The following is a 56,703-nucleotide window of genomic DNA, read 5'->3' on the forward strand; positions in this document are numbered from 1 at the left end:
TTCTCGGCGTACCCGCCGCCCGAGAGCAGCGCGCACACCTCGTCTCCGACGGCCCAGCCGGACACTCCGGGTCCGAGCGCGGCGATCCTGCCGGAGCACTCCAGGCCGGGGTAGGGGGAGGCGCCGGGCGGCGGGTTGTAGAAGCCCTGCCGCTGCAGGATGTCGGCACGGTTGACGGCGCTGGCCACCACCTCGACCAGCACCTCGCCCTCGCCGGGCACCGGATCGGAGACCTCCGCCCACACCAGCGCCTCGGGACCACCAGGTTCGGGAATCGTGATCGCATGCATGTCCGTGACGCTACTCCCCGAAGATGCCGTCCCCGGGTCAGACCCGCTCGCTCGAACACGCCCACACGATGGTGATCCGCCGGCCCAACTCACCCCATGCAGCACCGGACGTTCGACGAGGTCCAGCCCGCTGCCCTGCGTCACGGCCCGGACGTTTCACGTGAAACACACCTCGACTCCGGCGGTCGCCCACGGCAGGTCCAGCAGCTCCGCCTCCTCCCCCTGCCGGGCTCCGCCGGGCGGTACGACGGCCAGCGCATCGGCGGCTGCGATGCCGCGGAGCATGGCCGGACCGTTGTAGTGCAGCGGTACGGCACGGTCGCCGCGCAGCACCACGGGGATCAGCCGGGTGTCGTGCGGATGCCCCTGCACCGCCTCGCCGAGCGGCAGCGTGTACGGCTCCGGGGCCGGGTGGGCGGCCAGAGTGCGCAACAGCGGCTCGGCGAGCGTGAGCAGGCCGGAGACTGCCGCGAGGGGGTTGCCGGGCAGACCGACGAGGTGCTGGTCGTCCTTGGTGCGGGCCAGCAGCATGGGATGGCCGGGGCGCACCTTGACGCCGTCGACGAGGAGTTCGGCGCCGATGCGTTCCAGGATGGGGTGGACGTGGTCGACGGGTCCGCCCGCGGTGCCGCCCGTGGTGACGACGAGGTCCGCCTCGGAGCCGGTGACGGCCCGGCGCAGGGCCTTGGCGTCGTCCCCGATCCGGCGCACCGCGACGACCTCGGCGCCGAGCGCGCGCAGCCAGGGCGGCAGCATGGGGCCGAGCGCGTCCCGGATCAGCCCGTCACGCGGCCGCCCCTCGGTCAGCAGTTCGTCACCGAGCACGAGGACCTCGGCACGGGGCCGTGGTACGGCGGTGACGGTGTCGTATCCGGCCGCCGCGGCGAGCCCCAGTACGGCGGGGGTGACCCGGGTGCCGACGGGCAGCAGCTGATCGCCGCTGCGGCACTCCTGGCCGCGCGGGCGGATGTCCTGGCCGTGCACGATCTCCCGCGTGGCGTGGAGCCGCCCCTGCGCGTCGGTACGGCCGTGCTCGCTGCGCAGCACGGCGGTGGTGTCGGCCGGGATGCGGGCGCCGGTGGCGATACGGACCGCCACGCCGTCGGTGAGCGGCTCGGGCTGCGCGTGTCCGGCGAGCACGCCCTCGTCGCGCACCTCCCAGGGCCCGGGCCCGGCGACCGCCCAGCCGTCCATCGCGGAGGTGTCGAAGGAGGGCAGGTCGGTGAGCGCGTCGAGCGGGGCGGCCAGGACCAGGCCGAGGGCGTCGCCGAGCGGCACGGAGACGGGGGCGCGACGGACCCGGGCACGTGCGGCGCGAGCGGCGATCTCACGGGCCTGGGCCCACGGGGTGGCCCGGTGCCGTTCGCCGTGGGTTTCCGGCGCCGGAGCGGGGACCTGGCCCGCGGGGTCGTCCTTGGCTTGCCTCACGAGGGCCAGGGCCTCCTCGACGTCGAGGTCGTCGCTGTCCTCTGCGGGTGCTCCGGCCCGGGTTCCGGGGGTAGTCATCCGGCGTCCGGGACGCTCGGGCCCCCGCTGCTCTCTTCCTCCCAGCGCAGCGCGAGCGCGGCCGCCTTGCGGGCGGCCTCGGCGACCGCGTCGGGGCCGCCCTTGCCCTGGGCCGCGGCGTAGCCGACGAGGAAAGTGGTCAGCGGGGCGGCGGGCCGGGCCACGCCGTGCGCGGCGTCACGGGCCAGGTCGAGCAGCACGCCGGTGTCGACGTCCAGGTCGATGCCCAGCTCGTCCTTGACTGCGGAGATCCATTCATCCAACACGTGCCCATGCTCCCTGATGCGTGCCCTGGCGTTGACGAGGTCGTCCCAGGTGTCGCAGTCGAACGACGCGAGCGGGTCCGGGACGCGGGTGAGGCTGAGGGCGCCGGTCAGCCGGCGCAGGGGCAGGCCGGTCAGACCGTCGGGTCCGGCCGCGAGGGCGGCCAGCTCGCGGCGGAGCGCGGCGGTGCGATAGGCGGCCACGAGCGGCTGGTCGCGGCCGTCGGCGTCGGTGAGCAGTGCGCCCTCGGCGCCGGTGTCGCCGAGGGCGGTCAGCAGGCTCCGCAGCGTGGCCGGCCGAAGGAAGGGCAGGTCGGCGGAGAGGACGACCGTGTGTACGGCGGTGGTGTGCCGCAGGCCGGCTTCCAGCGCGGCAACCGGTCCGGCGCCGGGCGGTTCCTCGCGCGCCCAGCGCACCGGCCGCGTGGTGGGCCGCCGGTCGGCCACCACGACGGTCGTCCCGGCGTCCGCACAAGCCGCGAGCACCCGGTCGAGCAGCGCCCGGCCGCCGACCCGCAGACCGGGCTTGTCGGCGCCGCCGAGCCGCCGGGCGGCGCCGCCGGCCAGCACGATGGCGTCGTACGGCACGGGCGTCCCGGGAGCGGGGGCGTTGTCGGTCACCCCCCGAGTATGTCCCGAGGGGCCTCTCTCGTGTCTTGCTCGGGGGTCCTCCTTCGAGGCGCCCCGCCCGTGTCACAGCGTGCGCAGGAGCACCGCCGGCTGTTCCACGCAGTCCGCCACGTACCGCAGGAAGCCGCCGGCCGTGCCGCCGTCGCACACCCGGTGGTCGAAGGTGAGCGAGAGCTGGACCACCTGGCGCACGGCCAGCTCGCCTTCGTGCACCCACGGTTTGGGGACGATCCGGCCGACGCCGAGCATGGCCGCCTCGGGGTGGTTGATGATCGGCGTGGAGCCGTCGACACCGAAGACGCCGTAGTTGTTCAACGTGAAGGTCCCGCCGGTGAGTTCCCCGGGCGTGAGCGTGCCGGTACGGGCGGCCTCGGTGAGCCGGGCGAACTCGGCGGTCAGCGCTTCGGCGTCGCGCGTGTGGGCGTCCCGGACGACCGGCACGACGAGCCCGCGTTCGGTCTGCGCGGCGAACCCGAGGTGGACCTGGTCGAGCCGGACGACCTCGCGGGCCTCGGTGTCGACGTAGGAGTTCAGCTCGGGGAAGCGGGCGAGCGCGGCCGTGCAGATACGGGCGAGCAGCGCGAGCAGGGAGATCTTCGGTCCGCCGGGCGCGTTCATCGCGGCTCGCGCGCGCATGAGTTCGGTCGCGTCGGCGTCGACCCAGCAGGTGGCGTCCGGGATCTCCCGGCGGCTGCGGGAGAGCTTGTCGGCGACCGCGCCGCGCACGCCCTTGAGGGGGATGCGGGTGCCCCCTGCGCGCGTGGCCGAAGCGGCGGTGGCTGCCGACGCGGCGGATGCCGCCGGGGTGGCGGCGGCGACGTGTGCCGCCGTGGCGGGTGCCCCGGCCGTACGGCTGCCCACGACCGCCCTGGCCCGCAGGGCGCCCTCGACGTCGGCGCGCAGGATCAGCCCGTCCGGGCCCGAGCCCGCCAGCTGCCGCAGGTCCACTCCGCCCTCGCGGGCCAGCCGGCGGACCAGGGGGGAGATCACGGGCACCGGCCCCTCGGCGTGGAGCGCGTCCACGCGCGCGTGAGCCGTCCCGGTGGGCGCCGTACCGTCGAAGGCGAGCGTTCCGCTGTCCGCACCGGTGCTGCCGTTCACGGCGCCCGTCGGTGTCGGTGTCGGTGTCGGCCGCACCCTCCGGCGCCGGGCCGGAGCCTGCGAGGTGCCGTATCCGACCAGGACGTTGCCCGATCCCTCGGTGTCCCCCGCCGGGGCCTGCGGTCCCACCGCCACCGTCAGCAGCGGCGCGCCGACCGGCAGTTCGGTGCCCTCCTCGCCGAAGCGGGCGGTGACCACACCGCCGTACGGGCAGGGCACCTCGACCATCGCCTTGGCCGTCTCGACCTCGACGACGGGCTGGTCGACGGCGACGACGTCACCGACCTGGACCAGCCAGCGGACGATCTCCGCCTCGGTGAGTCCCTCGCCGAGGTCGGGGAGCTTGAACTCCAGCACCTGTGCCATCAGCCCTCGGCCTCCCACTGCAGCCGGGCCACGGCGTCCAGGATGCGGTCGACGCCGGGCAGGTGGTGCCGCTCCAGCATGGGCGGCGGGTAGGGGATGTCGAAGCCGGCGACGCGCAGCACCGGCGCCTCCAGGTGGTGGAAGCAGCGCTCGGTGATCCGGGCCGCGATCTCACCGCCCGGCCCGCCGAACCCGGTGGACTCGTGGACGACGACCGCGCGTCCGGTGCGCCGTACGGCCGCGCAGACCGTCTCGTCGTCGAACGGCACCAGCGAGCGCAGGTCGAGCACTTCCAGGTCCCAGCCCTCGGCCTGCGCGGCCTCGGCGGCCTCCAGGCAGACCGGCAGAGAGGGGCCGTAGGTGATCAGCGTGGCGCTGCGGCCCGGCCGGCGCACCATCGCGCGGCCGATGGGCTCCACCTCCGTGGGCTGCTCGGGGTTCCAGGTGTCCTTCGACCAGTACAGCCGCTTGGGCTCCAGGAAGACGACCGGGTCGTCGGAGGCGATGGCCTGGCGCAGCAGGCCGTAGGCGTCGGCGACGGTCGCGGGCGTGAGCACGTGCAGTCCCGGCGTGGCCATGTAGTAGGCCTCGGAGGAGTCGCTGTGGTGCTCGACGCCGCCGATACCGCCGCCGTAGGGGACGCGGACGGTGATGGGCAGGGGCATCCGGCCGCGCGTGCGGTTGCGCATCCGGGAGACATGGCTGATGAGCTGCTCGAACGCGGGGTAGGCGAAGGCGTCGAACTGCATCTCCACCACCGGGCGCAGGCCGTACATGGCCATGCCGACAGCGGTGCCGAGGATGCCGGCCTCGGCGAGCGGGGTGTCGGTGCAGCGGTCCTCGCCGAACTCCTTGGCGAGGCCGTCGGTGACCCGGAAGACACCGCCGAGGGTGCCGACGTCCTCACCCATGACGTGCACGGTCGGGTCGGCGGCCATCGCGTCGCGCATCGCGCGCGTGAGGGCCTGCGCCATGGTGGCGGGCTTGACGGCGACGGTGGTCATCGGGCGCCGCCTTCCTGCTCGCCGTGCCGCTCCTGCTCGGCTTCCAGCTCAGCCCGCAGCAGGGCGCGCTGTTCGCGCAGTTGGGCGGTGGTCTCGGCGTAGACGTGGTCGAAGAGGGCCATGGGGTCCCGTTCGGGGTCGCGGTTCATGCGTTCGCGCAGGGAGGCGGCCATCGCCTCGGCATCCTTCCGGGCGGCCTCGATTCCGGCCTCGTCGAGCAGCCCGCGCTCGGTCAGCTCGTGCTCCAGCAGCTCGATCGGATCGTGTGCACGCCAGGCCTCGACCTCGGCGTCGCCGCGGTAGCGGGTGGCGTCGTCGGCGTTGGTGTGGGCGTCGATGCGGTACGTCACCGCCTCCACGAGGGTGGGTCCGCCGCCCGCGCGCGCGTGCCGTACCGCGTCGCTGAGGACCTCGTGCACGGCCACCGCGTCGTTGCCGTCGACCAGTCGGCCCGGCATGCCGTATCCGACGGCCTTGTGGGCCAGGGAGGGCGCGGCGGTCTGCTTGGCGAGCGGGACGGAGATGGCGAAGCCGTTGTTCTGCACGAGGAAGACGACCGGCGCCTGCCAGACGGCGGCGAAGTTCAGCGCCTCGTGGAAGTCGCCCTCGCTGGTGCCGCCGTCGCCGACCAGGGCGAGCGCGACGACGTCGTCGCCCTTGAGGCGGGCGGCGTGCGCGAGGCCGACGGCGTGCGGCAGCTGGGTGGCCAGCGGGGTGCTGAGGGGGGCGACCCGATGGGCGTAGGGGTCGTAGCCGCTGTGCCAGTCGCCCTGCAGCAGCGTGAGGGCCTCGACGGGGTCGACGCCCCGGGCGACGACGGCGAGGGTGTCGCGGTAGCTGGGAAAGAGCCAGTCCCGCTCTTCCAGGGCCAGGGCGGCGGCGACCTCGCAGGCCTCCTGACCGGTGCTGGAGGGATAGACGGCGAGGCGGCCCTGCTTGGTGAGCGCGGTGGCCTGCGTGTTGTAGCGGCGACCGCGGACCAGCTGGGCGTAGAGCCGGCGCAGCAGGTCCGCATCGGCCTTGGCGGCCCCCTCGGTGCCGAGGACGCGGTAGGGCTCGGCGTCGGGCAGCAGCGGCGCGGGGTCCATACGGGGCTGCCAGGCGGGCGGCGGCGATGGCCGGTACGCGCCCCGCTGCTCCATGACCGTCATGACGGCACCTCCTCGTGGGAGCGGCTACGGGAGGCGCGTCGGCTGTGAGGCGCCTCACCAACCGATTGTTCGGTCGTTGGCACATTTTGGCTACAGGCCCCTCCAGGCTGTGGACAAACGGTTCTCCACAACCTGGAATGAACGCAGGACGTCCACGGCGAGGGAGCGGGAGGCAATGGCAGCTGAACAAATGGCCGACGGACCGCAGGACGACACCACGCTCCCGCGCCCGCTGGACGGCACCGCACTTCCGCCGCCGCGCCCGCTCGACGCCATCGATCAGGACATCCTGAAAATCCTCCAGGCGGACGGGCGCGCCTCCATACGGTCCGTCGCCGAACGCGTCCACGTCTCGCGCGCCAACGCCTACGCACGCATCAACCGGCTCGTCGAGGACGGGGTGATCCGGGGCTTCAGCGCGCGTGTGGACCATGAGCGGGCGGGGCACGGCACCTCGGCGTACATCACGCTGAAGATCGTGCAGAACACCTGGCGCACGGTCCGCGAGCGGCTCAGGCAGCTTCCCGGCGCCTCCCACATCGCACTGGTGGGCGGCGACTTCGACGTGCTGCTGCTGGTGCACACGCCCGACAACCGGGCGCTGCGCGAGCTGGTGCTCACCCGGCTCCAGGCCATCCCCGAGGTGCTCAGCACCCGCACGCTGCTGGTGTTCGAGGAGGAGGACCTGGAGCCGGAGGCGTAACCGCAGGCCTGACCTCAGCTCTGCTTGAGGCCCGCGAAGACCAGCCGGACCACCGCGTCGGCCACCTCGCGTTCGTCGGCGCCCCGCGGGTCCGGCCGGTACCACTCCACGATCGAGTTGATCATTCCGAAGACCAGCCGGGTGGCCAGCCGGACCTCGACGTCGCCGCGCACGTCCCCGTCGGCCGCCGCGGCCTTCAGGAGTTCCGCGACCCGGTGGTCGAAGTCCCGCCGCCTCTCCAGTGCCCACCGTTCGGTGGCGGTGTTGCCGCGCACCCGCAGCAGCAGCGTCACGTACGGCAGCTCGCCTATGAGCACCTCGACCATGCGCCGTACGACGTGTTCCAGCCGGTCGACGGGCCGCCCCACGCGCGCGTGCTCCTCGTCGAGGATGGCGAACAGGCCGTCCAGGGCGCGGCTGACGGCCCGGCGCAGCAGTTCCTCCTTGCCGCTGACGTGGTGGTAGATCGACGACTTGGAGATGCCGGCCGCCTTGGACAGGTGCTCCATGGAGGTGCCGTCGTATCCGCGCTCGTTGAACACCTGGACGGCCACGGAGAGCAGCGTCTCGGGCGTGTACGTGTCGCGCTTGGCCGTGGTCATGACGTGCCCTCCCGCTTGTCGTCGATGGCGTACGCGTGGCGGTAGAGCGCGAGGGAGGGCGCGTAGCGTCCGGAGGGGTCGCGCTGGTGCATCTCGTCCAGGATGTCGAAGGCGAACTCGCGGCCGAGCCTGCGGTCCCACTCGAACGGGCCGAGCGGGTAGTTCACCCCGCGGCGCATCGCCGTGTCGATGTCCTCCTGGGTGGCGACGCCCTTGGCCACGGCTTCGTGCGCGAGGTCGATGATCCTGGCGACCGTGCGCGCGACGATCATGCCGGGGACGTCGCCGATGATGCTGACGTTCTTGCCGAGGGCCTGGAAGAGGCCGGTGGCCTCGGCGAGGGTCTGCGGCGAGGTGTCCTGGGCGGCGGACAGGGCGACGCGCGTGGCGGTGCGGTAGTCGAGGGCGAGGTCGAAGTAGACGACGTCGCGGAACTCCACGGACGTCTGGCCGTCGGCGAGCACCAGCTGGCCGCCGCTGGGCAGCACCAGGCGGGTGCCGTTGTCCTCGGCCTCCTCGCGGACCTGGATGCCCGCCTCGCGGATCAGCGTGAGCAGCTCGGCCGCCGGGCCGAGGCCGCCCTCGGCGACGACGTAGGCGGGCGGCTGCTCCTTGTCGGCGGTGTGCGGCTCGGGCTTCTCGGCGCCCTCGGCGTGGTCGTACCAGCCGTGCCCGGTCTTGTGGCCGAGGCGGCCGGACTCCACCAGCCGGCGCTGGGCCAGGGACGGGGTGAAGCGCACGTCCTGGAAGAAGGACTGCCACACCGAATGGGTGACGGACTCGTTGACGTCCTGTCCGATCAGGTCGGTCAGCTCGAAGGCGCCCATCCTGAACCCGCCGGACTCGCGCAGGACGGCGTCGATGGTGGCCGGGTCGGCGGCCTGGGCCTCGTAGACCGCGAAGGCCTCGGCGTAGAACGGCCGGGCGATCCGGTTGACGATGAAACCCGGAGTGTCGGCACAGGCCACCGGGGTCTTTCCCCATGCGCGGGCGGTCTCGTACGCGCGCGTGGCCGACGTGACGTCGGTGGCGAACCCGGAGACGACCTCGACCAGCGGCATGAGCGGTGCCGGGTTGAAGAAGTGCAGGCCCACGAAGCGGCCGGGCCGGCGCAGGGCACCGCCGATGGCCGTCACCGACAGCGAGGACGTGTTGGTGGCGAGCAGGCAGTCCTCGGCGACGATGTCCTCCAGCTCGCCGAAGAGCTGCTGCTTGACGTCCAGCCGTTCCAGGACGGCCTCGACGACCAGCGTGCAGTCCGCCAGCTCCGTGAGGTTCTCCGCGGGCTTGAGGCGGGCGCGGGCCGCGTCCCGGTCGGCGGCGGCGAGCCTGCCCTTCTCCACGAGCCGGTCGAGGCGGGCGCCGATCGCCGCTGCCGCGTCCCGGGCACGCCCGGCGACGGCGTCGTACAGCCGCACGGGGTGACCGGCGACCAGTGCGACCTGGGCGATGCCCTGGCCCATGGTGCCGGTGCCGACGACGGCCACAGGGCTGCTGAGGTCGAGTGCTGTCATGTGCGCGATCCTCCCGCACGGCGTTTTCCACAGATGCGGCAGGCCCCCTTGTCCCGACCGATCGTTCGGTTACTCTAGCTCTGACCGTCCCATCCCGCTGCTCTTTCTGCCAGGTCGACGAACTCGACGAAGAGTTCTCCAGACGAGGAGTTGGTCCCGTATGGCCGCTGAACTGACCGCGCACGAACTGATCGCCAAGCACCGGCCCACGCTCGACCAGGCACTGGAAGCGATCCGCACGCGCGCGTACTGGTCACCGCACCCCGAGCATCCGAAGGCCTACGGCGAGAACGGCAGCCTGGACGCGGCGGCGGGCAAGGCCGCCTTCGACGCCCTGCTGAACACTCGCCTCGACCTCGGCCAGCCCGGCACCGACGACTGGGTGGGCGACGAGGTCTCGCCGTACGGCATCGAACTGGGCGTCGGCTACCCGCACGCGGACGTGGACGTGCTGATCCCGGCGATGAAGGCAGGGCAGCGGGCCTGGCGGGACGCGGGCGCGGAGACCCGGGCGCTGGTGTGCCTGGAGATCCTCAAGCGGATCAGCGACCGGACGCACGAGTTCGCGCACGCCGTCATGCACACCAGCGGCCAGGCCTTCATGATGGCGTTCCAGGCGGGCGGCCCGCATGCCCAGGACCGCGGTCTGGAGGCGGTGGCGTACGCGTACGCGGAGCAGGTCCGCACGCCGGAGACGGCCGAGTGGACCAAGCCGCAGGGCAAGCGTGACCCGCTGGCCCTCACCAAGCAGTTCACGCCGGTCCCCCGCGGCCTGGCCCTGCTCATCGGCTGCAACACCTTCCCGACGTGGAACGGCTACCCGGGCCTGTTCGCCTCCCTGGCCACCGGCAACGCGGTCCTGGTCAAGCCCCACCCGCGCGCGGTACTGCCGCTCGCGCTCACCGTGCAGGTCGCGCGCCAGGTGCTCGCCGAGGCGGGCTTCGACGCGAACCTGGTGGCGCTGGCCGCCGAGCGCCCCGGCGAGGGCATCGCCAAGACCCTCGCCACCCGTCCCGAGGTCCGGATCATCGACTACACCGGGTCGACGTCCTTCGGTGACTGGCTGGAGGCCAACGCCCGCCAGGCGCAGGTCTACACCGAGAAGGCCGGCGTCAACACGGTGATCGTGCACTCCACCGGCGACTACAAGGGCATGCTGTCCAACCTGGCGTTCTCGCTGTCGCTGTACAGCGGCCAGATGTGCACCACCCCGCAGAACCTGCTGATCCCGCGGGACGGCATCCGCACGGACGAGGGCCCCAAGACCTTCGACGAGGTCACCGCCGACCTCGCCCGCGCGGTCGACGGCCTCCTCGGCGACGACGCCCGCGCGAACGCCCTGCTGGGCGCGATCGTCAACCCGGACGTCAAGGCCCGTCTGGAAGCCGCCGCCGGCCTCGGCGAAGTGGCCCTCGCCTCCCGGGAGATCAACAACCCGGACTTCCCGGGCGCGGTCGTGCGCACCCCCGTCATCGTCAAGCTGGACGGCGCCAAGCCGGACGACGAGGCCGCCTACATGAGCGAGTGCTTCGGCCCCGTCTCCTTCGCCGTCGCGGTCGACTCGGTGACCGACGCGGTGGAGCTGCTGCGCCGCACGGTCCGCGACAAGGGCGCGATGACGGTCGGCGCCTACACCACCGACAGCGAGGTGGAGCACGCCGTCGAGGAGGTGTGCCTGGAGGAGGCGGCACAGCTGTCGCTCAACCTGACCGGCGGGGTGTTCGTGAACCAGACCGCCGCGTTCTCCGACTTCCACGGCTCCGGCGGCAACCCGGCGGCGAACGCCGCACTGTGCGACGGGGCGTTCGTGGCCAACCGGTTCCGGGTGGTCGAGGTCCGCCGGGAGGCCTAGGAGACCGCATGCGCGCCCCCGGTCGCGCTCCAGTGGTACAGCGTCATCGCCACGCTGGTGGCGAGGTTGTAGCTGGAGACCTGGGGGCGCATCGGCAGCCGCAGCAGATGATCGGCACGCGCGCGTAGGTCGGCCGAAAGGCCGCTGCGCTCCGAGCCGAAGGCGAGGACGGCGTCGTCCGGGAGCTTCACGCCCCGGATGTCGTCGCCCTCGGGGTCCAGCGCGAACACCGGTCCCGGGGGGAGCTCGTCGACGCCCAGCCGTTCCACGGCCGTCGCGAAGTGCAGGCCGGCGCCGCCGCGCACCACTGTCGGATGCCAGGGGTCGAGGGTGCCCGTGGTGACGACGCCGGTCGCCCCGAAACCGGCGGCCAGCCGGATCACGGCACCGGCGTTGCCCAGGTTTCGCGGGTTGTCCAGGACCACGACGGGCGCGGTGCGGGGGGTGTGGGCGAGCCTGCGCAGGTTGGCCTCGCGGGACGGCCGTACGGCGAGCGCGGCCACGCCGGTCGGGTGCGGCCGCGGGACGAGCGAGGCGTACGTCTCCCCGGGCACCTGCGACAGCAACCCGTCGAGCGCGTCGCGTACGTCCCCGGCCAGCTCCTGCGCGAGGGCGAGCGCCGCCTGCCGGTCGGTGGTGACCGCCACCGGGACCTCGGCCCCGAAGCGCAGCGCGTGCTTGAGGGCGTGGAAGCCGTCGAGCAGCACGGCGTCATCGGCGTGCTCGCGCCAGCGGGTCAGCGGGTCGGTCATGCGGTGAACCCTACGCGGCCCTGCGGGCTCGCCTCGGGGCTCGCTTCGGGGGAACGCGGCGCGGGCACCCCAAGGTCGTCACACCGGCCCCCGCCGAGCGGCCCGCGCGCGCGTGCGACCAGTGCGCCCAGCCGGCGCAGGAACGACGTCGGCAGGAAGACCGCGTCGGCGGTGATCATCGCCAGTGAGAAGAACGGCAGGCCGAGCACGACCGCGATCACCGCGTGCTCGGTCATCATCAGCACCAGCAGGACGTTCTTGACCCGCCGGTTGAACAGGGTGAACGGGAAGGCGACCTGCACCATGACCGTGCCGTAGGCGACGGCCATCATGATCGTGCCGCTGGAGGACATCAGGTCGGCGAGTCCGGGCCAGGGCGAGAAGTAGTCCAGGTGAAGCGGGTAGTAGACGGCGGTGCCGTCCTGCCAGCGCGAGCCCTGGATCTTGTACCAGCCGGCCGTCGCGTAGATCAGGCAGGCCTCCGCCATGATCACGAACAGGGCGCCGTTGTGCACGACGTTGGCGACGACGTCCAGCAGGATCCGCGGCTGCTGCGACTTCGCCCAGCGGCCGACGGCCCACCACAGGCCGAGCATGGCCCACGCCGTCCACAGCAGCGCGGGGATCAGCCAGTCGTTGTCGAACCGGCCGGTGAACGCCGCCATGAGCAGCACCAGGCCGAACACCGACCACAGGGCCGGGCCCACCCGGTCGGCCGGGACCCGCTCCCCACGCGTGCGTGCCGCCCGCCGCGCGTCCAGGGACCACACCTGTCCGCAGCGCGTGAACACGAGGTAGAAGGACATCAGGTGCAGGACGTTGTCGCCGCCGTCGCCCACGAAGACGCTGCGGTTCTGCAGCGACAGCACGCCCACCATGAACAGCACGGACGCCGTCCGGGTGCGCCAGCCGAGCAGCAGCGCCGCGCCGGCGAGTATCGCCAGCAGGTAGAAGCACTCGAACCACAGCTGCCCGTCGGACCACAGCAGGGCCGTGAAGGCGTGGTTGTCGGCGGTCAGCTCCTTGGCGAGGTTCCAGCCCCAGGGCCCGGCCGGGCCGTACAGCTCCTGGCGGTGCGGGAACTCGCGCAGTAGGAACAGCAGCCAGGTCCCCGCGAACCCGATGCGGATCACGGCGCTCTGGTACGGCCCGAGCGCCGACTCGGTGACTCGGGCGATACCGCGCGAGAGGGTCAGGGAAAGCCTGTTCACCGCACACCTCCCGCTGCCTCGTCGGCCGTCACGGTCCACCAGGGCAGCACGCGGTAGACGGGCTGGTCGGACACGCGCTCATGGCTCCACTCGGGCGGCTGCACATTGGTGGTGCTCGAACGGATCTGCACGCGCTGGATGACGCCGTCGCGGTCGGCCGGATAGGTGCGGTACAGGCGCATCACCACGATCCGGCGCAGGTACTGCTCGGAGAGGGAGCCACGCATGCCCACCGGTCGGTTGTCGGCGCTGTGCGTGGCGGTGAAGAAGTCCCAGGCACGGCGCAGCTCGTTCTGCTGGGTGTGGCTCGGCACCGGGTTGCCGTCGATGGCGGCACCGTCCTGGGCGGAGAGGTCGGTCCACCCGGTCGTGCGCAGCCCGCCCTCCTTCGCCCGCACCACGGCACGCACCTGGACGGCGATGTTCTGCTGCAGCGGGTTGGGCGCGAACAGCTTCCAGTTCTGCTCGAACTCCGGGAACACCCACTCCTCGACGGCCTTGCCGTGCTGCTTGGTCACCGTGTTCGCGGGGGCAAGGCTGAGGAACACCATCAGCAGATGCACACAGGCGGCGAGCCCGACCACTGCGAGCACCAGCGCCGCGGCGACCTGGTAGCGGGGGGAGAGGGCGGCCACACCGGTACGGGGCGCGGCGGGCGGCTCGCCGGCGTCGGCCCCGGAGGCCGGGAAACCCGGACCGCCGACGGCAGCCGCACCCGTCCGGGAATCCACGTCGGCCCGAGCATGCAGGTCAGCCGGGGAATCCATGCCGGCCCGGGAATCCGCATCGGCCGAGGAGTCCATGCCGGCCCGGGACTCTGTTTCGGCCCGCCGTGAGCCGGCGTCGGTCGGGGAACCCTCCGTGCGACGCGCCCTGGCCGGCCCGCCGGGGTCGGGTGGGACCCTCGGGTCCTCGTCGTACGCGTCCATTCCGCCCCGTCCCCCGTTTCGGCTCAGTCGTTCGGTTCAGTGGTCCAGCTCAGTGATGCTGCGCCTGCCACGAGCGCCCCACCCTTCACGTACGCCACTCCTCGGCGTCAGCACGAAACGGTACTCAGCCCCGGCTGCCGGGCGCAGCCCCGGGTGCGAGCCACGGCCGTGGTCCTTGCCACGCAGTAAGGCACACTCCCCGGCCCTACCCGCCCTCCCGCACGTTGTCCACAGGCTGCCCGCCCGAGTTTTCCACAGCGGTTGACACCCCACGGCGGCCCGGCACACCATTGATGTCGCACGGACCGAACGATCGGTCGGGACAGTCCCATCGCAGAGCCCGAGGTCAGGGGGACCGCATGGCCACAGCAGCCGCGCAGCGCACGGCCCGCACGGAGACGGACGGCGCACCGGACACCGCCGACACGGCGGCCTTCCAGCACGCCTTCGACGCGGCCGTGGCCGCCGACGAACGCATCGAACCGCGCGACTGGATGCCCGACGCCTACCGCGCCACCCTGGTCCGGCAGATCGCCCAGCACGCGCACTCCGAGATCATCGGCATGCAGCCGGAAGCCAACTGGATCACCCGCGCGCCCTCCCTGCGCCGCAAGGCGATCCTCATGGCCAAGGTCCAGGACGAGGCCGGCCACGGCCTGTATCTGTACAGCGCGGCCGAGACCCTCGGCACCAGCCGTGACGAACTGCTCGACAAGCTGCACAGCGGCCGCCAGAAGTACTCCTCGATCTTCAACTACCCGACCCTGACCTGGGCCGACGTCGGCGCGATCGGCTGGCTCGTCGACGGCGCCGCGATCACCAACCAGGTCCCCCTGTGCCGCTGCTCCTACGGCCCCTACGCCCGTGCGATGGTGCGGATCTGCAAGGAGGAGTCCTTCCACCAGCGCCAGGGCTACGAACTGCTGCTGGCCCTCAGCAAGGGCACACCCGAGCAGCACGCCATGGCGCAGGACGCGGTCGACCGCTGGTGGTGGCCCTCGCTGATGATGTTCGGCCCGCCCGACGACGAGTCCCAGCACTCCGCGCAGTCGATGGAGTGGAAGATCAAACGCCACTCCAACGACGAGCTGCGCCAGCGCTTCGTCGACATCTGCGTCCCCCAGGCCGAGTCCCTGGGCCTGACCCTCCCCGACCCGGACCTGCGGTGGAACGAGGATCGCGGGCACTACGACTTCGGCCCGATCGACTGGACGGAGTTCTGGGAGGTCCTCAAGGGCAACGGCCCGTGCAACGAAGAGCGGATCACCCGGCGCAGGCGCGCCCACGACGAGGGCGCATGGGTGCGGGAAGCCGCCGCCGCCTACGCGGCCAAGCACACCGGCGGTCCCGCTGGCACCACCGGCACCACCGGCAGCGTTGGCACCACGGCCACCGATCACAGGGCACACGAGACCGGCCACGAGACAGAAGCGGAGCGAGCATGAGCACCACCGACTGGCCCCTGTGGGAGGTCTTCGTGCGCTCCCGGCGCGGCCTCTCCCACACCCACGCCGGCAGCCTGCACGCCCCCGACGCCGAACTGGCCCTGCGTAACGCCCGCGACCTGTACACCCGCCGCGGCGAGGGCGTCTCCATCTGGGTCGTCCCGGCCGCCGCGATCACCGCATCGTCACCGGACGAGAAGGACCCCTTCTTCGAACCGGCCGCCGACAAGCCCTACCGGCACCCGACCTTCTACGAGATCCCGGAAGGGGTGAAGCACCTGTGACCGCTACCGTCCCCGCCACCGTCCAGGTGACCGCCGCCCTCGCCCTCGGCGACGACGCCCTGGTGCTCTCCCACCGGCTGGGGGAGTGGGCCGGGCACGCCCCCGTCCTGGAGGAAGAGGTCGCCCTCGCCAACATCGCCCTCGACCTGCTCGGCCAGGCCCGGGTGCTGCTGTCCATGGCCGGCGACGAGGACGAACTGGCCTACCTGCGCGAGGAACGGGCCTTCCGCAACCTCCAGCTGGTGGAGCAGCCGAACGGCGACTTCGCCCACACGATCGCCCGTCAGCTGTACTTCTCCACCTACCAGCAGCTGCTCTACACCGAACTGGCCGCCGGTGACGGGCCGTTCGCACCCCTCGCCGCGAAGGCGGTCAAGGAGGTCGCCTACCACCGCGACCACGCCGAGCAGTGGACCCTCCGCCTCGGCGACGGCACGGAGACCAGCCACGAGCGGATGCACCGCGCCTGCGCGGCCCTGTGGAAGTTCACCGGGGAGATGTTCCAGCCGGTGGACGGCCTCGACGCCGACTGGACCCGCCTGGACGAGCACTGGCAGGACTCCGTCCAGGACGTCCTCGGCCGGGCCACGCTCCCCCTCCCCGAGGGACCGCGCACCGGCGCCTGGTCGGCCGGCGCCGGCCGGCAGGGCCTGCACACCGAACCCTTCGGGCGGATGCTCGCCGAGATGCAGCATCTGCACCGCAGCCACCCGGGGGCGACATGGTGACCGCCACCGCCCTGGAGACGGAGCTGCTGGAGCTGGCCGGCTCGGTACCCGACCCCGAACTGCCGGTGCTCACGCTCCAGGAGCTGGGCGTGGTGCGCGCGGTGCGCCTCCACGGCCCCGGCACGGTCGAGGTCGACCTGACCCCCACCTACACCGGCTGCCCCGCCATCGAGGCGATGAGCGTGGACATCGAACGCGTGCTGCGCGCCCACGGCATGCACGAGGTCACGGTTCGCACGGTGCTCAGCCCCGCCTGGACGACCGACGACATAAGCCCCGAAGGGCGGCGCAAACTCCGGGAGTTCGGCATCGCTGCCCCGCGTGTGCGCACCGCCTCCGGCCCGGTCCCCCTGTCCCTCGGCCCGACCCGGACCACCTCCGAGGCCGCGAGCCCCACCGAGGACGCACTCACCGAGCCCGTCCGCTGCCCGCACTGCGGCTCCGCCGACACCGAGCTGCTCAGCAGGTTCTCCTCCACCGCGTGCAAGGCACTGCGCCGCTGCCTGGCCTGCCGTGAACCGTTCGACCACTTCAAGGAGTTGTGATGGCGCGCTTCCACCCGCTCCCGGTGGCCGAGGTCGACCGGATCACCGACGACTCCGTCGCCCTCACCTTCGCCGTCCCGCCCGAGCTGCGCGAGGAGTACCGGCACGCCCCCGGCCAGCACCTCGCGCTGCGCCGGCAGGTCGACGGCACCGAGATACGGCGCACCTACTCGATCTGCTCCCCCGCGCCCGACCCGGCCGGCGCGGGCCCCGACACCCTGCGGGTGGGCGTGCGGCTGGTGGAGGGCGGAGCCTTCTCCGCCTATGCGCTGAAGGAGATCAACACCGGCGACGTGCTGGAGGTGATGACCCCGGCCGGCCGCTTCACCTTGGAACCGGCACCGGGGCTGTACGCGGCGGTCGTCGGGGGCAGCGGCATCACCCCGGTGCTGTCCATCGTCGCCACACTGCTGGCCCGCGAGCCGGCCGCCCGGTTCTGCCTGATACGCAGCGACCGCACCGCCGCCTCGACGATGTTCCTGGAGGAGGTCGCCGACCTGAAGGACCGCTACCCCGAGCGGCTTCAGCTGGTGACCGTGCTCTCCCGCGAGGAGCAGCAGGCGGGTCTGCCGTCCGGTCGGCTCGACCGCGAACGGCTCAGCGGGCTGCTGCCCGCGCTGCTGCCGGTCGGCGAGGTCGCGGGCTGGTTCCTGTGCGGCCCGTACGGGCTGGTGCGGGGCGCGGAGCAGGCGCTGCGCGAGCTGGGCGTGGACCGGTCCCGTATCCACCAGGAGATCTTCCATGTGGACGCGGGCTCGCCCCCGGCCGCCGCCACCCAGGCTCCCACGCACAGCACGGTCACCGCCCGGCTCGACGGACGCGGCGGCACCTGGCTGGTGCGCGACGGAGAGACGCTGCTGGAGACGGTCCTGCGCAACCGCGCCGACGCGCCGTACGCCTGCAAGGGCGGCGTGTGCGGGACGTGCCGTGCCTTCCTGGTCTCCGGCGAGGTCCGTATGGACCGCAACTTCGCCCTGGAGACGGAGGAGACGGAAGCCGGCTATGTACTGGCCTGCCAGTCGCATCCGCTGACCGAGCAGGTGGAACTGGACTTCGACCGCTGAGGGCCGCGTGGGCCGACTCGGCGAAGGCCAACTCGGCGGGGGGGAGGGGAGGGAGGGGGCGGGGAGGGGGGAGGCCCCCCGGAAGCCCCCGGAACGCCGGGACCCCGCCCATTCCCTTCTCCTAGAACCTGTTCTATCTTGACGCACCGTCAGATCACCGACCCCGTCGGAGGGACAGGCCGTGGACTTCACCTTCACCGAGGAGCAGCGGGCGGCGGCCGAGGCGGCGCGCGGGGTGTTCGCCGGCGTGGTACCGGACGCGGTGCCCAGCCCGGCGCTCACCACCGGTGCCGTGGCCGAGGGCTTCGACCGGGAGCTGTGGAACCGCCTGGCCGGCGCGGACCTGCTGAGCCTGCTGCTCGACGAGGCGCACGGCGGTTCCGGTCTGGACGCGATCGCGCTGTGCCTGGTGCTGCGGGAGTCCGCCAAGATGCTCGCCCGGGTGCCGCTGCTGGAGCACAGCGCGGCGGCAGCGACCGTACAGGCCTACGGTGGCGCGGAGTTGGCGGACCGCGTGCTGGGGCCGGCCGGACGGGGGGAGCTGGTGCTGACCGTCGCGGCGAACGGCCGTAGCGGCCACGACCCGGCCGAACTGGCCGTCGGCACACGGCGGGACGGTCCGGTCTGGGTGCTGGACGGGGTGCAGACGGCGGTGCCGTGGGCGTACGACGCGGACCTCGTGGTCGTACCGGCGCACCTCGAGGGCACGGCAGCCGAGCGGACCGTGCTCGCGCTGGTACCGCGTGAGCGGGACGGGGTGGTGCTCGCCGAGCAGGTGTCGACCAGCGGGGAGCGGCTGGCCGAGCTGCGGCTCACGTCCGTGCGGGTCGACGCCGGCGACGTCATCGAGGCCGAGGGCGCCTGGGAGTGGCTGCACGCGCTGCTCACCACCGGCAGTTGCGCGCTGGCGCTCGGGCTGGGCGAGAGGGTGCTGACGATGACCGCCGAGTACACCGGAAAGCGGGAGCAGTTCGGGTATCCGATCGCGACCTTCCAGGCGGTGGCCGTGCAGGCCGCGGACCGGTACATCGATCTGCGCGCCATGGGGGCCACGCTCTGGCAGGCCGCCTGGCGTATCGCCTCGGGGGCGCCGGGGGCGCTGCCCGCCGCCGGAGATGTCGCGGTGGCGAAGATCTGGGCGGCGGAGGGGGTGCGCCGAGTGGTGCAGACGGCACAGCATCTGCACGGCGGGTTCGGCGCCGACACCGACTACCCGCTGCACCGCTATCACGCCTGGGCCAAGCACCTGGAGCTGGCGCTCGGCCCGGCGGCGGCACACGAGGAGCGGCTCGGGGATCTGCTGGCCGCCCATCCGCTGGGCTGACCGCGCGGCCCCCGGGCAGGGGCGGAGCAGCGGCGGAGCGAGCTACAGGACGAAGCCGGGCCGGCCGTCGTCGGTGATCACCGGGCGGCCCGCGGCCTGCCAGACCTGCATGCCGCCGTCGACGTTCACCGCGTCGATGCCCTGCTGGACCAGGTACATGGTGACCTGCGCCGAGCGGCCGCCGGAGCGGCAGATGACGTGGACGCGGCCGTCCTGCGGGGCGGCCTCGGTCAGCTCGCCGTAGCGGGCCACGAACTCGCTGATGGGGATGTGCAGCGCTCCCTCGGCGTGGCCCGCCTGCCACTCGTCGTCCTCGCGGACGTCCAGCAGGAAGTCGTCGTCCTTGAGGTCCGTGACCTCGACCGTGGGCACACCAGCTCCGAAACTCATGTCCCCGACGCTACCCGCTCTCCGAAGCAGGCCGAAATGAGCGGCGGCTCAGTCCTGATCCAGCAGGGCCGCCAGCTCCGCCTCCCGCTGGGCGATGTCGGAGCGCAGCCTGGCGGCGATCTCCTCGAGCAGCCCGTCGGGGTCGTCCGGGGCGAGCCGGAGCATGCCGGCGATCGCACCCTCCTCCAGTTCACGGGCGACGAGGGTGAGCAGTTCCTTGCGCTGGGCGAGCCATTCGAGGCGGTCGTACAGCTCCTCGGCCGGGCTGGGGCGCCGCTCGGGCGGCACCGGTCCGGCCGCCCATTCCTCGGCCAGTTCCTTCAGCAGTGCCTCGTCGCCGCGGGCGTAGGCGGCGTTGACGCGGCTGAGGAACTCCTCACGCCGCTGGCGCTCCGCTTCCTCCTGTACGAGGTCGGGGTGTGCCTTGCGGGCCAGCTCGCGGTAGAGCTTGCGGGCCTCCTCGCTGGGCCGCACGCGCTCCGGGGGCCGTACGGCCTGGTCGGTCAGCATGGCGGCGGCCTCCGGGAACAGGCCGTGGCCGTCCATCCAGCCGTGCAGCAGCTCTTCCACGCCGGGGATCGGCAGGACCCGCGCGCGGGCCTCCTCGGCGCGGCGGATGTCCTCCGGGTCGCCGGTGCGGGCGGCCCTGGCCTCGGCGATCTCGGCGTCCAGCACCTCGATGCGGACGTAGAGCGGGCCGAGGCGCTGTTCGTGCAGCCGGGAGAAGTTCTCGACCTCGACGCGGAACGTCTCCACGGCGATCTCGTACTCGATCAACGCCTGCTCGGCGGCCCGTACGGCCTGCTCGAGCCGTTCTTCGGGGCGCGGGGGCTGTTCGGCATCCGGGGTCGTCACGCGAACAGGGTAGGCGGTGGGGACGCGGCAGGGCGCCGGAGGGCAGCGTACGGGTACTGGTCGTCTGCCGGGTGCGAGTGCGCCGTGGTGGCTCGCGTCCACGCGGCGGAGCCGCATGTCGGCAGAGCCCCGCGCCCCTGACGGGCGCCGCGGTTCCCCCTGGGAAGGCCCTGCCGCTGCCTCACACGCCCAGCTCCGCCTTGATGCGTCCCGAGCGGATCCCTGTGACCAGTTCGGCGTGGTCGGCCTCGGTGCGGTCGGCGTAGGCGAGGGCGAAGGCGGCTATCGCCTCGTCCAGTTCCTCGTTCTTGCCGCAGTAGCCGGCGATCAGGCGGGGGTCGGCGCTGTGGGAGTGGGCGCGGGCCAGCAGGGCGCCGGTCATGCGGCCGTAGTCGTCTATCTGGTCGGCGGCGAGGGCGGCGGGGTCGACGCTGCCCTTGCGGTTGCGGAACTGGCGGACCTGGAAGGGACGGCCACAGGCCGTGGTCCAGCCGAGGAGGATGTCGCTGACCACCTGCATCCGCTTCTGGCCGAGGACGACCCGGCGGCCCTCGTGTTCCACCGGCGGCGCCTCGAAGCCGGCCGTGGCCAGATGCGGGAGGAGCGCGGAGGGGCGGGCCTCCTTCACCTGGAGGACCAGCGGCTGCTCACGGTGGTCGAGGAGCAGGACGACGTAGGACCGGGTGCCGACGCTGCCGGTGCCGACGACCCGGAAGGCCACGTCGTGGACGGTGTGCCGGGCGAGCAGGGGGTGCCGGTCCTCGCCGAGTGTGTGGACGTACGCCTCCAGGGACGCGGCGACCGCCGCGGCCTCGGCGTCCGGGATGCGGCGCAGGACCGGTGAGGCGTCCACGAAGCGGCGTCCGCCGTCCGCCGCCGCCTCGGTCGACTTCGCCGCGAACCGGCCGCTGGTGTTGGCGCGGGCCTTCTCCGAGACCCGCTGCAGGGTGCCGAGCAGATCGTGGGCGTCGGTGTGGGAGACCAGTTCCTCGTCCGCGATGGCGTTCCACGCGTCCAGCACCGGCAGCTTGGCGAGCAGGCGCATGGTGCGGCGGTAGGCGCCGACTGCGTCCCGCGCGGCCGCACGGCAGGTGTCCTCGTCGGCGCCGGCCTCCCGCCCGGCGAGCACCAGCGAGGCGGCGAGCCGCTTCAGGTCCCACTCCCAGGGGCCGTGCACGGTCTCGTCGAAGTCGTTGAGGTCGATGACCAGGTCGCCGCGGTGGTCGCCGTACAGGCCGAAGTTGGCCGCGTGCGCGTCTCCGCATATCTGGGTGCCGATCCTGGTCATGGGGGTGCGGGCCAGGTCGTACGCCATGAGTCCGGCCGAGCCGCGCAGGAAGGCGAAGGGGGTCGCGGCCATCCGTCCGACGCGGATGGGGGTCAGCTCCGCTATCCGGCCGGCGTTGGACTCGATGACCGCGCTCACCGCGTCGGGGCGGGAGGCGTCCAGGTCGAGCGTGCGGTGCGCGCTGCGCGGCACGCTCCTCCGCAGCGCCTTGCCCTCCTCCTTGGGTGAGCCCTGCCGCGGCCACTGGGCGAAGCCGCGCACCCACGGCAGCCGGCCCGTCTCCTGGTCCGCCGCGTCCGCCAGCACTTCCCGACCGGTTCCGGTCACCGCGACCGCCTCCCCCGAACGCCTGTCGGCACGAACACCGACACGAACATCAACTCGTGCAGACCGTACAGCCGACGCCCGGAACGCGTCAGACCCTGTGGATAACGTCGTCACGCGCAGGGCACTCGGGAGGGCGGCCGTCGGCATCCGTATCGGATCGCCGTGGGAGCCGGCATCGGCATCGGCATCGGCCCAGCGCAGCGAGGAGGCCGCCGTGGATCTGAGACAGAAGCGAGCGTCTGCTATCCCGTCCGCTGCGGCTGCGGCTCCCGCCCCGGCTCCGGCTTCAACGGCTTCCGCCTGTCGCGCGCCGGGCGTCGTCCGCCGGCACGGGGGCGTCCGCCGTGCCTGAGCTGCCGGACGTCGAGGGTTTCCGCAGGGTGCTCGTCTCCTGCGCGAAGGGCAGGGTCATCCGCCGCGTCGACGTGCGCGACGCGGGCGTCCTGCACGGGGTGAGCGTACGGCGGCTGCGCGAGGCGCTGGAGGGCCGGCGGTTCACCGAGCCGGAGCGGCGCGGCAAGTGGCTGCTCGCCCACACCGGCGGGCCCACCCTCCTGCTGCACTTCGGCATGACCGGCCGGCTGCTCTGTGCCCACCCCGACGACGCCGTGGAGGCCCATGACCGCGTCCTGTTCGGTCTGAGTGGCGACCGCCAGCTCCGCTACCGCGACCAGCGCAAGCTCCAGGGCCTCTGGCTGGCCGACGACGACTCCGCCGTCTCCCGGCTGCTGGACCGTCAGGGTCCCGACGCGCTGGCGGTGGACCGTGAGGACTTCGAGGCCGCGCTCTGCGCTCGCCGCGGTCACATCAAAACGGCGCTGACCGACCAGTCCGTCCTGGCCGGTCTCGGCAATCTGCTCGCCGACGAGATCCTGTGGCGTGCCGGGCTGCACCCCGGCACCCGGGCCGGCGATCTGACGGAGAACGAACGCCGGCACCTGTACACCCACATGCGGCGCACGCTGCGTTCCTCGGTCACCGCCGGGTGCGTCCCACCGCGCGATGCGTGGCTCACCGGCCACCGCGACGACCCCGACCCGGTCTGCCCCCGCTGCCACACCCATCTGCGCCGCTCCCGGATGGCAGGCCGCGGCACGGTGTGGTGCCCGCGGTGCCAGCCGGGCGAGGCGTGAACCCGGGGGAACCGGAGGCCCGGCCCCCGACCGGCCACGCGTCCCCGCCGCACCGCCGACCCCCGACCGGCCACGCGTCCCTGCCGCGTCGGTGTCGCGGCCGACCCGGTCCTCGCGGCACCAGCCTCATGAGGGCGGTCTCGGAGCTCAGGTCGCCGAGGATCGAGAGTCCTCCCCGCCGTGACCCACCGGACCCACCGGAACCGCAGGGAACGCGACGACTTCCGTAGTTGATCCAGCATCACGTGCCGTTCGGTCGAAGCAAGCCCGGCGCATCGTCGGGGCACCCGGTGAGAGTCGGAGAACTTCCAGCTCCCCATCCGAGCCCTGGGCCATGGGCCATGGCCCACGAGCCCGCCCACGACCACGCCTCGGACCGACCCGGCGTCCCAGCGGGCTTCGCCGGCGCCCAGCCTGCCGAGGGCAACTGGTGCCCCCGTCTCCTACCCCTCCATGTCTGCTGCCCATGTCTGCTGCCCCTCCGTGTCCCAGCCGCAAGGCGGTCGGCTCACCAGCATGTTGCGGGGCACGCACCGTCACCGTCCCGCCCGCGTCCGGGCGCCGGCCCGTGGCAGCCACCCAGTCCTGAGACCTTCCTCACACAACATGCACACTCGGTACGACCCGACCGGAGATCCGCAACACAAACGCGGACCGCCGACGGGCCACAGCCCTCGACGGTCCGCTCGCCATGCCCAGAGACAGACATCACACCCGAAGAACATCCGGGAAGGACGCCCGGAAAAAGAGAAATGGGCGGCATCGTGATCACGATGCCGCCCATTCAACGGTGCGCGAGGGGGGAGTTGAACCCCCACGCCCTTGCGGGCACTGGAACCTGAATCCAGCGCGTCTGCCTATTCCGCCACCCGCGCATTGGGTGTGTCTTCCGGCTCCGGCCCCTTCGGGCTGGCCCCTTCCGACATCCAGAACATTAGCACGTCGTACGGGGTGGGTTCACATCCCTTCCCCCGGCCCGGGACCGCCCGGACCCGCCACACCCCCACCCCCAGACCTCCTTCACGTATCAACCTCGTACCGGTCCCCCGCATCTGCCCAGGAGACGGACCGGGTCCACAGCCAGGTGCGGGACACTGGTCTTCGCCCCCCTCTACGATCCATGGCAGCAGGAGCACCCACCGGGCGTTCGAAGGGGAGCGGCTGGGGGAACCGGCTGATTGCCGGGCGCGTAGATACGATCAGTGAGCAGTACCAGCGGAACCGGCAGTACAGGCAAGGCAGCGGCAGGAACGGAGGAGGTGCCCCATGGGAGTCCTGAAGAAGTTCGAGCAGCGTCTCGAAGGTCTGGTGAACGGCACCTTCGCCAAGGTCTTCAAGTCCGAGGTCCAGCCCGTGGAGATCGCCGGCGCGCTCCAGCGTGAGTGCGACAACAACGCCACGATCTGGAACCGCGACCGGACCGTCGTACCGAACGACTTCATCGTGGAGCTGAGCGCGCCGGACTACGAGCGCCTCAGCCCCTACTCCGGGCAGCTCGGCGACGAGCTGGCCGGCATGGTGCGCGACTACGCCAAGCAGCAGCGCTACACCTTCATGGGCCCGATCAAGGTCAACCTGGAGAAGGCCGACGACCTCGACACCGGTCTGTACCGGGTGCGCTCGCGCACCCTCGCCTCCTCCAGCAGCCAGCAGGGACAGCAGACGCCCCAGGCCCCCGCGGTCCCGGGTGCCGGCCGTCCCGGTCCCGGGCAGGGCGCCCAGGGCGGGTACGGCTACCCGCCCGCCGCGCCCGCCGGCGCGCCCCCGATGCCGTCCGCGCCGCCGCCCGGCGCCCGGCCCGGCGGCTACGGGTACCCCCAGCCCGCCACCCAGCGGCCCGCGGCCGCCCCGACGAGCGGCGGGCGCACCCGGTACTGGATCGAGATCAACGGCACCCGCCACCAGATCTCCCGCGCGACACTGGTGCTGGGCCGCAGCACCGACGCCGACGTGCGGATCGACGACCCCGGCGTCTCGCGCCGGCACTGCGAGATCCGGACCGGAACGCCCTCGACGATCCAGGATCTCGGTTCCACCAACGGCATCGTGGTGGACGGGCAGCACACCACCCGCGCTACGCTCCGCGACGGCTCGCGGATCGTCGTGGGCAGCACCACCGTTATCTATAGGCAAGCCGAAGGGTGAAGCGGGGGCAATGTCAGAGCTGACCCTCACGGTCATGCGGCTGGGTTTCCTGGCCGTACTGTGGCTGTTCGTGATCGTGGCCGTGCAGGTCATCCGGAGCGACCTGTTCGGTACGCGCGTCACCCAGCGCGGATCGCGTAGGGAGGCCGGGCGTGCCCAGCAGCAGGGCCGGCAGCAGGCGGCCCGGCAGCAGTCCGCGCCGCCGCAGCAGCGCGGCCAGCAGGGCGGCGGCCGGCGTGGCCGCAACGCACCCACCAAGCTGGTGGTGACCGAGGGCACACTGACGGGCACCACGGTCGCGCTGCAGGGCCAGACGATCACGCTGGGCCGGGCGCACGACTCCACGATCGTGCTGGACGACGACTACGCCTCCAGCCGTCATGCCAGGATCTACCCGGACCGCGACGGCCAGTGGATCGTCGAGGACCTCGGCTCCACCAACGGCACCTACCTGGACCGGTCCCGGCTGACGACCCCCACACCGATCTCGCTGGGCGCGCCGATCCGCATCGGCAAGACCGTCATCGAGCTGCGGAAGTAGTGCTACATCATGAGTGAGCGCGAGCGGAGCGAGCACGCAGCGGCAGGCCGCCACCCGGCCGCCGGCGCGCTCCCGACCGGAGGGTGGGCAGTGTGGCTCGACACGACCGGCTGTACCCGGAGCCGACTGGCGAGGTGGGCATGAGTCTGTCACTGCGCTTTGCCGCCGGATCGCACAAAGGCATGATCCGGGAGGGCAACGAGGACTCCGGTTACGCCGGTCCCCGGCTGCTCGCGATCGCCGACGGCATGGGCGGCCAGGCGGCCGGCGAGGTCGCCTCCTCCGAGGTGATCTCCACCCTGGTCACGCTCGACGACGACGTGCCCGGCTCCGACATCCTCACCTCCCTCGGTACGGCCGTGCAGCGCGCCAACGACCAGCTGCGCGCCATGGTCGAGGAGGACCCCCAGCTCGAGGGCATGGGCACCACGCTGACCGCCCTGCTGTGGACCGGGCAGCGGCTCGGTCTCGTCCACGTCGGCGACTCCCGCGCCTATCTGCTGCGTGACGGAGTGCTCACGCAGATCACCCAGGACCACACCTGGGTGCAGCGGCTCGTGGACGAGGGCCGGATCACCGAAGAGGAAGCCACCACCCACCCGCAGCGCTCCCTGCTGATGCGCGCCCTCGGCAGCGGCGACCACGTCGAACCCGACCTGTCGATCCGTGAGGTCCGGGCCGGCGACCGCTATCTGATCTGCTCCGACGGTCTGTCCGCGGTGGTCTCCCACCAGACGATCGAGGAGACCCTCGCCAGCTACCAGGGCCCGCAGGAGACCGTGCAGGAGCTGATCCAGCTCGCGCTGCGCGGCGGCGGCCCCGACAACATCACCGTCATCGTCGCCGACGTCCTGGACCTCGACACCAATGACACGCTCGCCGGGCAGCTGTCCGACCAGCCGGTCGTGGTCGGCGCGGTCGCCGAGAACCAGCACCATCTGCACGACAACGGCATCATGCAGACCCCGGCCGGCCGCGCCTCCCACCTGGGCCGCCGGGCGCCCGGGCACGGCGGCGGCGAGTTCGGCCCGCCCGGCTCCGGCGACACCACCGGCTACATCCCGGCGGGCAGCTTCGACGACTACGCCGACGGCGACTTCACCAAGCCGCGCGGCGGGCGCAGGTGGCTGAGGAGATCCCTCTACAGCGCCCTGGCCCTCGCCGTCATCGGCGGCGGCCTCTACGGCGGCTACCAGTGGACGCAGACGCAGTACTACGTCGGCGCCAAGGGCGAGCACGTGGCGCTGTACCGCGGGATCAGCCAGGACCTGGCCTGGGTGTCGCTGTCGAAGGTGGAGAAGGACCACCCCGAGATCGAACTCAAGTACCTGCCGCCGTACCAGCAGAAGCAGGTCAAGAACACGATCACGGCGGGCGGTCTGCAGCAGGCCCAGGCGAAGATCGAGGCACTGTCGGTGCAGGCCTCCGCGTGCCGGAAGAACGCGGAGCGCCAGGCCGCCGAGTCCACGCGGAACGCGAAGACGGGCCAGGGCGAGGCCGGAGGCACCACGGGAACCACCCGTACCGCTTTCACGTCCAAGGCGACACCGACACCGCACCCATCCGGTTCGGCGCCCGCTACGAAGACCCCTTCGAAGCCGCCGTCCGCGTCCGCCACTCCGAACCCCGGCCCGAGCCTCTCCGAGGATGAGAAGAAGGTCGTCGATCAGTGCGGCAAGCAGTAGCGAAGCCGCGAGAGGCCCTGTCACACGATGAGCAGTACGACTAACCCACCGACGCACCACACGTCCACGATCGGCGCGATCGGCGCTCCGAGCCGCCGCAACACCGAGCTGGCCCTGCTCGTCTTCTCCGTGGCCATCCCGGTGTTCGCCTACGCCAACGTGGGCCTGGCCATCAACAACTCGGTGCCCGCCGGGCTGCTGTCCTACGGCCTCGGTCTCGGTCTGCTGGCCGGCGTCGCCCATCTCGCCGTACGGAAGTTCGCCCCGTACGCCGACCCGCTGCTGCTGCCGCTGGCCACGCTGCTCAACGGGCTCGGGCTCGTGGTGATCTGGCGGCTGGACCAGTCGAAGCTGCTGCAGTCGCTGCCCCACTTCGCCGCGGCCGCGCCCCGCCAGCTGCTGTACAGCGCGCTGGGCATCGCCATGTTCGCCGCGGTGCTGATCTTCCTGAAGGACCACCGGGTCCTGCAGCGCTACACCTACATCTCCATGGTCAGCGCCCTGGTGCTGCTGCTCCTGCCGCTGGTGCCGGGTCTCGGGGCCGACATCTACGGCGCCAAGATCTGGATCCGCGTCCCCGGCCTGGGCTCCCTGCAGCCCGGTGAGTTCGCGAAGATCGTCCTCGCGGTCTTCTTCGCCGGTTATCTGATGGTGAAGCGGGACGCGCTGGCCCTGGCCAGCCGCCGTTTCATGGGCCTGTACCTGCCACGCGGCCGTGACCTCGGTCCGATCCTGGTCGTGTGGGCGATGTCGATCCTCATCCTGGTCTTCGAGACCGACCTGGGTACCTCGCTGCTGTTCTTCGGCATGTTCGTGATCATGCTGTACGTCGCCACCGAGCGGACCAGCTGGATCGTCTTCGGTCTGCTGATGTCAGCGGTCGGTGCCGTCGGCGTGGCGAGCTTCGAGTCGCACATCCAGACGCGTGTGAACGCGTGGCTCGACCCGATGCGCGAGTACCAGCTCAGCCGCCAGGTCACCCACGACGGCATCCTCCACTCCGACCAGCTGCAGCAGTCCCTGTGGGCGTTCGGCTCCGGCGGCACCCTCGGCACCGGCTGGGGGCAGGGCCATTCGGACCTGATCAAGTTCGCCGCCAACTCCGACTTCGTCTTCGCCACCTTCGGCGAGGAGCTGGGCCTGGCGGGCATCATGGCGATGCTGCTGATCTACGGCCTGATCGTGGAGCGCGGCCTGCGCACCGCCCTCGCCGCCCGCGACCCCTTCGGCAAGCTGCTCGCCGTCGGCCTGTCCGGCGCGTTCGCCCTGCAGGTGTTCGTCGTGGCCGGCGGTGTGATGGGCCTCATCCCGCTGACCGGTATGACGATGCCGTTCGTCGCGTACGGCGGTTCCTCCGTGCTGGCCAACTGGGCGCTGATCGGCATCCTGATCCGTATCAGCGACACCGCCCGCCGCCCGGCGCCCACCCCCGCCACGAACCCCGACGCCGAGATGACCCAGGTGGTCCGCCCGTCATGAACAAGCCCCTGCGCCGGATCGCGATCTTCTGCGGCCTCCTCGTCCTGGCCCTGCTGATCCGCGACAACTACCTCCAGTACCTCAAGGCCGACCAGCTGGCGACCGAGAAGGACAACCGCCGGGTCTCCATCGAGCGGTACGCGCACCCGCGCGGCGACATCATCGTCGACGGCAGCCCGATAACCGGGTCCGTCGTGTCCAAGAACGGCGACTTCAAGTACAAGCGCACCTACAAGGACGGGGCCATGTGGGCCCCGGTGACCGGCTACTCCTCGCAGGCCTTCGGCGCCAGCCAGCTGGAGAACATCGACGACGGCATCCTCACCGGCAACGACGACCGGCTCTTCTTCCGCAACACCCTCGACATGATCACGGGAAAGCCGAGGCAGGGCGGCAACGTCGTCACCACGCTCAACGCGGCCGCGCAGAAGGCGGCGTTCAACGGGCTGAAGGCACAGGGCGGCAAGGGCGCGGTGGTCGCCCTGGAGCCGTCCACCGGCAAGATCCTCGCGCTGGCCTCCTACCCGTCGTACGACCCGTCGTCCTTCGCGGGGAACTCCACCGGCACGGACTCCGCGAACTGGAACAAGCTCCAGAAGCAGAACGACCCCTCCGACCCGATGCTGAACCGTGCGCTGCGCGAGACCTATCCTCCGGGCTCCACGTTCAAGCTGGTCACCGCGTCGGCGGCGCTGGAGAACGGGCTGTACAACTCGGCGGACCAGGCCACCGACTCCCCGCAGCCCTACACGCTGCCGAACACCACGCGCGAGCTGAAGAACGAGGGCAGCATCCAGTGCAAGAACGTGTCCCTCCGGGAGGCGCTGCGCATCTCCTGCAACACGGTCTTCGGTCACATCGGGGCCCAGCTCGGCAAGGACAAGATGCTGGCCGAGGCCGAGAAGTTCGGCTTCAACTCCGAGCAGTTCGTCCCGGTGCGGTCGACCGCGTCCGTCTTCCCCAAGGAGATGGACAGCCCGCAGACGGCGCTCAGCTCGATCGGTCAGTTCGACACCGCCGCGACCCCGCTGCAGATGGCCATGGTCGCCTCGGCGGTCGCCAATGACGGCAAGCTGATGAAGCCGTACATGGTGGACGAGCTGCAGTCCTCCAACCTCGACCCGGTGGAGAAGACCCAGCCGCAGGAGATGAGCCGGCCGCTGTCGCCGGCCAACGCACAGATCCTGCAGTCCATGATGGAGACCGTCGTCAAGCAGGGCACCGGTACGAAGGCGCAGATCCCGAACGTCACCGTGGGCGGCAAGACCGGTACCGCGCAGCACGGTGTGGCGAACAGCGCCAACCCGTACGCGTGGTTCGTCTCCTACGCCAAGCTGCCCGACGGCAGCGCGCCGGTCGCCGTGGCCGTGGTCATCGAGGACGAGAGCGCCAACCGCGACGACATCTCCGGTGGCGGCCTGGCCGCGCCGATCGCCAAGAACGTCATGGAGGCGGTCATCCAGTCCAAGAAGTGACGGAAGTGACCCCCATCACACCCCCTTCACATCGCCGCACGTTGCGATACCGGTCCTGTATCGGGTTACGGGCTTGGCCAGGTCACACAAAGCGAGCCGGGTACGGTAGGCCCGGACGGCAGCCTCCGGCCGTGCACGTGGGTGCGCGGCCGAGACCGACGGAGAGGGCTGGTAGGTAGCTATGGAAGAGCCGCGTCGCCTCGGCGGCCGGTACGAGCTGGGCCAGGTGCTCGGCCGTGGTGGCATGGCCGAGGTCTACCTCGCGCATGACACCCGCCTGGGCCGCACCGTGGCAGTGAAGACCCTGCGCGCCGACCTGGCACGCGACCCTTCCTTCCAGGCCCGGTTCCGCCGGGAGGCCCAGTCGGCCGCCTCGCTCAACCATCCCGCGATCGTTGCGGTCTACGACACGGGCGAGGACTACATCGACGGGGTCTCGATCCCGTACATCGTCATGGAGTACGTCGACGGCTCCACACTGCGTGAGCTTCTTCACTCCGGGCGCAAGCTCCTGCCCGAGCGGGCGATGGAGATGACCATCGGCATCCTCCAGGGCCTGGAGTACGCCCACCGCAACGGCATCGTCCACCGCGACATCAAGCCGGCCAACGTCATGCTGACCCGCAACGGCCAGGTCAAGGTGATGGACTTCGGCATCGCCCGCGCCATGGGCGACGCCGGCATGACCATGACCCAGACGGCGGCGGTGATCGGTACGGCCCAGTACCTCTCGCCGGAACAGGCGAAGGGCGAACAGGTCGACGCGCGGTCGGACCTGTACTCGACGGGTTGCCTGCTCTACGAGCTGCTGACGGTCCGCCCGCCCTTCGTCGGCGACTCCCCGGTGGCCGTGGCGTACCAGCACGTCCGCGAGGAACCCCAGCCCCCGTCGGTCTTCGACCCCGAGATCACGCCCGAGATGGACGCGATCGTCCTGAAGGCGCTGGTCAAGGACCCGGACTACCGCTACCAGTCGGCCGACGAGATGCGCGCCGACATCGAGGCCTGCCTGGACGGCCAGCCGGTCGCGGCGACGGCCGCGATGGGCGCGGTGGGCTACGGCGGCTATCCCGACGACCAGCCCACGACGGCCCTGCGCCCGGACACCGGCGCGGGAGCGACGTCCATGCTCCCGCCGATGAACCCGGACGACGGCGGCTATGGCTACGACGAACCCTCCGGCCGCCGCCGCCAGCCGCAGAAGAAGTCCAACACCTCCACGATCCTGCTGGTGGTCGCGGGCGTCCTGGTCCTGATCGGCGCGATCCTGATCGGGAAGTGGGTGGCCGACGGCAAGAACACGAACCAGACCTTCCCGGCCCCGAACTTCGTCGACAACAGCTACTCCACCGCCCAGAAGATGGCCGCCAACTCGGACCTGAAACTGGCGCCCCCCGTCCGCAAGCCGTGCGACAACCAGCCGAAGGGCAACGTCTGCTCCCAGGACCCCAAGGCGGGTGCGGACGTCAAGAAGGGCGACACCATCACCCTGGTGGTGTCGACGGGGGCGCCGAAGGTCGACGTGCCGGATGTCACGAGCCTGCCGTACGACCAGGCCGAGGCCCAGCTCAAGGCGAAGGGCTTCCAGGTCGAGCAGCAGACCGAGGTGTCGGACCGGACGCCCGGCGTGGTCATCAAGCAGGACCCGCAGGGTGGCACCCAGAAGCAGAAGGGCTCCACGATCACCCTCACGGTCGCCAAGCCCGCGGACAAGGTCACCATTCCCAGTGACGTCATCGGCAAGTCCTGTGACGAGGCGAAGGCCGAGCTGACGGGGATGGGCCTCGTGCCCACCTGCTCCGACCAGGTCACCCCCAACCAGGGCGACGACGGCAAGGTCCTCTCGACCAACCCGGCGGCGGGCCAGCAGCTCGACAAGAACGCGAGCATCGTGATCAACGTCGGCAAGTTCCAGGGCGGCCAGACGCAGGGGCAGGTGCCGAACGTCACGGGCCAGACCCTGAAGCAGGCCGAGCAGATCCTTCAGCAGAACGGCTACACACAGATCCAGGTCAGCGGACCCAACGACGACAAGGCACGGGTCATCCAGCAGAACCCGCCGGCGGGAACCCAGGCGGACCCGGCCAGCACCCCGATCGTCCTGACCACCGTGGACATCGGCGGCAATGGCGGAGGCAACAACGGGGGCAACATCTTCGGCGGCATAACGGGCTAGCGCACGCAGGACGCATCCGCCTCAGACCACAGGGCCCTTGGCACCGCGCGACGGTGCCAAGGGCCCTGTGGTCTGAAGACGTGGGCGGAGCCGGCTGTCAGCTCCGCAGTTCCTCCGGCAGAGTCCGCTTGCTGTCCACCTTCTCCACGCGGACCAGTTCGCCCCAGACCACGTAGCGGTACTCCGAGGTGTACACGGGCGTGCAGGTCGTCAGGGTGATGTAGTGGCCCGGCTTCTTCTTGCCGGACTCCTTCGGGACCTGGTCGATGACCTTGACGTTGTACTTCGAGGTCTCCGGGAGGATCGAGTACACCTTGTAGACGTACCAGTCGTCCCGCGTCTCGAAGACGATCGGGTCGCCCGTCTTCACCTTGTCGATGTTGTGGAACTTCGCGCCGTGCCCGTCCCGGTGCGCGGCGAGGGTGAAGTTGCCGTCCTTGCCGCTCGTGGGGAGCGTGGCCTCGACCGGGTCCGTGTAGTAGCCGGCCACGCCGTCGTTCAGGACGTCCGTGCCCGTGCCCTTCTCGACCAGGACCACCCCGTTGTGCATCGCGGGCACGTGTAGGAAGCCGATGCCGTCCTTGGTGTCCAGCGCGCCCGGACCGGAGTCCGTGGCATGCGCCCAGTGCTGGCGCACCTTTTCGGCCTCTTTGTCGGCCTTGCGGTCCGCTATCACGTTCGTCCACCACAGGGAGTAGACGACAAAGAGGGCGAGCAACAGGCCTGCGGTGATGAGGATTTCACCGAGGACGCTGACCGCCGTCGCGATACGGCCGGGGCGCCGGCCGCGCGGGGCGGGATGCGCGTCGGACGCGTCCGTGTGTTCTTCGGTGTCGTCGGCGGTCGCTGCCACAGTTCCTCTGCCCCTACTCGCTTCAGCCTGCTCGCTTCAGCCCTGCTCGCTTCAGCCCTGCTGATGCCCTACTCGATGAGCGCGTCCGGCTTGCCCTTGCTGCGCGGGCGTTCCTCGACCATCTTGCCCCAGACGACCAGCCGGTACTTGCTGGTGAACTCCGGCGTGCAGGTGGTGAGGGTGATGTAGCGGCCGGGTTCGGTGAAGCCCGAGCCCCTCGGGACGGGGTCCAGCACGCTGGTGTTGGACGGCGAGGTCACCGGCAGCGTCGAGGTCACCTTGTACACGAAGTACGTGTCCTGCGTCTCGACCACGACCGCGTCACCGGGCCTGAGCCTGTTGATGTACCGGAACGGTTCGCCGTGCGTGTTGCGGTGGGCGGCCAGGCCGAAGTTGCCGGTCCTGGCATCGGGCATCGCCGTCTTCAGCGGGGGCTCGCCGTAGTGCCCGACCATGCCCTTGTTGAGCACCTTCTCGGTGCTGACGCCCTCCGCGATCGGCGCGACCACGTCGAGCTTGGGGATGTGCAGGATGGCGAAGCCCTGACCCGGCGCGAAGACCCCCGGGTTGCGCTTGCCGCTCGCCCAGTCGTCCTGGAGCTGGTGCGTCTCACTGCCCGCCTGCGCATGGGCGCGGACGTTGGTCCACCACAGCTGATAGGTGACGAACAGCAGCATCAGCACGCCGGTGGTGATGAACACCTCCCCGATCGCGCGGCTCGCGACGACGCCCGGGCTCGGCTTGCGCAGCCGCGCCTGCCGCCGCGCCTCCACCCGGGACAGCGGCCGGCCGGACTCCGCCGTCGCGCCCGTCTCCGCGGGTGCCGTCTCCCGGCCGCCGCCATGGCGCCCGCCACGGCGCTTGGCGGCCTTTCTGCGGGCCGCACGGCCACCGACCGCGGGTCCGGTGGCGGAAGAGGCGGAAGGGGCCGCAGAGGCGCCCAGGGGCCCGCTCTCCGAGCCCGTCAGCGCATCGGGGACCCGCAGCGCCATCGTCTCGTCGTCCGGAACGGGCCGGTACGGCTGCTCGTTCGGCGCCCGCTCGTGCGCCTGCTCGTATGCCCGCTCGTACGGCTCCCCGTACGGCTCCTGGTACGCGCCCGCGTCCCAGTCCCCAAGCGCACCGGAAGCCTCGTACGACTGATCCCCGTACGAGGCACCGGTCTCGCGCTCCGGGCGCAGCGCGGTCACGCCGTGGCCCTGCCCACCACCGGGGCCAGCCCCGTCGACCTCGCCACGGCACCCTGGTCGCCGCACTCCACCAGCCAGTTGGCCAGCATCCGGTGTCCGTGCTCGGTCAGCACCGACTCGGGGTGGAACTGCACGCCCTCGACCGGGAGTTCACGGTGCCGCAGGCCCATGATGATGCCGTCGTGGGTGCGGGCGGTCACCTCCAGCTCGGCCGGGACCGTCGCCGGCTCGGCGGCCAGGGAGTGGTAGCGGGTCGCCGTGAAGGGCGAGGGCAGGCCCGCGAAGACGCCCTTGCCCTCGTGCTCCACCAGCGAGGTCTTGCCGTGCAGCAGCTCCGGCGCCCGGTCCACGACACCGCCGTACGCCACCTGCATCGACTGCATGCCGAGGCACACCCCGAAGACCGGTACCCCGGTGGCCGCGCAGTGGCGGACCATGTCCACGCACACCCCGGCCTCCTCCGGCGTCCCCGGTCCGGGCGACAGCAGCACCCCGTCGAAGCCGTCCTGGGCATGCGCGGTCGACACCTCGTCGTTGCGCAGGACCTCGCACTCGGCACCCAGCTGGTACAGGTACTGGACCAGGTTGAAGACGAAGCTGTCGTAGTTGTCGACGACGAGAATCCGCGCACTCACTGGTTGTTCACCGTCACATCGTTGAAGGGCATCAGCGGTTCGGCCCACGGGAAGACGTACTGGAACAGGACGTAGACCGCGGCCAGGATCAGCAGGAGTGAGATCAGCGCCTTCACCCACGCGTTCCCCGGCAGATGCCGCCAGATCCAGCCGTACATGCCGTTCCTTCCGTATCCCCACGGCACCTGACTCACGCCGTACGCCACCAGACTAACGGCGCAGAGCCTCCGGTTCGCCTGCCTCCACGGACTGTGTGGAATCCAGGTGCGCCCAGACGATCAGCCGGTGACTGTGCCCCCATTCCGGATCGCACGTGGTCAGCGTCAGATACCGGCCCGGACGCATGTACCCGGACTTACGTGGCACAGGGTCGATGACCTCAACGTCCGTCGGCACGGTTTTGTAGGGCCCTTTGTCGATCCGATACGTGAACCAGGTCGTCCCGTCCGTGAGGACTACGGCGTCACCCGGGCGCAGTTCGGGGAAGTCCTTGAACGGGTCGCCGTACGTGCGCCGGTGACCGGCCACCGCGAAGTTCCCCTCCTGGCCGAGCTGCGCGGTGCCCGCGTAGTGGGCGAGCCCCTTCGCCAGTACGTCCCGGCCGGTGCCCTCCAGGACCGGCTTGTTCCACGTGAAACCGAGCCGCGGGATGTACATGATCGCGAAAGCCTTGCCGTAGTGGTAGGGCTGCGGTCTCGTCACGGTGACCGTCTGACCGCCCGGGGCGGCGGCCACCGGCCGCACACTGCCCTTCGACCACTGCCGGTGCAGCTGGTCGATCTGGTCGTTCATGGCACCGTCGGCCCGCACGCCCGTCCAGAACAGCACGTAGGCCACGAAGAGCACGATCAGGGTGCCGACGGTGATGCACAGCTCGCTGACGGTCCGGACGATCACGCGCACCGGCGCCTCCGGGACGGATGGCTGGCTACTGCACGGGCTTGGCGTAGTGCAGATCCACTGTGCCCGAGTAGCCGGGAAGAGTCACCGTCCCGTCGTCGGTGACTTTCCAGCCGAGCCCGTAGACGTTGACGTACACCATGTAGGTCTGGATCGCCTTGCTCGCCGCGAGCGCCTGCTGCAACCTGTCCGGATCACCGACCGCCGTGATCTTGTACGGCGGTGAGTACACCCGGCCCTGGAGGATCAGGGTGTTGCCGACGCAGCGCACCGCGCTGGTGGAGATCAGCCGCTGGTCCATGACCTGGATGCCCTGGGCGCCGCCCTGCCACAGCGCGTTCACCACGGCCTGCAGATCCTGCTGGTGGATGACCAGATAGTCGGGCTGCGGCTCGGGATAGCCGGGGAGCTTGGCGGTGGCGTTGGGCGGCGCGTCGTTGAGGGTGACGGTGATGGCGTGGCCGGTGAGCTTCTGGGTGCCGGCACTCCTCTCCAGCCCGCTGAGCCTGCGGTCCTGCGCCTTGCTGCTGCCGTCGTCGCTCTCGGCGAGGGACTCCACGCTCCCGCGCAGGGCCGCGTTGGACTCGTCCAGCTCCTTGTTCTTGCGGCTGCGCTGCTGGATCAGGTCGGACAGCTTCAGCAGAGAGCCGTCCTGACGGATGTCGGTGCCCTTGGCCGTGTTGAAGCTGGTGAAGAAGATCAGTCCCGCGAGGGCGAAGACGGCCGCCGTGAGCATCCGCACCGGGCGGAAACGCCGGCGGCCAGGGCCGGAGCCCGTTGATTGCGTCCCGGTGGAGTCGGCAGAATTGCTCAACGTACCCTTATCTCCTTCGGCGCCACGGAAGCACTACGCTAACGGACGCCCGGGGGAGCACACAGAGTCGTCGTCTTGACACCTTGTACGCTGCCCCGAGCCCCGAACCGGTTACCTGCGCGGCCACGCAGCGCATCGACAGGAGAGACCCTCGTGCCGAAGTCACGTATCCGCAAGAAGGCCGACTACACGCCGCCGCCGGCGAAGCAGGCACAGGCGATCAAGCTGAACAGCCGCGGCTGGGTCGCGCCTGTCATGCTGGCCATGTTCATCATCGGCCTGGCCTGGATCGTCGTCTTCTATGTGACCGACGGCTCGCTGCCCATCAACGCGCTGGACAACTGGAACATCGTGGTCGGCTTCGGCTTCATCGCCGCCGGCTTCGGCGTCTCCACGCAGTGGAAGTAGCTCTGCCCAGGGCTATCCACTGAGTTATCCACAGGCGTTTTCCACATGGGGAAAAGAACGACGATCTGTGGATAACCCATCGGGCGTTGACGCCGGTATGACTGGCCCACCGCCCCTCGTACACCTGTTGGCCCCCTGTCTGACCTGCGGAAACACATCCGAGCGACAGGGGGCACAGCTGTGCCCGCACAGGGTGCACAAGATCCGGCACACCCTGTGGACAACGGTTCGGTATCAGGTGAGCTGAGTGGTCCTGACCAGCGTGAGCACCACCACGACGGCGAGTACGACCGCACAGGTGCCGTACTGGACCAGCGTCCGCCGCCGGCGCGGGGCGTGGACCATGGCGTACCCGGTGACGACACCGGCGACCAGGCCGCCGATGTGGGCCTGCCAGGCGATGTTCGCCCAGGTGAAGGTGATGATGAGGTTGATCACCAGCAGGGCGATGAGCGGGCGCATGTCGTAGTTGAGCCGGCGCATCAGTACGCCGGTCGCGCCGAAGAGACCGAAGATCGCTCCGGAGGCGCCGAGGGAGGGCTGGTTGGGTGCGGCCAGCAGATAGGTGAGGGCGCTGCCGGCGAGGCCCGAGACGAAGTAGAGGGTGAGATAGCGGGCGCGGCCGAGGGCTGCCTCCAGGGGGCCGCCGATCCACCACAGGCTGAGCATGTTGAAGAGGATGTGCGCGTAGCCGCCGTGCAGGAACATCGCGGTCAGCATGCGGTAGTACTGGCCCTGGGCGATGCCCTGCACCCCGGGAAGCAGAGGGGTGTAGGCCTGTCCGATCAGCTCGAACCGGTTGGTGAAGCGGTCACCGGCGGCGATCTGTGCCAGGAACACGACGAGGTTGATGCCGATCAGCACCTTGGTGAGCAGCCGTGGGTCGGCCGTGACCGTGCCGCCGGCGACCGTGCGGGGCCGGGACGCCGTGGGTGCGTGGCCGGTGCCGCTGCCGCCGCGCACGCATTCGGGGCACTGGAAGCCGACCGAGGCGCTGACCATGCACTCGGGGCAGATGGGGCGCTCGCAGCGGGTGCAGCGCACACCGGTCTCGCGGTCCGGGTGTCGGTAGCACACGGGCACGCGGTGAGCGGCGTTCTGCGCGCTGCCTTCGGCGTGGTCCATCGGTTCCCCTTGTTCGTCGTGGGACTGCCCCCCGGCAAGGCCCCGCCCCGCTCATCCTTGGTACGGACGAGCGGGGCGTTTGGTTCCCTGGGGGATGTTCGGGCGTGTCCCGGTGGGACGTGGCGGCGTCTCCCTGCGGGGTGCCCGGGGAGCGGTGGGCTCAGCCCTCGCGCTTCTCGACGACGACCTCGTTGATCACGACGTCGTTCACCGGGCGGTCGTTGCGGCCGGTGGGCACGCCGACGATGGCGTCGACGACCTTCTGGCTGGCCGGGTCGGTGACCTCGCCGAAGATGGTGTGCTTGCGGTTCAGCCACGTCGTCGGGGCGACGGTGATGAAGAACTGCGAGCCGTTGGTGCCGGGGCCGGCGTTGGCCATGGCCAGCAGGTACGGCTTGTTGAAGGACAGGTCCGGGTGGAACTCGTCCCCGAACTTGTAGCCGGGGCCGCCGATGCCGCTGCCCAGCGGGTCGCCGCCCTGGATCATGAAGCCGCTGATGACACGGTGGAAGATCGTGCCGTTGTAGAGCGGCTTCTTGCTCTTCTCACCCGTGCCGGGGTGGGTCCACTCGCGCTGGCCCTGTGCCAGCTCGACGAAGTTCCTGACCGTTTCCGGCGCATGGTTCGGGAAAAGCTGGACCACGATGTCGCCGTGGTTGGTCTTCAGGGTGGCGTAAAGCTGCTCAGCCACGATCTGCCTTCCGTTGTCTTTCTGTGACTCCCCGATCCTCGCACGGCCGGGCCCGTACGTCGCCCGGCAGGCATGAGTTCCGCCCGGAAGGCAGCGCTCGGCGGCGATTCGTGGCAGTGTCGACGACAGGATCGAGTTGCCCGGGATCACCCGGAATCGCGCCGAAGGAAGCAATAGGCACCCATATGCCCGCCCTCGCATGCCGTGCAGACCGTTGGCAGGCATGATCCGTAAAAGGGTGGAAAGTCGAAATACCGTACGCCACCGAGGAGGAGGAACCCGTGACCCGCATCGACAGCGTGCGCTCCGCGACCGGCTCGGCGAAGGACAGCGTGCTGCACGCCGCGGAAGTGGTGGCGCCCTACGCCGACACGGCCAAGGAGCGTGCCGCGCTCTACGCGCAGGAGGCACGCGTACGGCTGGCGCCCGTGGTGTCGCAGGCCGCCGAGCAGGCCCGCGTGCAGTACGACGCCCGGCTCGCCCCGCGTCTGGAGCAGGCTCGTGCACATGTGCCGCCCAGGGTGGACCTGGCGGCGCAGGAGGCCGCCGTCCGCGCCCGTAAGGCTGCCCGGCAGGCTGCCGAGTACTCGCGTCAGGCCGCCGAGTACTCGCGTCCGAGGATTGAGCAGGCCGTGGCCGCGACCGCTCCGGTCCGCGAGGAGGCCGCCGCGCGTGGCGCGGCCGCCCTGGCCGCACTGCGTGGTCAGGTCTCGGCGGAGGAGATCCAGAAACTGGCCCGCAGGAACGAGCGCCGGTGCAGGGCCGGCCGCACCCTGAAGGCGCTGGCGCTGCTGACCGTGCTGGCCGGTGGTGCCTTCGCGGCCTGGAAGTGGTGGGACAAGCAGGCCAACCCCGACTGGCTGGTCGAACCGCCGGCCGCGACGGAGGTGCCGGAGTCGGGCGGCCGGATCAGCTCGGTGGACGGCAGCGGCGCCTCGGCTCTGGACCCCGAGGTCCAGGCGAAGCAGGCCGAGGAGGACGCCGCGGACGAGGACGACGAGCAGTAGTCCGGCCGGAGGACAGCAGCCAGACACGAGCACCTGCCGTCGGACGTCAAACGGGCCGTGGGTCAGCCGGGTTGAACGCTCGCTGACCCACGGCCCGTTTCACGTGAAACCACCCGACCCGCCCGTCGGGGAGGCCCAACAGCACAGAGAACAACCGGACTTCGTCCTCTTCGTCCTCTTCGTCCTCTTCGTCCTCGGTGTCCCCGGTGACCTGACAGGAGGCGCCGGAGTCGCTCCTCACCTCGCCGACAGCCGGGCCGTCCACGAGCGTCCGGGGAAGGCCCACTCCACACCGGTCCGGCCGGTGTCCGGCCGAGCCGGTGTCCCACGCGATCGCCGACCCGAGCCCTCACTCGTCGAGCAGCGGCCCTGCTCTCCCTGTCACCGCCCCACCACTGTGGGTACGAGCAGCGGCCTGCGCATGAAGAATGCCTCCCGACCTTGCGTTCTTGCAGGTCGGGAGGCATTTCGGGGTGGAGCCTAGGGGAGTCGAACCCCTGACATCCGCCATGCAAAGACGGCGCTCTACCAACTGAGCTAAGGCCCCGGGAAGCAGCGGCCCGGCCGGAGGAACCACGTTCCGGTGGGCGCCGCAGACCAGAGTACCGGGTCACCCCCGGTATCCCGCAAAAAGATTGGGGGTCCCCGCGAATGACCACGCTCCGTAAGATGCTCGACGTGGTTCGCTACAGCGAACCGCGCGGTTTTTAGGGGAAGCGATGGGGAGACGCAATGGACGCCGCACAGCAGGAAGCCACCGCCAGAGCGCGGGAGCTGCAGCGGAACTGGTACGGGGAGCCGTTGGGGGCGCTCTTCCGTAAGCTCATCGACGATCTCGGGCTCAACCAGGCCCGTCTCGCGGCGGTCCTGGGGCTGTCCGCTCCGATGCTCTCGCAGCTGATGAGCGGGCAGCGCGCGAAGATCGGCAATCCTGCCGTCGTCCAGCGGGTGCAGCTGCTGCAGGAGCTGGCGGCGCAGGTCGCGGACGGCAGTGTGAGCGCCGCCGAGGCGACCGAGCGCATGGACGAGATCAAGAAGTCTCAGGGGGGCTCCGTGCTCAACAACACCACCCAGACCACGAGCGGTTCGGGGGCGCCGACGGTCAAGCGGGTGGTCCGCGAGATCCAGTCGCTGCTGCGCTCGGTGGCCGCCGCGGGCGACATCATCGACGCCGCGGACAGCCTCGCGCCGAGCCATCCCGAGCTGGCGGAGTTCCTCCGCGTCTACGGCGCCGGCCGTACCTCCGACGCCGTCGCGCACTACCAGTCCCACCAGAACTAGGTTCCACGGCCGGGTCCGGTCCACGGAGGGGGTCCGTGGGCCGGGCCATGGCCGGGCCCGAGTCCGGTGAGGGGGGCGCCTGGGCGCGGGATGTCGGTGCCGGTCCATGGGGATGGACCGGTCCTCGAACGTGGTGCGGGGTCGTATCGCTCATCACGGGGAGACCAGGAGGCATCACGGGGAGACCGGGAGGGAACCGGAGGGAAGCGGGGGGAACCGGGGAAACAAGGGGCAGGGGGATCCGCGCGGGTCCCGGGGGAGGAGCGATGAACCGCCATGGGTGAGGTGTTCGCCGGCCGGTACGAGCTGGCCGACCCGATCGGACGCGGGGGCGTGGGCGCCGTGTGGCGTGCCTGGGACCACCGCCGACGGCGCTATGTGGCCGCCAAGGTGCTCCAGCAGCGTGACGCCCACTCGCTGCTGCGTTTCGTGCGGGAGCAGGCCCTGCGGATCGACCACCCCCATGTCCTCGCCCCGGCCAGCTGGGCCGCCGACGACGACAAGGTGCTCTTCACCATGGACCTGGTCACCGGCGGTTCCCTGGTCCACCTCGTCGGCGACTACGGCCCGCTGCCGCCGGCGTTCGTGTGCACCCTGCTCGACCAGCTCCTGTCCGGTCTCGCCGCCGTGCACGCCGAGGGCGTCATCCACCGGGACATCAAGCCCGCCAACATCCTTCTCGAGGCGACCGGGACCGGCCGGCCGCGGCTGCGGCTGTCCGACTTCGGCATCGCGATGCGGCTGGGTGAGCCCCGTCTGACGGAGACCAACCTCGTGGTGGGCACGCCCGGTTACCTCGCCCCCGAGCAGATGCTCGGCGCCGAACCCGACTTTCCCGCCGACCTGTTCGCCGTGGGCCTGGTCGCCCTCTATCTGCTCGAGGGCGCCAAGCCTGACGTCAAGGCGCTCGTGCAGTACTTCGTGGAGAACGGGACGCCCGGCCCGCCCAAGGGCATCCCGGAACCGCTCTGGCAGGTCGTGGCCGGCCTGCTCCAGCCCGACCCGGCCGCGCGTTTCCGTACCGCCACGGGTGCGCGCAAGGCACTCGCCTCCGCGGCGGAACTCCTGCCGGAGCCCGAACCCGACGACGAGCTGATCGAGATCTTCGACCAACTCGGCTCGCTTCCGCCCGGGTTCGGCCCCGACGGCCCCCTCAAGAGGGCCTCCGGAGTCGCCGCGGAACTGGCCGGGGACGCGGATACGAGCCCGGCCACGGGCGCCGTCGCCGATGTGGGTGACAGTGGCGGTACGGATTCGGGGACCGACGCGGGCACCGGCTCACTCTCGGACACCGGCAGTTTCCGTCTGCCGCCGCCCCTGGATCCCCCGGCCTCCGTCCAGGAACCCCCGGCCTCCGACATCCAACAGCTCCAGCCTCCCTCCCACCCTTCTCACACCCCTCAACTCCCCCTCCACGAGCCGTACATCGGCCCCCAGGTCCACAGCCCCCATGCTCACCAGGCTCCCGGAGCTGCGCACGCCCCCTGGAGCACCGCGCCGTCCCCCGGCGCGCCGGCGGGCCATCGCGTCGATGCCTCCACTGCTGCGTACACCGCTCAGAACGCGCAGGTGCCGTCACCGGCCCAGCCGATCGCAGACGTGCCCGTCCACGGGCGGAGAGGGCGCCGGGCCAGGCGGAACCGGCGGCCCGGGCCGCCGGCCAAGGTCGCGATCCCGATGGTGTTGCTGGCGCTGGCCTGCTACGCCGTGGGTTTCTGGGCGTTGACCCGCGTCTGAGCCCGCGAAGTCCGCTGAGCCCGCCGCGCCGTCGCCGTCCACCCGGCGAGCACGAGCAGCAGCGCCGTACCCAGGCCGATTCCGCCGGTCGCGACCAGCCTCATCACGGGGGCGTCCCCGCCCCCGGTGCTCCCGGTGAGCGCCGCCTCCCGGTCCTGCTCCGTGACCGTGAACACCTCCCCCGGCACGGGCCGCCCGGCGTACTCCGGCCCGGCGTGCGCCCGCCCGGCCAGCCGCACCCGCAGGGTCACCCCGAAGGGCCCCCGCCCGAACGTGCCGGTCATCTGCTCGCTGAGGTGCAGCACCAGGTAGTAGTCGCCGGCGAAGCGGACGGAGGTCACCCCGGCGGGGACGGAGTAGCGGTTGGCGTACTCCACCGGCGGGAGCGGAGCGAGTACGGCGGGCCTCTGCGTGCCGGTGTAGCCGAGGGCGGCGTCCTCGACGTAGCCGCGGACGGGGTTGTAGAGGGAGAGGTCCAGGGCGCCGCCGACATAGCCGTGCCCGGTGGCGCTGCCCAGTTCGGCGGAGGCGTGGAGCTGTCGGCCCCAGTCCACCGGCACCTTGTAGAACCGGGTCTCGCCGGGCACGAGGGACGTCCGCCAGACCCCCTGGCCCAGCGGGCTCGCGGAGGCGAATCCGGCGCCGCCGGAGCGGTCCCGGGGTTCTGCGGCGAGCGGCTCGGGCGTGGCGGAGTCCCAGGCCTGCGGCGCCGTGGTGGCCCCGGTCCGCGCCGTACGCGGTTCCGTGACGGGCGCGATCTCCAGGTCCCAGCGCTGGGTGGGGGTGGCCGTACCGGGGCCCTGGGCGTCGACGCGTCGGACGACCACGTAGTACGTCCCCCTGCCCTGGCACACCGCCTTGCCGGCCTCCCGCTGCCCCAGGGCGGTGACCGGACGCGGGCTGAGCCCGGCGCCGAAGCGGGCGTTGGCGAAGGAACAGGGCGTGCCGGTGGCGTCCTGGACCGACACGCTGATGCCGTCGGTGGCGGAGACGGTGGCGTCGGCCGGGGGTACGGCGGTGACGGGGACGTAGGCCGTGTCGGTTGCCCCGAGCTGGAGCCGGTAGTAGAGCGTGCCGTTCCTCGGCACGGAGCTGCGGTAGCTGCCGCCCGGGTCCAGCTGTGGTGCCGACGCGGTGCCCGTCGCGCCCACGACGGTGCGGGCGCCGGGCGCGAAGGCGTACGACTCCGGCGGCCCGCTCCCGGCGGCGGTCGCGCTCCCGTACGCCGGTGCCGTGCCGCCCGGCAGGACCAGCAGCGCGCACAGCCCCGGCAGCAGGGCCGTCCGCAGGGCGCCGGAGATCACCCGGCGGCCGTACCGCCGCCACCACGCCGTAGGCCGCCCCCGCTCCCGCACGTGCCGCCCTCCCCAGTCGTACACGTGCCGCCCTCCTCGAGTCGTACCGGACCGCGCTCCATCCTGCCCCGTACGCCCCTGCGCCATCCGGGCAACGCGGACGGCCGTCCGAAACGCCCGGCAACGCCCGTTGGCGCGTGTCCGGCAGCTACAGCACCCCGCGCGCCCCCGCAACACAACAGGCGGGGGCGCGGGCAGCACAAAGCCCCGACCGCGAAGGGCGGTCGGGGCCTGATTCAGATTCTGGTATCGGCACTCACGAACCCGTGGGCACGGAGTCAGTCGCCTCCGTCCACAGGTCCTGCTCGGCGCGATCCGCCTGGATCTGGCGGTACACGAGGAGCCCGCCGATGGCGGCCAGTGCGACCAGGAGCAGCTTCTTCACCGCGCGACCTCGTCTTTCCTTGACGTAGGGGACCTCTGGCGCCCGACTATACACACCGACCGATATCGATCGGTGACCTGCGCCGGGCCCCAACTCCCGCCTCCGGCAGCGCAATGAGCCAGGTCCGGCGCCATTCCGATCGGAGGGTGATCGCACCTCCACGGACGGTTACTTTGCTCCCCCTTCGCTCACTCTCACCAGGTTTTGAGGTTTTCCCACCCTCTTACGGCCATCCGAGTGGTGTTCATCGGAACATCGACGCGCCACGGGCGTCGGTCCACCACTTCGCGGCCCACATACACATCATGAGCAAAGTACGCAAATCGCCCAACCCGAAAGTGAGGGGCCATGACCCAGAACAAGGTCATGAAGCTGTGGACCGCTATCGTCACCGCCTTTCTCGCGCTGTGCACGGCGCTCGGACTCGTCACCACCACGACCGCCACGACCGCGGCGGCCGCACCCCGGCCCGAGAACCCCAGCACCGGCACCGCGCACAGGACCATCCCGACGATCCCGGCACCACGCCACTGGACCTGGTCCCATGCCGGCGCCCTGCCCCCCACGATGAAGCAGCGCATCCGGGCCGAGGCCCACGGAAAGTCCCCCAGCTGCCGGCACCGTCCCCTCACCGACACCCAGGCGGAGACCACGACCACCCCCGAAGGGCCCTCGGCCGCTCAGCTCGACTGCTGACCTCCCGCCCACGCAGTACCGCAACGTCTCGACCGCACGGCGACTTGCGTACGCACCAGTCGACACGAAAAGACCCCCGGCCGGGTTCAGCCGGGGGTCTCGCGCTGTCCGCGCACTTGCCGGCACTTCCTGCCGGAGGACCTGCGCGTGAGCTTCGCCAGGCCCCCGGGTTCCCTGGGTCCCTGCTCCCTGTCCCTACTCCCTGAGCCCGATCGCCTGCGAGGGGCACTTCTCGGCTGCTTCCTGGACCTGCGGGTCGTCGGCGGCCCCCTCCCGGCCGGGCCGTACGACGCCGTAGCCGTCCTCGAACGCGAACACGCCCGGCGCCCGGTGCGCGCACTCGGCGGAGCCGTAGCACAGAGAGCGGTCGACGGAGACCTTCATGCGTCCTCCAGCCCTGGACGGTGGCTTCCTGAACGTCACTGCCCGGCGAACCGCTCACTGAACCAGCCCTGTTCTCGCCATCGCTCGCCGGGTTGGACCCCCACCCGCCACGCCCGCGCGCCGAACCGGGCCCGTTCTCGCTACCGCTCCCCGCCCGCGACCGAGAGCCAGTGGGCCACCCGGCGGACCGTGGGTTCGTCGAGCAGGTCGGCCAGCGTCCGCACCGCCTCGCCGTCCTCGGGGCTCAGGTCGTACAGGCCCGCCTTGCCCAGACCGGCCATGAGCACCTGGTGCCGGCGGTTCGTCATGCGTTCCGCGAGCTTGGCCGGCTCACCGGCGCCGGGCGCGGGGCCCGCGCCCGAGGTCGCCGGAGCGGGAGCGGACGCCTTGCCGACCGGGGCATCGAAGAGGTGCCAGGCACCGTCCTTGGGCCCCCACAGGGCAACCGTCACCTCCTCGCCGCGCGCCCGCACGGTCTGGGTCATGTCTCCTACCGCGTACAGCACAGGAGCCCGGTCGGGGGACTCGGCGCCCACCGTCCAGGAGTCCTGGGAGGGCTGGTGGAACATCGCGACCCAGCGCGGAGCACCGGGCGGTCGCGGACACGGAGGACGCTTGTGCATGACACTCACCCCTTCGGGAACGGGACGCTCACCTTCGGGAACAGCCGCCGACGGGCACGGTATCTGACAGACCATCAGATATCCAGGGGTGCCCGTGGCGGCCGGATCGCAGCCGCTCCACTGGCCTCTTCACGGCCGACGTGGCACCCTGCCCGCGCCCCAGGACCAGAGTGCGGTGTCGTCCCGGACGAGGGAGGCCGAGGATGAGCGAACGGGAAGAAGCGGCGACCGGAGCAATCACGGAGGAGGCCGGGGCGCCTCGCATGCCCCACAGGGCCCGTGCGCACAGTGCCTACGACCGTGCGGTGGCCGCGTGCCGGTACGCCGGTGTCGGCCAGGACGCGGCGGAGGTCGTCCCACGGGACCCCGTCGGCCGGGCCGCCAACGCGCTGCGGCTGTCGGCCGAGTCACTCGCCGCGCTCACCGCGTCGGCCCCCGACCCCGCCGCGGACGCCCGCTGCGCCCGGAACGCCGCTGCCACCGCGGCGCTGGCCGCCCAGGTGGCCGCGGCACGGGGCAACTGCAGCGCGGCTGCAGCCCCGGACTCCCGCGCATCCGGCACGACTTCCATGGCCTCCGCCGCGGCCCTGCGGGCGGCGCTGGCGGCATCCCAGGCCGCCGCTCTCGCGGCCGGGGGCGGCGCACTGGGGCAGGACGCGACCCTCAACGCCTCCGCCGAGGAGGCGGAACGCCACGCTGTGGCCATGGCCCGCGCGGCCGGATGGCTCGAGGTGAGCACAACGGCCGACTGAAGCGGACCGGGACGTGCCACCCCTGTCCGACATCACCCGGTGTTTCGCCTGAGCGATGTTTCACGTGAAACGTCACCCTGCCCGCCCCGCACACACCACCCCCTGCCCGTCCGGTACCGGTCCCTCCCCTCGTGGGGACCGGTACCGGACGGTGCAGAGGCGTCGACCGGTGCCGCGTCGGCTCGGCAGCGGTCGAAAAATGGAGCCGGTTCTCAAGGCTCACGGGCTCACGGGCTCGCGACCGTCTCGTCGTCGCTCCCTGCCTTCGATCGAAGTTGGCCGAGATCCTTCGGCACCGAGGCCTGTCTGTCCGAGCGCGAGGCCGTGGCCTGTTCGGACGGTGTGTGACGAGGTCGCTACCGGGTCCGGATCCTGCCATCTGTTGCCCACGGCGAGGAGACCGCCGCCTCCGGACCGGTCCTTATCCGCAGGTCAGGCGTATAGGGTGGGTTTTCCGGTCCGGACGTCCAGATACGGGGGGAAGTAAAGGGGTGGGACCTTGAGTTCCGACTCAGGGACACGCACAGCTTTCGCCGAGCGCCTCGCGCTGCTGTACAAGGAGGCTGGAAACCCTCCCCTCAAGAGCGTCGCCGAGGCGGTCGTACGACTACAGCGGGTCGACGAACGCGGGCGGCCCGTGCGGGTGTCCGCGCAGCGGATCAGCGACTGGCGCCGGGCCAAGAACGTGCCGGCCCAGTTCACCGCCCTCGCGGCGGTGCTGCACATCCTGATCCCCGAGGCACGGCGGCTGCAGCCCTCACCGGTGTCCACAGGCCTGTACGACCTCGCACACTGGCAGCGGCTGTGGGAGCGCGCGCTGGCCGACCCGGTGGGCGACCGGCCCGCGCCGCCCGCCGAGGAGAACCGGACGCCTCCCGCCCAGTCCCCGCCCGTCACCGGAGGCGTCTGCCCCTACCGAGGGCTCGCCCCCTACCGGCAGGAGGACGCCCGGTGGTTCTTCGGCCGGGAACGGAGCACGAGCGCGCTCATCACCCAACTCCGCGCGGCCGAGCGGACGGGCGGTCTGGTGATGCTGGTGGGCGCCTCGGGAGCGGGGAAGTCCTCCCTGCTGAACGCCGGTCTGGTCCCCGCCGTACGCGGCGGAGCGCTGCACGACGGACGCGGCACCGGCATACCGCACACAAGCGCCACACCCCAGGCCCCGCAGGAATCCACCGGCGACTGCGTCCTGCACCTCGTCCCCGGTGCCGACCCCCTCGGTGAGCTGGTGCGCCGTATCCCCGATCTCGGCCCTGTCGCCGCCGACGCGCGCCGGGCCGAACAGGAGGCCACGCGGAATCCGGCGGTTCCCGGCTCCGACTCCCCACGGGTGGCACAGGCGGCCCGCGAGGCCGTGTCCGAGTGGGCCCGCCGCGAGGCCTCCGCCGAGTGCCGCCCGGTCGTCGTGGTGGACCAGTTCGAGGAAGCCTTCACCCTCTGCGCCGACGAGACGGACCGGCGTACGTTCATCCAGCTCCTGCACGCCGCCTGCACTGCGCCCGCCGGCTCGGGCGAGCGCGCCCCGGTGCTCGTCGTCCTCGGCATCCGCGCCGACTTCTACGAGCAGTGCCTCGGCTACCCGGAACTGGCCGACGCCCTCCAGCACCGGCACATGGTCCTCGGCCCGCTGACCAGTACCGAGCTGCGCGAGGCGGTGACCGGTCCGGCCAAGGCGGTGGGGCTGGAGCTGGAACCCGGACTCGCCGAGCTGATCGTCCGCGAGGTCAGCGCCGACGGCCCGCGCGGGGCCCACGACGCGGGCGTGCTCCCGCTGCTCTCGCACGCCCTGCTCGCCACCTGGCAGCGCCGCAAGGCCGGGCGGCTGACGCTGGCCGGCTATCGCGCGGCGGGCGGCATCCAGGGGGCGGTCGCGGCGACGGCCGAGCGCGCCTGGTCGGGGCTGGACCCCGCGGCCCGTACGGCAGCCCGGCTGCTCCTGCTGCGGCTGGTCCGGCTGGGCGAGGACACCCAGGCCACGCGGCGGCGGGGCACCCGGCGGCAACTGGCGGAGGAGTCGGCGGACCCCGGCAAGACGGAGGAGTCCCTCGAGGCCCTCGTACGGGCCCGGCTGGTGACGCTGGACGCGGACACCGTGGAGATCACCCACGAGGCGCTGCTGCACGCCTGGCCCCGGCTGCGGCACTGGATCGACGACGACCGCAACGACCATCTGCTGCGCCAGCGGCTGGAGGAGGACGGCCGGGCCTGGGAGGACTCGGGCCGGGACAGCTCGCTGCTGTACCGCGGCTCCCGACTGGAGCAGGCCCGCGGCTGGGCCAGATCGGCCGGGGACACCTTTCTGACCCGCAGCGCGGTGGAGTTCCTGGCCGCCTCGGTGCGGCTGCGCCGGCGCTCGGTGTGGCTGAGCCGGGCCGCGGTGGCCACGCTGGTCGTGCTGGCCCTGGTGGCCGGCGGCTCGGCGGTGATCGCCCGGCAGCAGCGGGACGACGCCGTCTTCGAGCAGGTCCTCGCCGAGGCCGACCGGGTCCAGAGCACCGATCCGTCCCTGTCCGCCCAGCTCGACCTGGTCGCGCACCGGCTGCGCCCGGACGACGAGGGGACGTACAGCAGGCTGATCTCGATCGTGAACGCGCCGCTGGCCACCTCCCTGTCCGGCCACACCGGCGCCGTCTACCTGACCTCCTTCAGCCCCGATGGCAGGACCCTGGCCACCGCCAGCTACGACCGGACGGTCCGGCTGTGGAACGTGGCCGACCCGAACCGCCCGAAGCAGCTGGGCGAGCCGCTCACCGGCCACACCAGCTGGGTGAGCAGCGCGGTGTTCAGCCCGGACGGCCGCACCCTGGCCAGCGCCGGCGACGACGGCACGATCCGGCTGTGGAACGTCACCGACCCCGCCCGCCCGGTGTCCCTGGGCGCTCCCCTGACCGGGCACAAGGGCACGATCTACCTGATCGCCTTCAGCCCGGACGGACGGACGCTGGCGTCCGCCGGCGAGGACCACACCGTACGGCTGTGGAACGTCGCCGACCCGCACCACCCGCGGCAGATCGGCCCCCTGCGCGGCCACACGGCCGCCGTGCGCAGCGTGGCGTTCAGCCCCGACGGGCGCACCCTCGCGGCCGGCGGTGACGACGACACGATCATGTTGTGGAACGTGACCGACCCGCACCACGCGCAGCGCTACGACACCGTGCTCAAGGGCCACACCGACCTCGTGCACTCGGTGGCGTTCAGCCCCGACGGGCACACCCTCGCCTCCGGCAGCGCGGACGACACGATCCGGCTGTGGAACGTCACCGACCCCGCCCGCCCCTCCGCGCTCGGCTCGCCGCTGACCGGGCACACCGGCCCGATCTGGTCGGTGGCCTTCAGCCCGGACGGCGGCCGGCTCGCCGCCGCGAGCGCGGACAGCACGGCCAGCCTGTGGAACGTGGCCGACCCGACGTCCCCGTCCCAGGTCGGGGGGTCGCTCGCGGGCAGCAGCGGAGAGATGTACGCCCTGGGATTCAGCCCCGACGGGCGGACCCTCGCCACCGGCAGCGGGGACAGCAAGGTGCGCCTGTGGTCGCTGCCCACCTCGGACATCACCGGCCGCACCGGGGGGTTCCGGCCGGACGGACGGGTGCTCGCCACGGCGGCGCGGGACGGCAGGCTCCGGCTGTGGAACGTGGCGCGGCCCGGGCGACCCGTGCCGCTGAGCGAACCATTCATGCAGGCGGACGGCGGCCATCGTGCGCCCCTGCTGTTCTCTCCCGACGGCCGCACCCTCGCCGTCCTCACCAACAACCATCTGGTGTACCTGTGGAACGTCGGCGATCCGTCCCACCCGGTCACCGGCGAGGCCATCCACCTGCGGACACGCTTCGCGGGGCTCGCGCTCGCCTTCAGCCCGGACGGCCGCACCCTGGCCACCGCCTATGACGACGACACCATCCGGCTGTGGAACGTCACCGACCTCGCGCACCCCGTGGCGCTCGGCAGGCCGCTCACCGGCCACCGGGGCTACCTCAACGCGCTCGCCTTCAGCCCCGACGGGCACACCCTGGCCAGCGGCAGCGCGGACAGCACCGTCCGGCTCTGGGACGTCAGCGACCCGGCCCACACGACCGCGCTCGCCCGGCTCACGCAGCACTCCGGGCCGATCAACACGCTCGCCTTCAGCCCGGACGGGCACGTTCTGGCCAGTGGCAGCGACGACGACACGGTCCGGCTGTGGAACGTCACCGCCCCCGCCTCGGCGACCGCGCTGGGCGCGCCGCTCATCGGCCACACCGAGGCGGTCAAGTCACTGACGTTCAGCCCGGACGGGCATGTTCTGGCCAGTGGCGGCAACGACAACACGATCCGGCTGTGGAACGTCACCGACCCCGCCTCGGCGACCCCCATCGGCCAGTCGATGAGCCCCAACGCCAAGTCGGGCACGTTCCTGTCCTTCAGCACCAGGAGCGACGTCCTGGGGGTCTCCAGCGGCACCGACACGGTCCGCCTGTGGAGCCTGGACGCCGACGCGGCGATCAAGCACATCTGCTCGGTCACCCGGGGCGTACTGAGCGCACAGCAGTGGCACGAGTACCTGCCCCGCCTCTCCTACGACCCTCCGTGCGGTCATTGATCGGCCAACCTGACTTATTTCCGATCGACTTGCCCCCACGAGGCGCCTGGGCTTGTTACCCTTGGCCACAGCCCGATCGCTGGTGCATCCCCCGTCGCCAGCGGTCGGGCCTTTTCTGTTCCGGGTTTGTACCAGCCGGTGGATGCCCCGGTAGACGCCGAAGACCCCCGATCCATCCGGACCGGGGGTCTTCGTGCTGGTGGGGCTAACAGGATTTGAACCTGTGGCCTCATCCTTATCAGGGATGCGCTCTAACCAACTGAGCTATAGCCCCGCCGCGCTGTGCGGTGTGTGTCCCGCGCGCTGACTCCTGAAGATTAGCGCACGACCACGTCAGTCCCAAAATCGGTTGTCGGGGGACCATCAGGTCAGGGGGCCCACGGGGTGTCCGGAGGCCTTGGCAGGGCCTATTCGTCCTCCGCCAGGGTCAGCTCGATGCCGCCCACGAAGCCCGCGGAGAGGTTGTAGATGAACGCGCCGAGCGTCGCGAGCGCCGTGGCCAGGACCACGTCGATGACCGCGATGATCGTCGTGAACGTCAGCACGTGGGGGAGTGACAGGAACGCCTGGAGGTCGAAGCCGTTCGCCTCGTTCGAGCCGGTCGCCTCCGAGATCGTGCCGCCCACCGTGGAGAACACGCCCATCGCGTCCAGGACCATCCACAGCACCGCCGAGGCGACGATCGTGCAGATGCCGAGGGCGATGGACAGCAGGAAGCTGACCTTCATCACCGACCACGGGTCGGCCTTGGCCACCCGCAGCCGCGCCTTACGGGTGCGCGGCGCCGTACGGGCGCCCGTACGCGGCCGCCGTACCGCGCCGGCCGGGGGCTGCGCCGGGTAGGCCTGCGGCGGGTGGTACGGCCCGGAGGGCTGCTCCGGGTGCCGCTCCCCGGGGAGCGGAGACGACGACTGCGCCTCGCCGGCCGCGGCCGGGCCTCGGGTGTCCGTCACAGTTCTCCCCTGGGATCCAGACGTGCCGGAGGCGTCCTTGGCGGGCGCCGGCACGGGCTTCAGGTTGGTCGTGTGCGGGTCGGTCGCGCTCCCCGCAGCCGCCCCGTGCGCGGCGGAGCCACGGCCGCCGCCGTCCGTCTCCGTACCCCTGGAGGTACCGGCCGATCCGGCGCCCGTGGCTCCGCTCACGATGACTCACTCCTCGTGCTACTCGGCCGAGGGCGCCTCACCCTCGTCCGTGCCGGTGGCCTGGGCGCCCTCGACGGCGTCGACGGCCTCCTCGCCGTCGACCTCCTCCGCCTCACGCCCCGCCTCGGCGTTACGTGCGATACCGACCACGGCATCGCGCTTGCCCAGGTTGATCAGTTGGACGCCCATGGTGTCACGGCCCGTCTCCCTGATTTCATTGACTCGCGTGCGAATCACACCGCCGGAGAGGGTGATCGCGAGGATCTCGTCGGTCTCCTCGACGACCAGCGCCCCGACGAGCGAACCACGGTCCTCCACGATCTTGGCGGCCTTGATGCCGAGGCCGCCGCGACCCTGGACGCGGTACTCGTCGACAACGGTCCGCTTCGCGTACCCGCCGTCGGTGGCAGTGAACACGAACGTACCGGGTCGAACAACATTCATCGACAGAAGTTCATCGCCTTCACGGAAACTCATGCCCTTGACGCCGGAGGTGGCGCGGCCCATCGGGCGCAGGGAGTCGTCGGTGGCGGTGAACCGGATCGACTGTGCCTTCTTGCTGATCAGAAGCAGATCGTCCTCGGCCGAGACCAGCTCCGCACCGATCAGCTCGTCGTCCGTTCCGTCCTCCCGCTCGCGCAGGTTGATCGCGATCACACCACCGGAGCGGGGCGAATCGTAATCCTTCAGAGGCGTCTTCTTGACCAAGCCGGACTTGGTGGCCAGCACCAGGTACGGCGCCGCCTCGTAGTCACGGATCGCCAGGATCTCGGCGATCGCCTCGTCCGGCTGGAAGGCGAGCAGGTTCGCCACGTGCTGGCCGCGCGCGTCCCGGCCGGCCTCGGGCAGCTCGTACGCCTTCGCCCGGTAGACCCGGCCCTTGTTGGTGAAGAACAGCAGCCAGTGGTGCGTGGTGGAGACGAAGAAGTGGTCGACGATGTCGTCTTCCTTCAGCTTCGTGCCGCGTACGCCCTTGCCGCCGCGCTTCTGCGCCCGGTAGTCGTCCGTCTTGGTCCGCTTGACGTAGCCGCCGCGCGTGACCGTGACGACGATGTCCTCCTCGGCGATCAGGTCCTCGATGGACATGTCGCCCTCGTACGGGATCAGCTTGGTCTGGCGGTCGTCGCCGTACTTCTCGACGATCGCGGCCAGCTCCTCGCTGACGATCCCGCGCTGGCGGACCGGGGAGGCGAGGATCTCGTTGTACTCGTTGATCTTCGCCTGGAGTTCGTCGTGCTCCTGGACGATCTTCTGCCGCTCCAGGGCCGCCAGGCGCCGCAGCTGCATCTCGAGGATCGCGTTGGCCTGGATCTCGTCGATCTCCAGGAGGCCCATCAGGCCCGTACGCGCCACCTCGACGGTCTCGCTGCGCCGGATCAGCGCGATGACCTCGTCGATGGCGTCCAGGGCCTTCAGCAGGCCGCGCAGGATGTGCGCGCGCTCCTCGGCCTTGCGCAGCCGGAAGCGGGTCCGGCGGACGATGACCTCGATCTGGTGCGTCACCCAGTGCCGGATGAACGCGTCGAGCGAGAGGGTGCGCGGCACGCCGTCGACCAGCGCCAGCATGTTCGCGCCGAAGTTCGTCTGCAGGTCGGTGTGCTTGTACAGGTTGTTCAGGACGACCTTGGCGACCGCGTCCCGCTTCAGGACGATGACGAGGCGCTGGCCGGTGCGGGACGACGTCTCGTCGCGGACGTCCGCGATGCCGCCGATCTTGCCGTCCTTGACCAGGTCGGCGATCTTCTGCGCCAGGTTGTCCGGGTTGACCTGGTACGGCAGCTCGGTGACGACCAGGCACTGCCGGCCCTGGATCTCCTCGACCTCGACCACCGCGCGCATCGTGATGGAGCCGCGCCCGGTGCGGTACGCCTCCTCGATGCCCTTGCGGCCCACCACCAGGGCGCCGGTCGGGAAGTCCGGGCCCTTGATGCGCTCCATGAGCGCGTCCAGCAGTTCCTCGTGCGAGACCTCGGGGTTCTCCAGGTACCACTGGGCGCCGGCCGCGACCTCGCGCAGGTTGTGCGGCGGGATGTTGGTCGCCATGCCGACCGCGATACCCGCCGATCCGTTGATCAGCAGGTTCGGGAAGCGGGCGGGCAGGACGGTCGGCTCCTGGGAGCGGCCGTCGTAGTTGTCCGTGAAGTCGACGGTCTCCTCGTCGATGTCGCGGACCATCTCCATCGACAGCGGCGCCATCTTGCACTCGGTGTACCGCATGGCGGCCGCCGGGTCGTTGCCCGGGGAGCCGAAGTTGCCGTTGGAGTCCACCAGCGGCATCCGCATCGACCACGGCTGCGCGAGGCGCACCAGGGCGTCGTAGATCGAACTGTCGCCGTGCGGGTGGTAGTTGCCCATGACGTCACCGACGACACGGGCGCACTTGTAGAAGCCGCGGTCGGGGCGGTAGCCGCCGTCGTACATCGCGTACAGCACGCGCCGGTGGACGGGCTTGAGGCCGTCCCGGACGTCGGGCAGCGCACGGGACACGATGACGGACATCGCGTAGTCCAGGTACGAGCGCTGCATCTCCGTCTCGAGCCCGACGGGCTCGACGCGCATCGCGAGCTCGCCGCCCTCGGTCTCAGGGGTTTGCGGAGTGTTCTCGTCGGCCATTGCTGGTGAAGATCCTTCCTGATGCGGTCAGCTGAGACCGACTCAGATGTCGAGGAAGCGGACGTCCTTGGCGTTGCGCTGGATGAACTGGCGGCGGGCCTCGACGTCCTCGCCCATGAGGACCGAGAACAGGTCGTCCGCCTGGGCGGCGTCGTCCAGGGTGACCTGGCCGAGGACCCGGTGCTCCTGGTCCATCGTGGTCACGCGCAGCTCCTCGGCGTTCATCTCGCCGAGGCCCTTGAAGCGCTGGATCGAGTCCTCGCGGACCCGCTTGCCGCGCTGGCGGCCCATCTCGATGAGGGCGTCGCGCTCGCGGTCGGAGTAGGCGTACTCCACGTCGTCCCGGCCCCACTTGATCTTGTACAGCGGAGGACGGGACAGGTACACGTGCCCGGCCTCGACCAGGGGCCGCATGAAGCGGAACAGGAAGGTCAGCAGCAGGGTGCTGATGTGCTGGCCGTCGACATCGGCGTCAGCCATCAGGATGATCTTGTGGTAGCGGAGCTTCTCGATGTCGAAGTCCTCGTGCACACCCGTGCCGAAGGCCGAGATCAGCGCCTGGATCTCCTGGTTCTGCAGGATCTTGTCGATCCTGGCCTTCTCCACGTTGAGGATCTTGCCGCGGATCGGGAGGATCGCCTGGTACTGCGGGTTGCGGCCGGACTTGGCCGAGCCGCCGGCGGAGTCACCCTCGACGATGAAGATCTCGCACTTGGTGGGGTCGTTGGACTGGCAGTCGGAGAGCTTGCCCGGCAGGGACGCCGACTCCAGCAGACCC

Annotated in this window: 51 protein-coding genes and 3 tRNA genes (2 of these 54 cut by a window edge); 22 read left to right on the top strand and 32 right to left on the bottom strand. The window is 71.2% G+C overall.

Features of this window, described 5'->3' with window-relative positions; translation table 11 throughout:
- The 6 genes from ACWDEN_RS11930 to pdhA form a co-directional block, all read right to left on the bottom strand.
- On the bottom strand, window positions 1-290 hold the 5' portion of the coding sequence (locus tag ACWDEN_RS11930) for an NAD(P)H-quinone oxidoreductase (RefSeq protein WP_450858619.1). The gene continues 691 nt to the left of window position 1, outside the view; 290 of the gene's 981 nt are visible here — the first part of the coding sequence; its start codon is at window positions 288-290; the stop codon falls past the left edge of the window.
- A gap of 156 nt (window positions 291-446) precedes the next feature.
- Window positions 447-1,796, bottom strand: a complete 1,350-nt coding sequence (locus ACWDEN_RS11935) for a molybdopterin molybdotransferase MoeA (protein WP_450858621.1) — start codon at window positions 1,794-1,796, stop codon at window positions 447-449.
- The gene (locus ACWDEN_RS11940) at window positions 1,793-2,680 is read right to left on the bottom strand and encodes an NTP transferase domain-containing protein (RefSeq protein ID WP_450858623.1); all 888 of its coding nucleotides are present in this window, start codon (window positions 2,678-2,680) and stop codon (window positions 1,793-1,795) included. The genes ACWDEN_RS11935 and ACWDEN_RS11940 overlap by 4 nt, the downstream gene beginning before the upstream one ends.
- A gap of 72 nt (window positions 2,681-2,752) precedes the next feature.
- A complete protein-coding gene (locus tag ACWDEN_RS11945) occupies window positions 2,753-4,156 on the bottom strand; it encodes a dihydrolipoamide acetyltransferase family protein (RefSeq protein ID WP_450858625.1) in 1,404 nt (467 codons plus the stop codon).
- A complete protein-coding gene (locus ACWDEN_RS11950) occupies window positions 4,156-5,160 on the bottom strand; it encodes an alpha-ketoacid dehydrogenase subunit beta (protein ID WP_351606715.1) in 1,005 nt (334 codons plus the stop codon). Before ACWDEN_RS11950 ends, ACWDEN_RS11945 begins: the two co-directional genes overlap by 1 nt.
- Window positions 5,157-6,311, bottom strand: coding sequence for a pyruvate dehydrogenase (acetyl-transferring) E1 component subunit alpha (gene pdhA, locus ACWDEN_RS11955; RefSeq protein ID WP_351606712.1), 1,155 nt, complete (start codon window positions 6,309-6,311; stop codon window positions 5,157-5,159). Before pdhA ends, ACWDEN_RS11950 begins: the two co-directional genes overlap by 4 nt.
- Window positions 6,312-6,486: 175 nt before the next feature.
- On the opposite strand from pdhA, the gene ACWDEN_RS11960 reads away from it, so the two are divergent.
- Window positions 6,487-7,014, top strand: coding sequence for an Lrp/AsnC family transcriptional regulator (locus ACWDEN_RS11960; protein ID WP_450858628.1), 528 nt, complete (start codon window positions 6,487-6,489; stop codon window positions 7,012-7,014).
- A gap of 14 nt (window positions 7,015-7,028) precedes the next feature.
- Here the strand turns inward: ACWDEN_RS11960 and ACWDEN_RS11965 are convergent, their stop codons facing one another.
- Both ACWDEN_RS11965 and ACWDEN_RS11970 read right to left on the bottom strand, forming a co-directional pair.
- On the bottom strand, window positions 7,029-7,616 hold the full coding sequence (locus ACWDEN_RS11965) for a TetR/AcrR family transcriptional regulator (RefSeq protein WP_351606710.1): 588 nt from the start codon (window positions 7,614-7,616) through the stop codon (window positions 7,029-7,031).
- The gene (locus ACWDEN_RS11970; protein ID WP_351606707.1) at window positions 7,613-9,130 is read right to left on the bottom strand and encodes a 3-hydroxyacyl-CoA dehydrogenase; all 1,518 of its coding nucleotides are present in this window, start codon (window positions 9,128-9,130) and stop codon (window positions 7,613-7,615) included. Before ACWDEN_RS11970 ends, ACWDEN_RS11965 begins: the two co-directional genes overlap by 4 nt.
- A 160-nt stretch (window positions 9,131-9,290) precedes the next feature.
- Here ACWDEN_RS11970 and paaN point away from each other — a divergent pair, with 160 nt between their 5' ends.
- On the top strand, window positions 9,291-10,982 hold the full coding sequence (gene paaN, locus ACWDEN_RS11975) for a phenylacetic acid degradation protein PaaN (RefSeq protein ID WP_351606704.1): 1,692 nt from the start codon (window positions 9,291-9,293) through the stop codon (window positions 10,980-10,982).
- Here the strand turns inward: paaN and ACWDEN_RS11980 are convergent.
- Genes ACWDEN_RS11980 through ACWDEN_RS11990 form a run of 3 tightly spaced genes read right to left on the bottom strand, consistent with a single transcriptional unit; the run spans window position 10,979 to window position 13,874 of the window.
- Window positions 10,979-11,734, bottom strand: coding sequence for a TrmH family RNA methyltransferase (locus ACWDEN_RS11980; RefSeq protein ID WP_351606701.1), 756 nt, complete (start codon window positions 11,732-11,734; stop codon window positions 10,979-10,981). The genes paaN and ACWDEN_RS11980 overlap by 4 nt on opposite strands.
- Window positions 11,731-12,945 carry an HTTM domain-containing protein gene (locus ACWDEN_RS11985; protein ID WP_351606698.1) on the bottom strand — a complete coding sequence of 405 codons (1,215 nt, stop codon included), beginning with the start codon at window positions 12,943-12,945 and terminating at the stop codon, window positions 11,731-11,733. The genes ACWDEN_RS11980 and ACWDEN_RS11985 overlap by 4 nt, the downstream gene beginning before the upstream one ends.
- Entirely contained in the window at window positions 12,942-13,874 is a 933-nt protein-coding gene (locus ACWDEN_RS11990; protein ID WP_450858631.1) for a DUF5819 family protein, read from the bottom strand. Before ACWDEN_RS11990 ends, ACWDEN_RS11985 begins: the two co-directional genes overlap by 4 nt.
- A gap of 359 nt (window positions 13,875-14,233) precedes the next feature.
- Here ACWDEN_RS11990 and paaA point away from each other — a divergent pair, with 359 nt between their 5' ends.
- The 6 genes from paaA to ACWDEN_RS12020 all read left to right on the top strand — a co-directional run bounded on the left by paaA (window position 14,234) and on the right by ACWDEN_RS12020 (window position 19,264).
- The gene (gene paaA, locus ACWDEN_RS11995; RefSeq protein ID WP_351606696.1) at window positions 14,234-15,319 is read left to right on the top strand and encodes a 1,2-phenylacetyl-CoA epoxidase subunit PaaA; all 1,086 of its coding nucleotides are present in this window, start codon (window positions 14,234-14,236) and stop codon (window positions 15,317-15,319) included.
- Window positions 15,316-15,603 (top strand): 1,2-phenylacetyl-CoA epoxidase subunit PaaB, encoded by a 288-nt coding sequence (gene paaB / locus ACWDEN_RS12000; RefSeq protein ID WP_014673816.1) that lies wholly within the window; start codon window positions 15,316-15,318, stop codon window positions 15,601-15,603. The genes paaA and paaB overlap by 4 nt, the downstream gene beginning before the upstream one ends.
- Complete coding sequence (gene paaC, locus ACWDEN_RS12005; RefSeq protein ID WP_351606694.1) at window positions 15,600-16,331, top strand: 1,2-phenylacetyl-CoA epoxidase subunit PaaC; 732 nt, start codon at window positions 15,600-15,602, stop codon at window positions 16,329-16,331. Before paaB ends, paaC begins: the two co-directional genes overlap by 4 nt.
- Entirely contained in the window at window positions 16,325-16,876 is a 552-nt protein-coding gene (paaD, locus tag ACWDEN_RS12010; RefSeq protein WP_351606691.1) for a 1,2-phenylacetyl-CoA epoxidase subunit PaaD, read from the top strand. Before paaC ends, paaD begins: the two co-directional genes overlap by 7 nt.
- Complete coding sequence (locus tag ACWDEN_RS12015) at window positions 16,876-17,940, top strand: 2Fe-2S iron-sulfur cluster-binding protein (protein ID WP_351606689.1); 1,065 nt, start codon at window positions 16,876-16,878, stop codon at window positions 17,938-17,940. The genes paaD and ACWDEN_RS12015 overlap by 1 nt, the downstream gene beginning before the upstream one ends.
- Window positions 17,941-18,121: 181 nt before the next feature.
- A complete protein-coding gene (locus tag ACWDEN_RS12020; RefSeq protein WP_351606686.1) occupies window positions 18,122-19,264 on the top strand; it encodes an acyl-CoA dehydrogenase family protein in 1,143 nt (380 codons plus the stop codon).
- A gap of 42 nt (window positions 19,265-19,306) precedes the next feature.
- Here ACWDEN_RS12020 and ACWDEN_RS12025 read toward each other — a convergent pair whose 3' ends face one another.
- The 3 genes from ACWDEN_RS12025 to ACWDEN_RS12035 form a co-directional block, all read right to left on the bottom strand.
- Window positions 19,307-19,636, bottom strand: a complete 330-nt coding sequence (locus ACWDEN_RS12025) for a rhodanese-like domain-containing protein (protein ID WP_228621703.1) — start codon at window positions 19,634-19,636, stop codon at window positions 19,307-19,309.
- Window positions 19,637-19,702: 66 nt separating this feature from the next.
- Window positions 19,703-20,509, bottom strand: coding sequence for a hypothetical protein (locus ACWDEN_RS12030; RefSeq protein ID WP_351606684.1), 807 nt, complete (start codon window positions 20,507-20,509; stop codon window positions 19,703-19,705).
- Window positions 20,510-20,690: 181 nt separating this feature from the next.
- Entirely contained in the window at window positions 20,691-22,124 is a 1,434-nt protein-coding gene (locus tag ACWDEN_RS12035) for a DUF2252 domain-containing protein (RefSeq protein ID WP_351606681.1), read from the bottom strand.
- A 344-nt stretch (window positions 22,125-22,468) separates the two neighbouring features.
- Here ACWDEN_RS12035 and ACWDEN_RS12040 point away from each other — a divergent pair, with 344 nt between their 5' ends.
- Window positions 22,469-23,257, top strand: coding sequence for an Fpg/Nei family DNA glycosylase (locus tag ACWDEN_RS12040; protein ID WP_351606678.1), 789 nt, complete (start codon window positions 22,469-22,471; stop codon window positions 23,255-23,257).
- 791 nt (window positions 23,258-24,048) lie between these two features.
- Here the strand turns inward: ACWDEN_RS12040 and ACWDEN_RS12045 are convergent.
- Window positions 24,049-24,132 (bottom strand) — tRNA-Leu (locus ACWDEN_RS12045).
- A gap of 391 nt (window positions 24,133-24,523) precedes the next feature.
- On the opposite strand from ACWDEN_RS12045, the gene ACWDEN_RS12050 reads away from it, so the two are divergent.
- The 6 genes from ACWDEN_RS12050 (at window position 24,524) to pknB (ending at window position 32,758) form a co-directional block, all read left to right on the top strand.
- Complete coding sequence (locus tag ACWDEN_RS12050; protein ID WP_450858636.1) at window positions 24,524-25,402, top strand: FhaA domain-containing protein; 879 nt, start codon at window positions 24,524-24,526, stop codon at window positions 25,400-25,402.
- 10 nt (window positions 25,403-25,412) lie between these two features.
- Window positions 25,413-25,943, top strand: coding sequence for an FHA domain-containing protein FhaB/FipA (locus ACWDEN_RS12055; protein ID WP_351601170.1), 531 nt, complete (start codon window positions 25,413-25,415; stop codon window positions 25,941-25,943).
- 140 nt (window positions 25,944-26,083) lie between these two features.
- Complete coding sequence (locus ACWDEN_RS12060) at window positions 26,084-27,628, top strand: Stp1/IreP family PP2C-type Ser/Thr phosphatase (RefSeq protein WP_351601167.1); 1,545 nt, start codon at window positions 26,084-26,086, stop codon at window positions 27,626-27,628.
- Between the two features lie 27 nt (window positions 27,629-27,655).
- Window positions 27,656-29,107, top strand: a complete 1,452-nt coding sequence (locus ACWDEN_RS12065; protein WP_351601164.1) for an FtsW/RodA/SpoVE family cell cycle protein — start codon at window positions 27,656-27,658, stop codon at window positions 29,105-29,107.
- Entirely contained in the window at window positions 29,104-30,582 is a 1,479-nt protein-coding gene (locus ACWDEN_RS12070; protein ID WP_351601162.1) for a peptidoglycan D,D-transpeptidase FtsI family protein, read from the top strand. The genes ACWDEN_RS12065 and ACWDEN_RS12070 overlap by 4 nt, the downstream gene beginning before the upstream one ends.
- A gap of 181 nt (window positions 30,583-30,763) precedes the next feature.
- Window positions 30,764-32,758, top strand: coding sequence for a Stk1 family PASTA domain-containing Ser/Thr kinase (gene pknB / locus ACWDEN_RS12075; protein WP_351601160.1), 1,995 nt, complete (start codon window positions 30,764-30,766; stop codon window positions 32,756-32,758).
- Window positions 32,759-32,855: 97 nt separating this feature from the next.
- Here pknB and ACWDEN_RS12080 read toward each other — a convergent pair whose 3' ends face one another.
- The 6 genes from ACWDEN_RS12080 to ACWDEN_RS12105 all read right to left on the bottom strand — a co-directional run bounded on the left by ACWDEN_RS12080 (window position 32,856) and on the right by ACWDEN_RS12105 (window position 37,150).
- Window positions 32,856-33,611 (bottom strand): class E sortase, encoded by a 756-nt coding sequence (locus tag ACWDEN_RS12080; RefSeq protein ID WP_351601157.1) that lies wholly within the window; start codon window positions 33,609-33,611, stop codon window positions 32,856-32,858.
- Window positions 33,612-33,679: 68 nt separating this feature from the next.
- Complete coding sequence (locus ACWDEN_RS12085; RefSeq protein ID WP_351601154.1) at window positions 33,680-34,801, bottom strand: class E sortase; 1,122 nt, start codon at window positions 34,799-34,801, stop codon at window positions 33,680-33,682.
- On the bottom strand, window positions 34,798-35,436 hold the full coding sequence (locus tag ACWDEN_RS12090) for an aminodeoxychorismate/anthranilate synthase component II (RefSeq protein ID WP_351601151.1): 639 nt from the start codon (window positions 35,434-35,436) through the stop codon (window positions 34,798-34,800). Before ACWDEN_RS12090 ends, ACWDEN_RS12085 begins: the two co-directional genes overlap by 4 nt.
- Window positions 35,433-35,594 (bottom strand): hypothetical protein, encoded by a 162-nt coding sequence (locus tag ACWDEN_RS12095; protein ID WP_351601148.1) that lies wholly within the window; start codon window positions 35,592-35,594, stop codon window positions 35,433-35,435. The genes ACWDEN_RS12090 and ACWDEN_RS12095 overlap by 4 nt, the downstream gene beginning before the upstream one ends.
- A gap of 52 nt (window positions 35,595-35,646) precedes the next feature.
- Entirely contained in the window at window positions 35,647-36,339 is a 693-nt protein-coding gene (locus ACWDEN_RS12100) for a class E sortase (RefSeq protein ID WP_351601145.1), read from the bottom strand.
- Between the two features lie 25 nt (window positions 36,340-36,364).
- A complete protein-coding gene (locus tag ACWDEN_RS12105) occupies window positions 36,365-37,150 on the bottom strand; it encodes a DUF881 domain-containing protein (protein WP_351601142.1) in 786 nt (261 codons plus the stop codon).
- Between the two features lie 153 nt (window positions 37,151-37,303).
- Between ACWDEN_RS12105 and crgA the strand changes: the two genes are divergently transcribed.
- Entirely contained in the window at window positions 37,304-37,558 is a 255-nt protein-coding gene (crgA, locus tag ACWDEN_RS12110) for a cell division protein CrgA (RefSeq protein ID WP_351601139.1), read from the top strand.
- Between the two features lie 234 nt (window positions 37,559-37,792).
- On the opposite strand, the gene ACWDEN_RS12115 is transcribed toward crgA, so the two are convergent.
- Both ACWDEN_RS12115 and ACWDEN_RS12120 read right to left on the bottom strand, forming a co-directional pair.
- On the bottom strand, window positions 37,793-38,683 hold the full coding sequence (locus tag ACWDEN_RS12115; RefSeq protein ID WP_351601136.1) for a rhomboid family intramembrane serine protease: 891 nt from the start codon (window positions 38,681-38,683) through the stop codon (window positions 37,793-37,795).
- A gap of 160 nt (window positions 38,684-38,843) precedes the next feature.
- Entirely contained in the window at window positions 38,844-39,374 is a 531-nt protein-coding gene (locus ACWDEN_RS12120) for a peptidylprolyl isomerase (RefSeq protein ID WP_351601133.1), read from the bottom strand.
- A gap of 281 nt (window positions 39,375-39,655) precedes the next feature.
- Here ACWDEN_RS12120 and ACWDEN_RS12125 point away from each other — a divergent pair, with 281 nt between their 5' ends.
- On the top strand, window positions 39,656-40,381 hold the full coding sequence (locus ACWDEN_RS12125; RefSeq protein WP_351601130.1) for a DUF5324 family protein: 726 nt from the start codon (window positions 39,656-39,658) through the stop codon (window positions 40,379-40,381).
- Window positions 40,382-40,855: 474 nt separating this feature from the next.
- Here the strand turns inward: ACWDEN_RS12125 and ACWDEN_RS12130 are convergent.
- Window positions 40,856-40,928 (bottom strand) — tRNA-Ala (locus tag ACWDEN_RS12130).
- 185 nt (window positions 40,929-41,113) lie between these two features.
- Here ACWDEN_RS12130 and ACWDEN_RS12135 point away from each other — a divergent pair.
- Both ACWDEN_RS12135 and ACWDEN_RS12140 read left to right on the top strand, forming a co-directional pair.
- Window positions 41,114-41,662 carry a helix-turn-helix domain-containing protein gene (locus ACWDEN_RS12135; protein ID WP_351217327.1) on the top strand — a complete coding sequence of 183 codons (549 nt, stop codon included), beginning with the start codon at window positions 41,114-41,116 and terminating at the stop codon, window positions 41,660-41,662.
- 276 nt (window positions 41,663-41,938) lie between these two features.
- Window positions 41,939-43,399, top strand: coding sequence for a serine/threonine-protein kinase (locus ACWDEN_RS12140; RefSeq protein ID WP_351601127.1), 1,461 nt, complete (start codon window positions 41,939-41,941; stop codon window positions 43,397-43,399).
- Here the strand turns inward: ACWDEN_RS12140 and ACWDEN_RS12145 are convergent.
- Together ACWDEN_RS12145 and ACWDEN_RS12150 are read right to left on the bottom strand one after the other, a co-directional pair.
- A complete protein-coding gene (locus ACWDEN_RS12145) occupies window positions 43,363-44,778 on the bottom strand; it encodes a hypothetical protein (protein ID WP_351601124.1) in 1,416 nt (471 codons plus the stop codon). The genes ACWDEN_RS12140 and ACWDEN_RS12145 overlap by 37 nt on opposite strands.
- 232 nt (window positions 44,779-45,010) lie before the next feature.
- A complete protein-coding gene (locus tag ACWDEN_RS12150; protein WP_003999697.1) occupies window positions 45,011-45,139 on the bottom strand; it encodes a DLW-39 family protein in 129 nt (42 codons plus the stop codon).
- 348 nt (window positions 45,140-45,487) lie between these two features.
- Between ACWDEN_RS12150 and ACWDEN_RS12155 the strand changes: the two genes are divergently transcribed.
- A complete protein-coding gene (locus ACWDEN_RS12155) occupies window positions 45,488-45,835 on the top strand; it encodes a DUF6344 domain-containing protein (RefSeq protein ID WP_351601121.1) in 348 nt (115 codons plus the stop codon).
- Between the two features lie 195 nt (window positions 45,836-46,030).
- Here ACWDEN_RS12155 and ACWDEN_RS12160 read toward each other — a convergent pair whose 3' ends face one another.
- Both ACWDEN_RS12160 and ACWDEN_RS12165 read right to left on the bottom strand, forming a co-directional pair.
- Window positions 46,031-46,219, bottom strand: coding sequence for a ferredoxin (locus ACWDEN_RS12160; protein ID WP_351601118.1), 189 nt, complete (start codon window positions 46,217-46,219; stop codon window positions 46,031-46,033).
- Between the two features lie 140 nt (window positions 46,220-46,359).
- Window positions 46,360-46,842: a hypothetical protein gene (locus ACWDEN_RS12165; protein ID WP_351601115.1), complete on the bottom strand. Its 483-nt coding sequence runs from the start codon at window positions 46,840-46,842 to the stop codon at window positions 46,360-46,362.
- A gap of 203 nt (window positions 46,843-47,045) precedes the next feature.
- Here ACWDEN_RS12165 and ACWDEN_RS12170 point away from each other — a divergent pair, with 203 nt between their 5' ends.
- Both ACWDEN_RS12170 and ACWDEN_RS12175 read left to right on the top strand, forming a co-directional pair.
- Window positions 47,046-47,594 carry a hypothetical protein gene (locus ACWDEN_RS12170; protein WP_351601112.1) on the top strand — a complete coding sequence of 183 codons (549 nt, stop codon included), beginning with the start codon at window positions 47,046-47,048 and terminating at the stop codon, window positions 47,592-47,594.
- Between the two features lie 499 nt (window positions 47,595-48,093).
- On the top strand, window positions 48,094-52,170 hold the full coding sequence (locus ACWDEN_RS12175; RefSeq protein ID WP_351601109.1) for a WD40 repeat domain-containing protein: 4,077 nt from the start codon (window positions 48,094-48,096) through the stop codon (window positions 52,168-52,170).
- Window positions 52,171-52,367: 197 nt separating this feature from the next.
- Here ACWDEN_RS12175 and ACWDEN_RS12180 read toward each other — a convergent pair.
- The 4 genes from ACWDEN_RS12180 to gyrB all read right to left on the bottom strand — a co-directional run.
- Window positions 52,368-52,444 (bottom strand) — tRNA-Ile (locus ACWDEN_RS12180).
- Window positions 52,445-52,577: 133 nt separating this feature from the next.
- A complete protein-coding gene (locus ACWDEN_RS12185) occupies window positions 52,578-53,312 on the bottom strand; it encodes a DUF3566 domain-containing protein (protein ID WP_351601107.1) in 735 nt (244 codons plus the stop codon).
- 18 nt (window positions 53,313-53,330) lie between these two features.
- Window positions 53,331-55,925, bottom strand: a complete 2,595-nt coding sequence (gyrA, locus tag ACWDEN_RS12190; protein WP_351601104.1) for a DNA gyrase subunit A — start codon at window positions 55,923-55,925, stop codon at window positions 53,331-53,333.
- 42 nt (window positions 55,926-55,967) lie between these two features.
- Window positions 55,968-56,703, bottom strand: the final stretch of a protein-coding gene (gene gyrB, locus ACWDEN_RS12195; protein WP_351601101.1) for a DNA topoisomerase (ATP-hydrolyzing) subunit B. Its footprint extends 1,334 nt past the window's final position; 736 of the gene's 2,070 nt are visible here — the last part of the coding sequence; its start codon lies off the right edge, out of view — the gene reads right to left on this strand; the stop codon is at window positions 55,968-55,970.

The organism is Streptomyces sp. NPDC001153, from assembly GCF_053598315.1.

Bases quoted from the DNA above. Each gene is read 5' to 3' on its own strand.
- paaA (WP_351606696.1), top strand. From the start codon at position 14,234: ATGGCCACAGCAGCCGCGCAGCGCACGGCCCGCACGGAGACGGACGGC.
- pknB (WP_351601160.1), top strand. From the start codon at position 30,764: ATGGAAGAGCCGCGTCGCCTCGGCGGCCGGTACGAGCTGGGCCAGGTG.
- paaB (WP_014673816.1), top strand. From the start codon at position 15,316: ATGAGCACCACCGACTGGCCCCTGTGGGAGGTCTTCGTGCGCTCCCGG.
- ACWDEN_RS11960 (WP_450858628.1), top strand. From the start codon at position 6,487: ATGGCAGCTGAACAAATGGCCGACGGACCGCAGGACGACACCACGCTC.
- ACWDEN_RS12160 (WP_351601118.1), bottom strand. From the start codon at position 46,219: ATGAAGGTCTCCGTCGACCGCTCTCTGTGCTACGGCTCCGCCGAGTGC.
- ACWDEN_RS11945 (WP_450858625.1), bottom strand. From the start codon at position 4,156: ATGGCACAGGTGCTGGAGTTCAAGCTCCCCGACCTCGGCGAGGGACTC.
- ACWDEN_RS12155 (WP_351601121.1), top strand. From the start codon at position 45,488: ATGACCCAGAACAAGGTCATGAAGCTGTGGACCGCTATCGTCACCGCC.
- ACWDEN_RS11950 (WP_351606715.1), bottom strand. From the start codon at position 5,160: ATGACCACCGTCGCCGTCAAGCCCGCCACCATGGCGCAGGCCCTCACG.
- ACWDEN_RS12055 (WP_351601170.1), top strand. From the start codon at position 25,413: ATGTCAGAGCTGACCCTCACGGTCATGCGGCTGGGTTTCCTGGCCGTA.
- paaN (WP_351606704.1), top strand. From the start codon at position 9,291: ATGGCCGCTGAACTGACCGCGCACGAACTGATCGCCAAGCACCGGCCC.
- ACWDEN_RS11980 (WP_351606701.1), bottom strand. From the start codon at position 11,734: ATGACCGACCCGCTGACCCGCTGGCGCGAGCACGCCGATGACGCCGTG.
- ACWDEN_RS12015 (WP_351606689.1), top strand. From the start codon at position 16,876: ATGGCGCGCTTCCACCCGCTCCCGGTGGCCGAGGTCGACCGGATCACC.
- ACWDEN_RS12095 (WP_351601148.1), bottom strand. From the start codon at position 35,594: ATGTACGGCTGGATCTGGCGGCATCTGCCGGGGAACGCGTGGGTGAAG.
- ACWDEN_RS12170 (WP_351601112.1), top strand. From the start codon at position 47,046: ATGAGCGAACGGGAAGAAGCGGCGACCGGAGCAATCACGGAGGAGGCC.
- ACWDEN_RS12165 (WP_351601115.1), bottom strand. From the start codon at position 46,842: ATGCACAAGCGTCCTCCGTGTCCGCGACCGCCCGGTGCTCCGCGCTGG.
- ACWDEN_RS12115 (WP_351601136.1), bottom strand. From the start codon at position 38,683: ATGGACCACGCCGAAGGCAGCGCGCAGAACGCCGCTCACCGCGTGCCC.
- gyrA (WP_351601104.1), bottom strand. From the start codon at position 55,925: ATGGCCGACGAGAACACTCCGCAAACCCCTGAGACCGAGGGCGGCGAG.
- ACWDEN_RS12050 (WP_450858636.1), top strand. From the start codon at position 24,524: ATGGGAGTCCTGAAGAAGTTCGAGCAGCGTCTCGAAGGTCTGGTGAAC.
- ACWDEN_RS12135 (WP_351217327.1), top strand. From the start codon at position 41,114: ATGGACGCCGCACAGCAGGAAGCCACCGCCAGAGCGCGGGAGCTGCAG.
- ACWDEN_RS11990 (WP_450858631.1), bottom strand. From the start codon at position 13,874: ATGGACGCGTACGACGAGGACCCGAGGGTCCCACCCGACCCCGGCGGG.
- ACWDEN_RS12060 (WP_351601167.1), top strand. From the start codon at position 26,084: ATGAGTCTGTCACTGCGCTTTGCCGCCGGATCGCACAAAGGCATGATC.
- ACWDEN_RS12065 (WP_351601164.1), top strand. From the start codon at position 27,656: ATGAGCAGTACGACTAACCCACCGACGCACCACACGTCCACGATCGGC.
- pdhA (WP_351606712.1), bottom strand. From the start codon at position 6,311: ATGACGGTCATGGAGCAGCGGGGCGCGTACCGGCCATCGCCGCCGCCC.
- ACWDEN_RS11965 (WP_351606710.1), bottom strand. From the start codon at position 7,616: ATGACCACGGCCAAGCGCGACACGTACACGCCCGAGACGCTGCTCTCC.
- ACWDEN_RS12140 (WP_351601127.1), top strand. From the start codon at position 41,939: ATGGGTGAGGTGTTCGCCGGCCGGTACGAGCTGGCCGACCCGATCGGA.
- paaD (WP_351606691.1), top strand. From the start codon at position 16,325: ATGGTGACCGCCACCGCCCTGGAGACGGAGCTGCTGGAGCTGGCCGGC.
- ACWDEN_RS11970 (WP_351606707.1), bottom strand. From the start codon at position 9,130: ATGACAGCACTCGACCTCAGCAGCCCTGTGGCCGTCGTCGGCACCGGC.
- ACWDEN_RS12070 (WP_351601162.1), top strand. From the start codon at position 29,104: ATGAACAAGCCCCTGCGCCGGATCGCGATCTTCTGCGGCCTCCTCGTC.
- ACWDEN_RS11935 (WP_450858621.1), bottom strand. From the start codon at position 1,796: ATGACTACCCCCGGAACCCGGGCCGGAGCACCCGCAGAGGACAGCGAC.